49 protein-coding genes and 1 tRNA gene (1 of these 50 running past the window's edge) are annotated in these 57,671 nt (G+C 36.2%); 39 read left to right on the plus strand and 11 right to left on the minus strand.

Features of this window, described 5'->3' with window-relative positions:
• The 6 genes from H8S00_RS13245 to lepB all read left to right on the plus strand — a co-directional run.
• Positions 1 to 264 (plus strand): hypothetical protein (locus H8S00_RS13245; protein WP_366459977.1); only part of this gene is annotated, 264 nt, incomplete at its 5' end.
• A 143-nt stretch (positions 265 to 407) separates the two neighbouring features.
• Positions 408 to 551 (plus strand): hypothetical protein, encoded by a 144-nt coding sequence (locus H8S00_RS13250; RefSeq protein WP_186840720.1) that lies wholly within the window; start codon positions 408 to 410, stop codon positions 549 to 551.
• Positions 552 to 800: 249 nt separating this feature from the next.
• A complete protein-coding gene (locus H8S00_RS13255) occupies positions 801 to 3,236 on the plus strand; it encodes a family 43 glycosylhydrolase (RefSeq protein WP_118589566.1) in 2,436 nt (811 codons plus the stop codon).
• 27 nt (positions 3,237 to 3,263) lie between these two features.
• A complete protein-coding gene (locus H8S00_RS13260; protein WP_158576894.1) occupies positions 3,264 to 3,401 on the plus strand; it encodes a hypothetical protein in 138 nt (45 codons plus the stop codon).
• A gap of 195 nt (positions 3,402 to 3,596) precedes the next feature.
• Positions 3,597 to 4,217, plus strand: a complete 621-nt coding sequence (locus tag H8S00_RS13265; protein ID WP_118589565.1) for a flavodoxin family protein — start codon at positions 3,597 to 3,599, stop codon at positions 4,215 to 4,217.
• A gap of 126 nt (positions 4,218 to 4,343) precedes the next feature.
• Entirely contained in the window at positions 4,344 to 5,051 is a 708-nt protein-coding gene (lepB, locus tag H8S00_RS13270) for a signal peptidase I (protein ID WP_494545898.1), read from the plus strand.
• Between the two features lie 178 nt (positions 5,052 to 5,229).
• On the opposite strand, the gene H8S00_RS13275 is transcribed toward lepB, so the two are convergent.
• Positions 5,230 to 6,093: a GNAT family N-acetyltransferase gene (locus H8S00_RS13275; RefSeq protein WP_118589564.1), complete on the minus strand. Its 864-nt coding sequence runs from the start codon at positions 6,091 to 6,093 to the stop codon at positions 5,230 to 5,232.
• A gap of 199 nt (positions 6,094 to 6,292) precedes the next feature.
• On the opposite strand from H8S00_RS13275, the gene H8S00_RS13280 reads away from it, so the two are divergent.
• The 4 genes from H8S00_RS13280 to H8S00_RS13295 all read left to right on the plus strand — a co-directional run bounded on the left by H8S00_RS13280 (position 6,293) and on the right by H8S00_RS13295 (position 10,718).
• Positions 6,293 to 7,195 carry a deoxyribonuclease IV gene (locus H8S00_RS13280; RefSeq protein WP_021952947.1) on the plus strand — a complete coding sequence of 301 codons (903 nt, stop codon included), beginning with the start codon at positions 6,293 to 6,295 and terminating at the stop codon, positions 7,193 to 7,195.
• Positions 7,188 to 8,135 (plus strand): AEC family transporter, encoded by a 948-nt coding sequence (locus H8S00_RS13285; protein WP_021952946.1) that lies wholly within the window; start codon positions 7,188 to 7,190, stop codon positions 8,133 to 8,135. The genes H8S00_RS13280 and H8S00_RS13285 overlap by 8 nt, the downstream gene beginning before the upstream one ends.
• A gap of 38 nt (positions 8,136 to 8,173) precedes the next feature.
• On the plus strand, positions 8,174 to 9,955 hold the full coding sequence (pepF, locus tag H8S00_RS13290; RefSeq protein ID WP_118589562.1) for an oligoendopeptidase F: 1,782 nt from the start codon (positions 8,174 to 8,176) through the stop codon (positions 9,953 to 9,955).
• 112 nt (positions 9,956 to 10,067) lie between these two features.
• A complete protein-coding gene (locus H8S00_RS13295; protein WP_021952944.1) occupies positions 10,068 to 10,718 on the plus strand; it encodes an HAD family hydrolase in 651 nt (216 codons plus the stop codon).
• A gap of 62 nt (positions 10,719 to 10,780) precedes the next feature.
• Here the strand turns inward: H8S00_RS13295 and H8S00_RS13300 are convergent, their stop codons facing one another.
• The 6 genes from H8S00_RS13300 to H8S00_RS13325 form a co-directional block, all read right to left on the minus strand.
• A complete protein-coding gene (locus H8S00_RS13300; RefSeq protein ID WP_021952943.1) occupies positions 10,781 to 11,707 on the minus strand; it encodes a DMT family transporter in 927 nt (308 codons plus the stop codon).
• Between the two features lie 84 nt (positions 11,708 to 11,791).
• A complete protein-coding gene (locus H8S00_RS13305; RefSeq protein ID WP_118589560.1) occupies positions 11,792 to 12,379 on the minus strand; it encodes a YdcF family protein in 588 nt (195 codons plus the stop codon).
• 308 nt (positions 12,380 to 12,687) lie between these two features.
• Complete coding sequence (locus H8S00_RS13310; protein WP_021952941.1) at positions 12,688 to 13,662, minus strand: Gfo/Idh/MocA family protein; 975 nt, start codon at positions 13,660 to 13,662, stop codon at positions 12,688 to 12,690.
• Positions 13,663 to 13,711: 49 nt separating this feature from the next.
• The gene (locus H8S00_RS13315) at positions 13,712 to 14,233 is read right to left on the minus strand and encodes a MurR/RpiR family transcriptional regulator (RefSeq protein WP_118589559.1); all 522 of its coding nucleotides are present in this window, start codon (positions 14,231 to 14,233) and stop codon (positions 13,712 to 13,714) included.
• Positions 14,234 to 14,564: 331 nt separating this feature from the next.
• On the minus strand, positions 14,565 to 16,274 hold the full coding sequence (locus tag H8S00_RS13320) for a hypothetical protein (protein WP_186840721.1): 1,710 nt from the start codon (positions 16,272 to 16,274) through the stop codon (positions 14,565 to 14,567).
• A gap of 454 nt (positions 16,275 to 16,728) precedes the next feature.
• Positions 16,729 to 16,800 (minus strand) — tRNA-Gly (locus tag H8S00_RS13325).
• Between the two features lie 176 nt (positions 16,801 to 16,976).
• On the opposite strand from H8S00_RS13325, the gene H8S00_RS13330 reads away from it, so the two are divergent.
• From H8S00_RS13330 to H8S00_RS13410, 17 genes are all read left to right on the plus strand, one after another.
• A complete protein-coding gene (locus tag H8S00_RS13330) occupies positions 16,977 to 17,519 on the plus strand; it encodes a phosphatase PAP2 family protein (RefSeq protein ID WP_021952922.1) in 543 nt (180 codons plus the stop codon).
• 73 nt (positions 17,520 to 17,592) lie between these two features.
• Entirely contained in the window at positions 17,593 to 18,006 is a 414-nt protein-coding gene (locus H8S00_RS13335) for an RrF2 family transcriptional regulator (protein WP_021952921.1), read from the plus strand.
• Between the two features lie 145 nt (positions 18,007 to 18,151).
• A complete protein-coding gene (locus tag H8S00_RS14130; RefSeq protein WP_118589557.1) occupies positions 18,152 to 18,895 on the plus strand; it encodes a cell wall hydrolase in 744 nt (247 codons plus the stop codon).
• Between the two features lie 215 nt (positions 18,896 to 19,110).
• A complete protein-coding gene (gene nifS / locus H8S00_RS13345; RefSeq protein ID WP_118589556.1) occupies positions 19,111 to 20,298 on the plus strand; it encodes a cysteine desulfurase NifS in 1,188 nt (395 codons plus the stop codon).
• A 17-nt stretch (positions 20,299 to 20,315) separates the two neighbouring features.
• Complete coding sequence (gene nifU, locus H8S00_RS13350; protein ID WP_021952918.1) at positions 20,316 to 20,699, plus strand: Fe-S cluster assembly scaffold protein NifU; 384 nt, start codon at positions 20,316 to 20,318, stop codon at positions 20,697 to 20,699.
• A 55-nt stretch (positions 20,700 to 20,754) separates the two neighbouring features.
• Entirely contained in the window at positions 20,755 to 21,666 is a 912-nt protein-coding gene (nadA, locus tag H8S00_RS13355; protein ID WP_118589555.1) for a quinolinate synthase NadA, read from the plus strand.
• A 32-nt stretch (positions 21,667 to 21,698) separates the two neighbouring features.
• The gene (gene mnmA / locus H8S00_RS13360; protein WP_021952916.1) at positions 21,699 to 22,790 is read left to right on the plus strand and encodes a tRNA 2-thiouridine(34) synthase MnmA; all 1,092 of its coding nucleotides are present in this window, start codon (positions 21,699 to 21,701) and stop codon (positions 22,788 to 22,790) included.
• A 325-nt stretch (positions 22,791 to 23,115) separates the two neighbouring features.
• A complete protein-coding gene (cysK, locus tag H8S00_RS13365) occupies positions 23,116 to 24,048 on the plus strand; it encodes a cysteine synthase A (protein WP_118589554.1) in 933 nt (310 codons plus the stop codon).
• Positions 24,049 to 24,550: 502 nt separating this feature from the next.
• Positions 24,551 to 25,846: an O-acetylhomoserine aminocarboxypropyltransferase/cysteine synthase family protein gene (locus H8S00_RS13370; RefSeq protein WP_118589553.1), complete on the plus strand. Its 1,296-nt coding sequence runs from the start codon at positions 24,551 to 24,553 to the stop codon at positions 25,844 to 25,846.
• Between the two features lie 132 nt (positions 25,847 to 25,978).
• Complete coding sequence (locus tag H8S00_RS13375; protein ID WP_366459988.1) at positions 25,979 to 27,496, plus strand: phospholipase D family protein; 1,518 nt, start codon at positions 25,979 to 25,981, stop codon at positions 27,494 to 27,496.
• Between the two features lie 41 nt (positions 27,497 to 27,537).
• Positions 27,538 to 28,491, plus strand: coding sequence for an L-lactate dehydrogenase (locus H8S00_RS13380; protein WP_186840722.1), 954 nt, complete (start codon positions 27,538 to 27,540; stop codon positions 28,489 to 28,491).
• Between the two features lie 257 nt (positions 28,492 to 28,748).
• Entirely contained in the window at positions 28,749 to 29,831 is a 1,083-nt protein-coding gene (locus H8S00_RS13385; RefSeq protein ID WP_186840723.1) for an iron-containing alcohol dehydrogenase family protein, read from the plus strand.
• Positions 29,832 to 29,852: 21 nt separating this feature from the next.
• Positions 29,853 to 30,656 carry a Cof-type HAD-IIB family hydrolase gene (locus tag H8S00_RS13390; RefSeq protein ID WP_186840724.1) on the plus strand — a complete coding sequence of 268 codons (804 nt, stop codon included), beginning with the start codon at positions 29,853 to 29,855 and terminating at the stop codon, positions 30,654 to 30,656.
• A gap of 453 nt (positions 30,657 to 31,109) precedes the next feature.
• Complete coding sequence (locus H8S00_RS13395) at positions 31,110 to 32,108, plus strand: ABC transporter substrate-binding protein (protein WP_118589549.1); 999 nt, start codon at positions 31,110 to 31,112, stop codon at positions 32,106 to 32,108.
• 19 nt (positions 32,109 to 32,127) lie between these two features.
• Positions 32,128 to 33,063 (plus strand): ABC transporter permease, encoded by a 936-nt coding sequence (locus H8S00_RS13400; protein WP_186840725.1) that lies wholly within the window; start codon positions 32,128 to 32,130, stop codon positions 33,061 to 33,063.
• On the plus strand, positions 33,063 to 33,869 hold the full coding sequence (locus H8S00_RS13405; RefSeq protein WP_186840726.1) for an ABC transporter ATP-binding protein: 807 nt from the start codon (positions 33,063 to 33,065) through the stop codon (positions 33,867 to 33,869). The genes H8S00_RS13400 and H8S00_RS13405 overlap by 1 nt, the downstream gene beginning before the upstream one ends.
• A 20-nt stretch (positions 33,870 to 33,889) precedes the next feature.
• Positions 33,890 to 35,251, plus strand: a complete 1,362-nt coding sequence (locus H8S00_RS13410; RefSeq protein ID WP_186840727.1) for an anti sigma factor C-terminal domain-containing protein — start codon at positions 33,890 to 33,892, stop codon at positions 35,249 to 35,251.
• Between the two features lies 1 nt (position 35,252).
• On the opposite strand, the gene H8S00_RS13415 is transcribed toward H8S00_RS13410, so the two are convergent.
• Positions 35,253 to 35,741, minus strand: a complete 489-nt coding sequence (locus H8S00_RS13415; RefSeq protein WP_186840728.1) for an HD domain-containing protein — start codon at positions 35,739 to 35,741, stop codon at positions 35,253 to 35,255.
• A gap of 172 nt (positions 35,742 to 35,913) precedes the next feature.
• Here H8S00_RS13415 and pyk point away from each other — a divergent pair, with 172 nt between their 5' ends.
• The 3 genes from pyk to H8S00_RS13430 all read left to right on the plus strand — a co-directional run bounded on the left by pyk (position 35,914) and on the right by H8S00_RS13430 (position 40,423).
• The gene (pyk, locus tag H8S00_RS13420; protein ID WP_186840729.1) at positions 35,914 to 37,335 is read left to right on the plus strand and encodes a pyruvate kinase; all 1,422 of its coding nucleotides are present in this window, start codon (positions 35,914 to 35,916) and stop codon (positions 37,333 to 37,335) included.
• A gap of 313 nt (positions 37,336 to 37,648) precedes the next feature.
• Positions 37,649 to 39,118 (plus strand): magnesium transporter, encoded by a 1,470-nt coding sequence (gene mgtE / locus H8S00_RS13425; RefSeq protein WP_021951914.1) that lies wholly within the window; start codon positions 37,649 to 37,651, stop codon positions 39,116 to 39,118.
• A 21-nt stretch (positions 39,119 to 39,139) separates the two neighbouring features.
• Positions 39,140 to 40,423 carry a putative ABC transporter permease gene (locus H8S00_RS13430; protein ID WP_186840730.1) on the plus strand — a complete coding sequence of 428 codons (1,284 nt, stop codon included), beginning with the start codon at positions 39,140 to 39,142 and terminating at the stop codon, positions 40,421 to 40,423.
• A gap of 25 nt (positions 40,424 to 40,448) precedes the next feature.
• Here the strand turns inward: H8S00_RS13430 and H8S00_RS13435 are convergent, their stop codons facing one another.
• Positions 40,449 to 41,000 carry an ECF transporter S component gene (locus H8S00_RS13435; protein WP_021951916.1) on the minus strand — a complete coding sequence of 184 codons (552 nt, stop codon included), beginning with the start codon at positions 40,998 to 41,000 and terminating at the stop codon, positions 40,449 to 40,451.
• Positions 40,984 to 42,516: a 4Fe-4S dicluster domain-containing protein gene (locus H8S00_RS13440; protein WP_021951917.1), complete on the minus strand. Its 1,533-nt coding sequence runs from the start codon at positions 42,514 to 42,516 to the stop codon at positions 40,984 to 40,986. Before H8S00_RS13440 ends, H8S00_RS13435 begins: the two co-directional genes overlap by 17 nt.
• Before the next feature lie 290 nt (positions 42,517 to 42,806).
• Between H8S00_RS13440 and H8S00_RS13445 the strand changes: the two genes are divergently transcribed.
• From H8S00_RS13445 to H8S00_RS13470, 6 genes are all read left to right on the plus strand, one after another.
• A complete protein-coding gene (locus tag H8S00_RS13445; protein WP_118589637.1) occupies positions 42,807 to 44,180 on the plus strand; it encodes an MATE family efflux transporter in 1,374 nt (457 codons plus the stop codon).
• A gap of 160 nt (positions 44,181 to 44,340) precedes the next feature.
• Positions 44,341 to 46,530: an anaerobic ribonucleoside-triphosphate reductase gene (nrdD, locus tag H8S00_RS13450; protein WP_186840731.1), complete on the plus strand. Its 2,190-nt coding sequence runs from the start codon at positions 44,341 to 44,343 to the stop codon at positions 46,528 to 46,530.
• A gap of 123 nt (positions 46,531 to 46,653) precedes the next feature.
• Positions 46,654 to 47,334: a GTP pyrophosphokinase gene (locus H8S00_RS13455; protein WP_118589636.1), complete on the plus strand. Its 681-nt coding sequence runs from the start codon at positions 46,654 to 46,656 to the stop codon at positions 47,332 to 47,334.
• 98 nt (positions 47,335 to 47,432) lie between these two features.
• On the plus strand, positions 47,433 to 47,690 hold the full coding sequence (locus tag H8S00_RS13460; protein WP_366459997.1) for a cupin domain-containing protein: 258 nt from the start codon (positions 47,433 to 47,435) through the stop codon (positions 47,688 to 47,690).
• Positions 47,691 to 47,794: 104 nt separating this feature from the next.
• A complete protein-coding gene (locus H8S00_RS13465; RefSeq protein WP_186840732.1) occupies positions 47,795 to 50,722 on the plus strand; it encodes a glycosyl hydrolase family 28-related protein in 2,928 nt (975 codons plus the stop codon).
• 15 nt (positions 50,723 to 50,737) lie between these two features.
• Complete coding sequence (locus H8S00_RS13470) at positions 50,738 to 52,558, plus strand: pectate lyase-like domain-containing protein (protein WP_186840733.1); 1,821 nt, start codon at positions 50,738 to 50,740, stop codon at positions 52,556 to 52,558.
• Between the two features lie 12 nt (positions 52,559 to 52,570).
• Here the strand turns inward: H8S00_RS13470 and ymfI are convergent, their stop codons facing one another.
• Positions 52,571 to 53,293, minus strand: a complete 723-nt coding sequence (ymfI, locus tag H8S00_RS13475; RefSeq protein ID WP_021951768.1) for an elongation factor P 5-aminopentanone reductase — start codon at positions 53,291 to 53,293, stop codon at positions 52,571 to 52,573.
• 240 nt (positions 53,294 to 53,533) lie between these two features.
• Between ymfI and H8S00_RS13480 the strand changes: the two genes are divergently transcribed.
• The 3 genes from H8S00_RS13480 to secA form a co-directional block, all read left to right on the plus strand.
• The gene (locus H8S00_RS13480; RefSeq protein WP_186840734.1) at positions 53,534 to 54,865 is read left to right on the plus strand and encodes an NlpC/P60 family protein; all 1,332 of its coding nucleotides are present in this window, start codon (positions 53,534 to 53,536) and stop codon (positions 54,863 to 54,865) included.
• Between the two features lie 512 nt (positions 54,866 to 55,377).
• Complete coding sequence (gene hpf, locus H8S00_RS13485) at positions 55,378 to 55,917, plus strand: ribosome hibernation-promoting factor, HPF/YfiA family (protein ID WP_021951770.1); 540 nt, start codon at positions 55,378 to 55,380, stop codon at positions 55,915 to 55,917.
• Positions 55,918 to 56,201: 284 nt separating this feature from the next.
• Positions 56,202 to 57,671 carry the 5' portion of a preprotein translocase subunit SecA gene (gene secA, locus H8S00_RS13490; RefSeq protein ID WP_186840735.1) on the plus strand. It continues 1,104 nt past the right edge of the window, so 1,470 of the gene's 2,574 nt are visible here — the first part of the coding sequence; the start codon lies at positions 56,202 to 56,204; its stop codon lies off the right edge, out of view.

The following is a 57,671-nucleotide window of genomic DNA, read 5'->3' on the forward strand; positions in this document are numbered from 1 at the left end:
GTAATCAGGGAATGTGCAAACATTAACATAAAGGTTGAAGAGAAGGAGGAGAGACAGGATATGTGTAAGGCAATTGATGACATGATGAATGACGCAAGAATGAGTGGGGAAGCATTAGGAGAAGCGAGAGGAAGAGAAACTGAACGTAAGATAATGCAGGAGAAGCTGGATGAAAAGCAGAACCAAATAGAAAAAGAACGTAAAAGATATGAAAAAGAAATAGAGGAATTAAAGAGGCAGCTAGCCGAGAGGCAGACAGCCTAATAAGAAGCCGGATGGTCAAGGACTGTCCGGCTTTTAAGGTACAACGACCTAATAATAGGATGTATAAGAGTAGTAAGAAGGTGCGCCCTTAAAAATAAATAAAAATTTCTATATCCGGTAACACTAAAATAAAAAGGATAAAAATGAAAGTAGTATTAATTGTTATAGGAATAATTATAGTGGTGTTAATTAATTTTGTATTGTATTGCTGCTTAAGAGTAGCATCTAAAACAGATCAGCTATATGAAAAATTATCAATTTCTGAAAAAGAAGAACAGGAAAAATGAAATGAAGAAATAAATATAAAATAAAAAATATTTAGTCAAAATTCACTAAAAAGTAAAGATTAATAGAAAAAATCCGTCTATTTGTATAATTTTTTTATAGAAAAACTCATTGTATTAATATATAATTGGCTGGTAAGGTTGCGTTATATTAGAGAGAAAAAATCCTGCATATATGCAGGTGGGTGTTGTACACCATATAAAATAATTATATAGAGAGGAGGAGTTGGCAGGAACGCCAATGAGTAAAGGATGAAAAAAGGAAGGAAAGGGTTAGCGGCTTTATTGGTTATGGTAATGGTTATTACCATGATGGGGGGATTTAATGCCGCACAGAAAACCGAAGTAAACGCTGATGAAAAAACTTACTATGCAGGTAATCCAATTATTACCAATATGTTTACGGCAGATCCATCTGCCCATGTGTGGGAAAAGGATGGAAGAATTTACATTTATGCATCTCATGATATTTTCCCATCAAGAGGATGTGACTTAATGGACAAGTATCATGTATTTTCTTCAGATAACATGGTTACATGGAGAGATGAGGGAGAAATCCTTTCATCAGACGATGTATCATGGGGACGTGAAGAAGGTGGATTTATGTGGGCTCCGGATGCAGCTTATGAAAACGGAACATATTATTTTTATTTCCCGCATCCAACAGGTTCAGGGGATGCGTGGAATAACACATGGAGAATCGGTATTGCAAAGAGCAATAGCCCGGCAAGTGGATTTAAGTGTGCGGATGATGGTTATGTAAAGAAAAAAGATGGTTCACCTTATGTTACAGGTATTGATCCATGTATATTTAAAGATGATGATGGTTCATACTATCTCTACACAGGTGGTGGAGCATCATGTTATGTGGCAAAAATGCAGTCTGATATGCAGACATTAGCAGAGGAGCCGGTTAGAATTGACCAGACACTTACAGATTTCCATGAAGGTATGTGGGTATTTAAGAAAGATGGTCTTTACTATGCAATGTATGCAGACAATACAGCAGGTCAGAACCTTATGAGATATTCAACTGCTAATTCACCATACGGACCATGGAAAGAGGGTGGAATTGTTCTTGAAGGAACAGGTTGTGATACAACTCATGGCTCTATAACAGAATATAAGGGTCATTGGTATCTTTTCTATCACAATTGTGAAATTTCAGGAAATGGAACATTACGTTCAGTATGTATTGATGAGGTTAAGTTCAACAGTGACGGTTCTATTCAGACTGTAAAACAGACAAAAGAAGGTGTTGCTAACGTAGATTATGTTAATCCGGCAGATGTAGCGGGAAGCAACAGCAGTCCGGATCCTGCTAAATTTACAGAGAAGACAGATTATAGTATTGCAAATGCACAAATTGGTGGTGGAGCCACAAGAGGCGGGGATGCCATTGAAAACCTTCATTATGAAGGCTCATATGTTGAGTGGAATAATGTAAACGGAGGAAAAGGCGGTCAGGCTATGCTTACCGTATACTATGGAACACCGGATGGAGCTACTGCATTGGTAAAAAGTTCAGGTGACAAGGCAGGTGACGGCTATTTCCTGAAATTTAACAAGACTACCGGATGGGGTGATTATTCAGGCGTGGCTACATGTTTCATTGACTTAAATCCGGGAACTAATAATACAGTTAAGCTTATATGTGGCATGGGTGGTGTAAACATTACCGGAATGTCTATTTCATTACCTGACCAAAACGCACCACAGGAAACAACCCTGGCACCGACACAGAAGCCTACAGAGAAACCTACTGAAGCACCAACTCAGGCACCTGAGTATGGTAAGTGTGATTTGGTTGTTACTGATATTGATACAGAGAAGAATTACTATACAGGAGAAGAAGCAGTATTTACTGTTACGATTAAAAATCAGGGTACAGCAACCAGTGCATCAAATACAAAGCATGGTGTTGCACTTTCCGTAGATGGACAGGTCGTTAACTGGTGTGATACATTCTTCGGACCGTTGAAACCGGGAGAAGAGGTTACTGTTTCCATGAATGGAGGACCAAATACCAAGAAATCATGGACGGTTGTTTCAGGTACACATACAGTTTCTGCTCATGTAAATGATACAAGAGATGTTGATGAGTCAGACACAAGCAACAATATATTCTCAAAGACTATGACATTTACAGATAAACCGGCTAAGTCAGCGGATATCAGAGTAGATGGATATCAGATTAGTACAACTCTTGGTGGATTTAGAACAGTTTATTCAGTAAGTGATCCTAATGCAGAAGTTGAAAGCTTAGGTTTAGTATATGGACTTTCAAGTTATGTTTCAGAAAGTGATATGGTTGTAGGAAGCAGCAATAACAAGGTGTTTGATTATGCAGCAACTGAAAAGGGACGTATGGATATGTCTATTAACGGAGATGAAGACTATGAAAGTTATACTATGACATTACAGTTTGATAAGCAGCAGGTAGCTTTCTTAAGTGAAAAGATGTCAGTTCGTGCTTATGCAAAATTAAAAGATGGCTCAGTTATTTACAGCAAGACACAGAGCACATCAATTTATGATACAGCAGATTACTTGTATAAGAATTTAATGATGAACACTTTAAGTGCACACAATTACCTGTTCAATAACATTTTATCTGTTGTTACACCATCTTATAAGGAAATTGATTACAACTGGAACAGTGCCGTTGTTACTCCTAATGAGATTTAATTGAAATATTCGGGAGGATAGATATTGATGAAGAAGAAAATAATATCCTTTCTTATGGTAATGGTTATATGCCTTACAATGCCCGGATGCTTTGATATGGCACCGGGTGGAGGTAAGGTTAAGGCAGCAGATATTTATTATGCAAAATCGTTGCATAATAAATAATATTAATAAAAAGGGCATGTCACATATGTGGTATGTCCTTTTTTAGAATAAAAATAATAACATTAATAAGTGGGCAGTTCCTTTGTATATTTAAAAATATATGTTATAATGATTTAGTTGTATAAATACAATAAAATAATAAGGGAAAAGAACTCATATTTATGTCTATTCAAAATAACCGGAGGTTAGATTTAAATGAAAGTATTAATGTTTAATGGAAGTCCAAAAGCTAATGGATGTACATATACGGCACTTTGTGAGATGGCAAAGGTTTTACAGGAAGAAGGAATTGAAACAGAGATAATGCATGTAGGAGGCAAACCACTGGGAGGCTGTATGGGCTGTGGCGGATGTGGCACTACAGGAGAATGCGTGTATGGAGGAGTGGTAGTTGAGGCAGCTAAAAAGCTTGAACAGGCAGACGCAGTGGTATTTGGTAGTCCGGTACATTATGCCTCTATTAGTGGAAACATGATGGGATTTCTTCACAGATTATCATGGAGTGCGGGAAAGTATCTTAAATATAAACCTGCTGCAATGGTGGTAAGTGCAAGACGTGCCGGCACAACCAGTGCATTAGATGAAATTGCCAAAATACCTGAATTTTTCCATATGCCACTAATTAATGGAAATTACTGGCCTATGGTTCATGGCAGCACCCCGGAAGATGTTAAAAGGGATGAAGAGGGCCTTCAGATTGTAAGAAATATTGCAAGAAATATGGCATGGATTTTAAAATGCATTGAGGCAGGAAAGGAAAAGGGAATAGTACATCCGGAACCGGAGGCCCAAATTAGAACAAATTTCATAAAATAGTATTAATTTTAACAAAATAGAGAATTTGTTAATAGAATTGTAACAGAACATTTATTGCATATATATTCCATTGATTATATACTAAAAAAGTCAAAAAAATTGGAAGACGAAAGGAAATGTGACGGAATGGAAGATAACAGAAATTACCAATCAGAAGAGGTAGAAGATGAAAATCTGATGGACGACGTGATTGTTAACCCGGCAGATGATTCAGTTAAGGAGAACGGAAAGCCTCGAAAGAAACAGGAAAGTGAACCTATTAATGTAAAGAAGGAGATTTTCAGCTGGATTAGAATAATTGTTGTGGCAGTGGTTATTGCCTTTGTTATAAACAATTTTATTATTATGAATGCCAACGTTCCTACAGGTTCTATGATGAATACAATAATGAAAGGGGACCGCATGATTGGACTTAGAACATCATATTGGCTCTCAGATCCTAAGAGAGGAGACATTGTTATTTTTATCAATCCTGATTATGATGAAAACAGTCCTAAGGATGAGAAGTACTACGTAAAGAGAGTAATTGGACTTCCGGGAGAGAAAGTAACTATTAAGGATGCAAAAATTTATATCAACGATTCAGATAAACCATTAGATGAACCGTACCTTCCGGAAGAATGGGTATATGTAAATGGTTCAGATGAAGAGTTGACATATCAGGTTCCGGAGGGATGTTATTTCATGCTTGGTGATAACAGAAATAACTCCAGTGATGCAAGATTCTGGAACAATACGTACTTAAAGCGTGAGAATGTAATTGCAAAAGCAGTATTTAAGTATTGGCCTTGGGATCACAAGGGATTATTTGAAAAAGTAGACTATGCACAGTAATGTGTGGTAGTGTTGTGCTGAATAATGGTTGCCATAGATATGTGGTAGCACTGAATAAATGGCTGTCGCTAAGATGCGGCGGTCATTTGTTATATTAGAATATTTGGGGGCTGGTACCATTGAAAAATAGGAAAAACAAATATCAACTATTATCAACTATTAAAACATAGCCTAAAAACTACATTTCATATATTTCAGCGCTGTCAACTACCACAAACCCCAGTTTCTTATACAGTGAAATGGCAGGTTTGTTGTCACCACTTACATGAAGCAAAACATATGTGTGGTCTTTGGACAAATAAGAAATTACAGCATCAAGCATTTTAAAGCCGTACCCCATACCACGGTATTTATCAAAAACCAGAACATCATGAATACATACAGTCCTGTCATTAAACAATTCAATAAGGCAGCTGCCAACAGTTGCACCCTGTGAGACCATTTCAAATTTAACACTTTGAGTGGTACTTTCTAAATTCCCGTCAACTATCTTCACATATTTAGGAAGTGTTTTGTAACAGGCACTAGATAATGAAAACTTCATCATATATTCAGTGGCAGTTTTTTCAAAGCCTAAATGAGACAAAACAGCACAACCGGTAGAATTCTTGGAATTTAACATTGCTGAAATATAAAAGTCATTATAATCAGTTAAAAATGAGTCTAAAAGAGATGACATTAAATTTAGTTTTCTGTACTTCGGAAGAACATATCCACAAATATCAACAATTTCATTATTATAGAAGTCAGCACTTAAAAATCCTACTGTTTTTCCCTCATGTACGCCATAGTACAAAACAGGTAACGGATTAACCCGATTTGAATCATCATATGAAACAGGTGAAGAGCTACCCGGGGTTGAACCATTACATAAAACCGATTCGGAATCATCACATGAAACAGATAACGCCTCATTTTCTCCGAAAAACAGTTGGGGAATATATTGATTTTCGTTTTTGCAGATTTCATAAATATTGGTGCAAATTTCCCTTAAATCCTTTGAAATAGCATAACTTTTTTTCATGTCAAATATAAATGTCATAACAGAACCCCTTTCCCGAAAAAACGACGAATGTTAAATAAAAATATGTTTAAACGGTGTCACTTAAATTGGTTTGATTATACCAAATGCAATAGAAAAAATACAGTATATGTGGTATAGTGGGAAAGCAAAAGGTTAATATTATTAGATAAATACCATTGGATAAAAATTACAAAATAAAGGTTTTATGGAGAGTGTTATGTTGAAAATAGGTTCACATGTTAAGATGAGTGGCAAGGATATGCTTCTTGGCTCGGCGAAGGAGGCAAAATCCTATGGAGCAAATGTTTTTATGGCATATACCGGTGCACCTCAAAATACCAAAAGAAAAGATGTAAGTGAATTAAAGATAAAAGAAGCATGGGAATATATGCAAAAAAACGGCATTGAAGATATTATAATTCATGCACCATATATTATTAATTTAGGCAATACCATTAAGCCTGAAACCTATGAAATTGCAGAAAAGTTTTTGGCTACGGAATTAGACAGAACGGAAAAAATGGGAAGTAAGGTTATGGTTTTACATCCCGGCTCCCACGTTGGAGCAGGTGTTGACGCAGGAATTAAGCAGATAATAAATGGCATAAACAATGTACTTAGCAGAGACACAAAGGCATATATAGCATTAGAGACCATGGCAGGAAAAGGAAGCGAGATAGGCAGAAACTTTGAGGAAATTGCAAGAATTTATGATGGCGTAAAATATAACGATAAGCTCCGTGTCTGCTTTGACACATGCCATGTAAACGATAGTGGATATGATTTGGTAAATGATTTAAGTGGAACATTTGAGAAATTCGACAAAGTAATAGGAACTGACCAGATTGCGGTTTTTCATATTAATGACAGCAAAAATCCCTGTGGTGCAGCAAAAGACAGACACGAAAACATTGGCTTTGGAAACATAGGATTTGAAACTCTTAAGGAAATTGTCTATATGAAGGAATTTGAAAATATTCCAAAAATTCTAGAGACCCCATATATTAAGGATCCGGATAACGATAAAAAATCCTATGCACCCTACAAATTTGAGATAGAAATGTTAAAGCAGAGAGAATTAAATCCTAATTTGCAAAAAGAGGTTATTGAAAATGAATAGCTTGATTTATAGTTTAAATGCAACAGTTCCGGTTTTTCTGGTAATTGTTGTGGGATATTTACTTAAAAAAATAGGCTGGATAAATGAAGGATTTATAAAGGCATCAAATAAAATTAACTTTACAATTACCCTGCCGGCTTTACTTATACAGGACATGATGAACAATGATTTTCTGCAGAAATTTGACGGAATGTATGTTGTATATTGTGCAGTGGTAACGTCAATATGTTTCTTCGCCACATGGGTTGGAGCTAAATTGCTGGTAAAGGATAAAACAATTGTTGGTGAGTTTGTTCAGGCTTCATATCGAAGTAGTGCGGCAGTGTTAGGAGCCGCATTTGTGTTTAATATATATGGGGACACAGGAATGGTGCCTCTGATGATTTTAGGGGCGGTACCACTTTATAATGTTTATGCAGTTCTGGTTTTAACAGTGGAATGTCCGCAGAAAGGCGCAAGTCAGGATAAAACCTTACTAACCACCTTAAAGGGAATAGTAACAAATCCTATTATTTTAAGTATTTTTGCCGGGGTTATTTTATCTGCAACAAAGGTGCAGTTCCCTAAAATAATAGATAATACCATAGGAAATTTTGCAAGAATAGCCACTCCGTTGGCACTTTTGGCAATTGGTGGCAGTTTTGAATTTGGAAAGGCAATAAAAAAGGCAAAGCCTGTCATTGTTGCTACGTTTTTTAAACTTATAGGCTGGGCAATGGTATTTTTGCCAATAGCTGTGTGGTTAGGATACAGGGATGAGAAGCTGATGGCACTGGTTATTATGCTGACATCCCCTACTACTCCAAGTTGTTACATAATGGCAAAAAGCATGAAATCAGAAGGAACTCTTACAAGCAGTGTTGTAGTGTTGACAACCCTATGTTCTGCATTCACCCTGACCGCTATTATATTTGTATTAAAAAGCCTGGGATTATTGTAGGATAGGGCATTAAATAAAATAGACGAGGAGGAAACCAAATGAAGAGAAGTGAACAGAAAATTCAGGATACCTGGAAAATGGAGGATATGTTTATAAGTGATGAGGCATGGGAAAAGGACTTTGAAAAGGCAACAAAGATGATTCCTCATTATAGTGATTTTTCAGGTGAAGTTTCAAAGGATAAAGAAAAATTAATTGAATATTTTAATTTCAATGATGAGATAAATTTGTTAGTGGAAAGACTTTATGTATATTCAAACCAAAAGTACCATCAGGATATGGCAGAGGCAAAGTATCAGGCATATTCAGGAAAGGCACAGAAACTGACAGTAGACATAGGAAGCGCATCAGCTTTTTTTGAACCGGAAATTTTGGAAATGGAGGAAGATACATTACTTTCATGGATGCAGGATGACAGGCTGGCCGATTACCGGAGATATGTGGGAGAAATATTGAGAGGAAAAGCTCATACTCTTGATAAGAAGACAGAAGAAATTTTGGCAAAAAGCAGAAAAATGGCGGCAGCAGCTGACAACATTTATTCAATGTACAATGGTGCCGATATTGATTTCCCGGTGGTAAAGGGAAGTGACAATAAGGAAATCAAAATAACCCATGGCAATTATGTCCCAATTCTTGCGGGAGAGGACAGAGAACTTAGAAAAAATGCCTTTAAGGCTTTATATGATACCTATGGCAAAATGAAAAATACAATTGCGGCAACCTTTAATGCAAATGTTGAGCAGGCATGCTTTTATGCAGATGTGAGAAATTATCCCTCATCCCTTGCAATGCACCTTGATGGAAGTAATATCCCGGTGTCAGTTTATGATAATTTAATAGATGTTGTGCACGAAAACATGGGATTGATGCACAGATACGTTAAATTAAGAAAGAAGATTCTTGGAGTGGATGAACTACATATGTATGATGTTTACGCTCCAATTGCTAAGGCACCTAAGGATAAAATACCTTTTGAAAAAGCAAAGGAAATGGTTTTAGAAGCACTAAAACCTATGGGTGAGGATTATCTTTCCAAGTTAAAAGAAGGCTTTAACAACAGATGGATTGACGTTTACGAAAATGAAGGAAAAAGAAGCGGGGCATATTCCTGGGGAGCTTACGGAACCCATCCTTATGTGTTGCTTAACTATCAGGGAACTCTTGATGACGTGTTTACTCTAGCACACGAAATGGGGCATGCTCTTCATTCATATTATTCCGATACAACACAACCATATATTAATGCAGGATACCGTATTTTTGTGGCAGAGGTGGCATCTACATGTAATGAGTCACTTTTAATACATCATTTGCTGAAAAACACTGATGACAGGGATACGAAAGCTTATCTTATTAATCATTTTCTTGAGCAATTTAAGGGAACGCTGTATCGTCAGACAATGTTTGCTGAGTTTGAAAAAATAACTCATCATATGGTAGAGCAGGGAGAAACTTTAACAAGTGACCTTCTTTGTGAAACATATTTGAATTTAAATAAAGAATATTTTGGAGAAGAAATGGTATCGGACGATGAAATCGCTTTGGAATGGGCGAGAATACCACATTTCTATAATCCGTTTTATGTTTATCAATATGCAACGGGAATTTCAGCGGCAATAGCCCTTTCTAAGAAAATAATGAATGAAGGGGAAAGTGCTGTTAAGGATTATATGAAGTTTTTAACAGGAGGCGGTTCAAAGGATCCTATTGACCTTCTTAAAATGGCAGGAGTGAATATGGCTGAAAAAGAGCCGGTACAGCAGGCACTTAACCTGTTTGGTGATTTATTAGACCAAATGGAAGAAATAGTAAAATAAAATCTTTTTATTGGAAGCCTGCCGGAATTTAGTATATGATATTACACAGGTGCAATGTTAATGGCATTGTAATGAGGGACAATGCAGTTGATAAAAAAATATGGAGCATAAGATGAAATTTAATGAAAATTATAAGGGCTATATATTTGATTTAGATGGGACCATTCTTGATAGTTCATGGGTATGGGATATGGTTGACATAAAATTCCTGGGAGATAGAGGCTATGATGTCCCTGAGGATTATGTGGAATCAATTTCTCCGTTAGGGGCTTACAAGGCGGCAGTTTATACCATTGACCGGTTTAATCTTCATGGGGAAAAACCGGAAGAGCTGGTAAGGGAATGGTTTGACATGGCAAAGGAAGAATACGCAAAAAAAGTAGTATGTAAGCCTGGAGCAAAGGAATATATCACACACCTTTTTAAAGGGGGAAAGAAGCTGGCTGTTGCTACGTCTTCAGATCGGGAGTTATTTATGCCTACTTTGGAAAGAGAAGGAATACTTAACTGTTTTTCTGAAATTGTAACAGTGGATGAGGTAAAACGTGGCAAAGGTTTTCCTGACATATATGAGGAAGCCGCCAGACGTATTCACCATGAAAAGAAGGATTGCGTTGTATTTGAGGATATTCTCACAGGAGTTATGGGGGCAAAAGCAGGGGGATTTACGGTGGTTGCCGTTGAAGATGAAAAATCTGAATGTAATAAAATGAAGATAAGGGAAATTGCAGATTATTATATTGAAAAATATCCCTTTGTGTAAATATAAAGCCCCGTTGCAAATATCATAAATGACGTTGCAGCAGGGCTTTAGTTATTTAAAGATTAATTTTTATATTTTTTAAAATTGGGAGCAGGTAACTGGGCTAAAATTATGGCAACAAAAATCAATCCGCATCCGGCTAACTCACGGGAACCCATGGACTGACCTAAAATTATCCATCCTGCAATAACTGAAAATACTGATTCAAGACTCATTAAAAGGGAGGCTACAGTAGGGTTTAGACCCTTTTGTCCAATAATCTGTAGTGTATAAGCTACGCCGCAGGAGAAAATTCCGGCATACAAAATAGGAATCCATACATCAACTGTCATAAGAGGTGGAATCCATTGGAAAATGCCTGTTATTGAATGTTTCATATCGAAAATAAACATTGGCACTGCTGATGTGATTCCACATACGAAAAACTGGATGCAGGACATTTTAACACCATCTACTAAAAGTGAGAAATAATCAATAATTAAAATATGTAATGAAAAAATAAAAGCACAAAGTAGCAGTAGCAAATCTGCTAAATTAAAGCCAGAGGAACCTTTGGCACATAAAAGATATAAACCTGCTAATGAGAGACATACCCCAATCCAAATATTAATACCGCATTTTTTCTTTAGAAAAAGACCAAGTATAGGCACAATCAGAATGTAGCAGGCAGTAAGAAAACCGGCTTTACCGGCAGATGCACCAAGATATAACCCAAGTTGTTGCAGATTGCTTGCCAGAGACAATGCAAGTCCGCAGCAAATACCACCAATAATTAAAAGTTTTCTTTCGGTTTTATCGGACTTACCTTTTCCCTTATTTAAAAAGAAAATAACAGGAATAAGTACCAGTGAGCCAATAAACGAACGGATGCAGTTGAAGGTATACGGGCCACATGCATCCCCACCGGAACTTTGGGCTACAAAAGCAACACCCCATATAAAAGCTGTAAGAATTAAAAGTAGTGAATGTCTTAATTTTAAACTGTTCATAAATTTCTCCATATGTATATATTTGTACAAACAGTAGTATTTTACTTCATGGAGTGGGTTTTTGCAAATGGGAAAGAGCATCCTTTAATTTAATAATTTATACCACTTATAACCAATATAGAAAAAAGTCTCTCTTGCTACAAAGGGGATTTTTGATTTCAAGGTTTTATATGCACTGGTGTCGGTAGGAGACGAAAATGCATCTATGTCACAGTCTTTTGATAATAACATAGACCTTTTCATATGCAGTGGGTCACTTACAATTAATGCTGTTTTAAATTTATTATTATCCATTATTGTTTTGGAGTATTCTAAATTCTCCTGAGTAATTGTGGATTTATCTTCTTTAAATATATCTTCCAAGGGAATGTTATTTTCAGTCAAATATTCTGCTGCCACATCAGCATCACTTCTGGTATTACCCGCACCTATTCCACCGGTAACAATTAATTTCTTCACTTTTCCTTCATTGTAAAGTTTAATAGCGTGATTTAATCTTTGCTTGTACACCTCAGATACTTCTGTATCATTACAGGCCGCACCTAATACAATCGCCACATCACATTCTTTGTCTTCATAAACATTGCTGTAGGTGCAAATGGAGACTACATTACTTATTATATAAATTAATATAATTACCGGTATTATAAATAAAAATTTTCTTTTCTCCATATCTGTCGCCCTTTTATATTAAAAACACTAGCGTTATCATTCTTTGCTACTTAAATATATGTTTTTATAATAACAAATATTTTAGGGGATATCAAACGTTGTGTTTTGGTGTTGTGCCAATGAAAGTCGGTAAAGTTGAGTGGATATGTCGTAATAAATGTCGTAATAAATGTCGTAATAAATGAAAAAAAATGTATGAAAAACTATTAGTGGTGGAGATTATACAAATAAATATGACAGAACTGCGTTGACAATACACAATGCAGTTCTGCCAGTTAAGAATTTTTATATATTAAGGGAAATTTTAATTATTCTTCTTCAGGGTATTTTAATCCCCATTCCTTTCTGAAGGCTGTCATTAATTCCATAACATCTTTTGTATATTCAAGATGCATGCACGCTGTATCACCGTTTATTGCACGTTCCATATCAGCAAGCTCATAAGCAAGGGCGTCTGCATTTTCACCGGCTTTAATAACTTCTGTTTTACCTGTTTCTGCATCGGTAATTGTTGCCTCCCAGGCTCTTGGATATTCTAAAATTTCTATATATCCCTTTTCACAGGAAATCATGCCTCTCTTAGGTTGTTTAGAATGAAGTGAAAGCATAACTGATGCCATCTGACCTTCATTATTCATAAGTAATAATCCGGCCTGTTCATCCACGCCGGTTGGTGCCGTTTTTACCTGAGACAGAATCTTAGTTGGTTTAGAATCCATAAACCATCTGATAAATGAAAGAGCATAAACACCTATATCCAGCATAGCTCCACCGGCGAGATTTCTGTTAAAGAAACGATTGTTCATGTCGTATTCCTTAAAACTGCCAAAATTCATTGTGATAAGATTTATCTTGCCTAAAGTTCCGGAATCTATGATTCTTTTAAGCTCTTTATATATTGGCATATGGAATATTGTCATTGCCTCTCCAACAACAACATTCTTTTCATCAGCCAACGTCAAAGCTTCATTTAATTCATCGCTGTTTAATGTAATGGATTTTTCTACCAGAATATGCTTTCCGTGGTTAATAGCCTTTTTCATAAATTCTATATGTGTATTGTGAGGAGTTGTAATATAAACCACATCCACCTCAGGATCATCAAATACGTCATTCATGTTGTCATATACTTTGGCTATATTATATTTTTTCGCAAATTGAACTGCCTTTTCATGTGTTCTGTTAGCAACTGAATAGATGCTTTTTCCGTTCTTTTGTAAAGCCTCAGCCATCTGATTTGCAATAACTCCAGTTCCAAGTACTGCCCATTTAATTTCTCTCATAAATCCAACCTCCTGTAAAATGATTAAATATAATTTCGCATCAATACACTTATACGAAAGCAAGTTGTGTTTCCAAAACCGGTGTGGATATGGCAGGAATCCCAATTTGATTTAATTTATAGGCTCCGTCCATTGCAACGGGAATGGTATTTCCCACAGCTGCAAATAACACGCTTCTGGCATTATTGATTTTGTTTAATATTTCATCAAGATTATCCGTATCCATCATGGAAACTGTCTGGGTTAATTCCGCAACCTTATTGGCAAGAATACTTTTCAGAGACTGTTTTTTGTTGTCTATTGAAATATCATTACTGTATTCTTCATTATCCTCTCTATTTACCAGTTCCTTTGCAATGGATATTTTCAAATGATGAAATCCTTTTAACCCGATTTTTTTACAAAATCTTGATATGGAAGCTTCGCTAACCTGACATTTAACTGCCAGTTCTCCAACGGTCACATCCACTATATCTTTGGGGTTCCTGATAATATAATCGCCTATTTTCTTTTCTGTTTCAAAAAAACTATCATATAGCGTACATATTTGATTTAAAACTGACTTTTCCATTTATGATTCCTTTTCGTTATTTTCGTATTAATATGAGGATTGCAGGAGCATATGGCAAGTGGCAATCTGTATCTTGAGTGTTAAAAGAACTTTTGACATCAAAGCATTAGTATAATTATAGCATAAGTTTTAATAAAATAAATCTATGTTGAGAATATTGGGCATTTCATCATTTTTTTATTGTAGTTACTGTTAGCTAAATAGATAAGGCTTTAATGACTGCTTTATCGGTGTCTGACGCTTCATTAGTGTCAAATGTATTGCTTCCAAGCATTAAAAAAGAAGAGAAAACCGGATTTTGGCTTTCCCTTCTTTTTAACTGTTTATAATTTTATTTTTTTATCTTAACCTGCTTTGGCTTTGACCATTTGCCCTGATAAGTTTTCTTTCCTTTGACAACAATGGCTTTTGCTCTTGCATACAATTTTTTAGCCTTTTTAAACTTGCTATTTGATACACTATATGTCAATTTCTTAGTTGTTTTTGTCACTATTGTCTTTTTAAACTTCTTATCTTTTGCAATCTGTACTTTGTACTTGGTTGCGCCTTTAACTCTCTTCAATGTAAGACTTATTTTCTTAGCATTTTTCTTTTTAATTGCTTTTTTAACAACTGTCTTTCCAACCTTTACAGATGATGTTTTTGTAGTCTGACTTGGTTGTTTTTTAGTTGTTGTTTGTGCATTTGTATTTGACTCCTGTGGCTTTGTAGTTTCTACTGCTGGTGTTGTCTCTGTTTTCTCAGTTGTAGTTTCTATTTCAGGTGTTGTCTCAACTGATGGAGTTGTCTCAACTACTGGTGTTGTTTCATTTTCTGAAGTTGGTTTTGCAGTAGTTGTTGGTTCTGCAGTAGTTGTTGGATTTGTAGTTGGTTCCTCGTATTCTGAATATGCAGGATCTGCAAGTTCTGCAGGTGTTCTTCCTGAGAGTCCGGGGTCTGCCTTAATTGACACAGTTTTCTTTAATCCAAATGATTCTACATTGTTACTTGTATACTGTGATCTTACTTCTACTTCATATGTACCTGTCGCAAGTCTGTTTTCATAGTAACTTGCCACATCCCCATTGATTCCTACCTTAATACAAACACCATCTACAAAAAGATTCAATCTCTGACCTGTTAAATCTGCCACATTAGACCATGCAATAGTAAATCCATAGTCTATACCTTCTGTTAAAATTGAAAGTCCAAGTGGTAATGTTGGCTGATTTGGTTTGTCAAATGACTGTGCATTATCTATAAACTGACCTTTAACAGTAACCTTTGATGACCGACCAAATGATGTTGCCGCCAAAGCTGACTCTCTGCCTTCTGCATCCACTGCTGATAAATATGCCAGATATTCACCTGCCGATACACTTTCCAATATAACATTTGAATTGGTAATTCCGTCCACATATACACGTCTGTAAGGTGTACCTGTCTTTGCATCAAATAAATATAAATTGTAACCTACAACTGATGAATCTGCTGATGGAATACTTGCTTCTGATGATGGTGCCCATGCAACACCTAATTTATTGTCTGCCTGCGCCGGATTGTCAGCAGGAACTTCCGGATTTCCTGTAATATAACTTAATCCCGCCGGTGTTTTTGGACCTATGCAATTAACAGGATATGTGTAATTAAGAGTTGCTCCTGTTACTGTAAAGCTAACTTCTTCTGATAATGATCCCTCACCCATGCTGTTTACATTTGCAGCCCGCGCTGTATATGAACCTGCTGAAAGTCCACCTACTACACCGCCTTTTGTAGCATTGCCAATCTTTGTAACTAACTTTCCATCCTTGTAAATATAAATGACTGTTGCTGTAACAGTTGGATCATATCCATCTACATTTGCTGTGTCATCGGCTCCTGCCCATGCAAACATAATTGCATTTTCAATTGTATCCGGACCACTTTTGCTAACAGCAACAAGTCCTAATACTTTCTTAGGTAATGATGCTGCACTTATATTGTTTGTTGGATAGTATGTAATCGAAGATACTATCATTGCAATGGCACAAATAATCGCACCAAATTTCTTCAACCTTTTCATTTCATAAACCTCTCTTTCATTTGATTAAATATTTATTTAAATTGTACATTTGTAAAGAGTTATTTGTTAGTATTATATTTTTATATATGGGATTAATTTTTTAGGAAAGTGTTTTAATTTTAAGATTTTCCATATATATATGTGCAAACACAAAAAACTCCTAAGAAGCAACGACCGAGGCGGAAGCCGAGAAATCGAACTTTCGAGCCCGGGACTGGGCTCGCTTATGCAACACGAAATGCAACATAAATAAAACCAATACCACTAAATTCCTTAAAAAAAGGCAAAAAAAGCGCGAGACGGGTTGCGGGTGTCCTGTGGACACCTCTTTGCGAAGCAAAGAAGCAACGACCGAGGCGGAAGCCGAGAAATCGAACTTTCGAGCCCGGGACTGGGCTCGCTTATGCAATAAAAATGGGCACCTGTTAAGGTACCCATTTTATTGCATAAGAAAAGCGCGAGACGGGGATCGAACCCGCGACCCCCTCCTTGGCAAGGAGGTGCTCCACCACTGAGCCACTCGCGCATTGTTTCGTGCGTGTCACACGCAAGACATATAATACTATATGGCAATGGTTTTGTCAACAATAAAATTAAAAAAAGTTAAAGTTTTCGTAATAAAGATATGAAAATGTTTATTTGCAAAGACAATAGGTTTGTGATTAAATATATAATAAACATAAATATAAAAGCGAGGTTGTTATGTCATTGGATTGGAATGTTTTAAACTGGATACAGGAAAACTTGCAATGTGATTTTTTAGATGTATTTATGAGTAAATTCACATTGTTAGGAGAAATGGGAATAATTTGGATTGCCATAGCCATAGGACTGCTTATTAGCAAAAAACATAAAAAAGCAGGATTGCTGGTACTTATTGGATTATTGTTAGGAGTTATAATAGGAAATGGAATATTAAAAAATCTGGTTATGAGATCAAGACCGTGCTGGATAAATACAGATTTTAATCTACTTATTGCAAATCCAAAGGATTATTCATTTCCGTCGGGACATGCATTGTCCTCAACTATTGCAGCAACAGTTATTACATTATATAGGAAAAAATGGGGAATAATAGTTATTCCAATAACCGCTCTTATGGCTTTCTCAAGATTATACCTGTATGTACACTTCCCTACAGACATTTTAGGAGGAATTGTTATGGGAATTATCATTGGATATGTTACATATTTTTGTGGAAATAAAATTATTGACAGTGTAGGCAAAAAGAAGAATGCCTTATAGGTTAGGGAAAAACACCAATTGATTTTCTTTAATTCCTATTATATACTAGGAATTAAAGAAGGAGGCAGTTAAAATGATGATTTCAACAAAAGGGCGTTATGCTCTAAGGGTTATGATAGATTTGGCACAAAATTCCAAGGAAGGATTTGTTTCCCTAAAGGACGTGGCAAAGAGACAGCAGATATCCATGAAATACCTTGAGATGATTGTGTCTATACTTAATAGAGGAAAAATGGTCAAAAGCCAAAGAGGAAAGGCAGGAGGCTACAGATTAATTAAAGATCCTTCAGAATACAGTGTAGGTTCCATTATAAAACTGGCGGAGGGTACCTTAGCACCGGTTTCTTGTTTAGAAGAAGGGGGAAGCTGTGACAGAATGGAGAAGTGTGTAACATATCCATTGTGGAAACAGTTAGATGAGGTAATAGATGATTACCTTGAAAATGTCACTTTGAAGGACTTGATGGATGGAAATGTAAAAAAATAAAAACATAAAAATAAAATAATTTAAGGCTTAAGTATTCTTGTGTTAATTAAGTGTTACGTAATCCTTATTGACAAATTACAAAAATTACGGCATAATTAACAACTGTGAAAACATTGTAATAATTTCGTAACAAACGGAGGTTAGGGTGAAGAGTAAAATATACGGGTTGCTTTTAGCGTCCCTTATGATAGTTACTTTATGTCCTTTAAGTGTGTCGGCGAAAAGTGTTAATAATAAAGCAAAAACAGTTACGGTTTCTCAAACAAATGATGTGATTACAGTTTCAAAGAATGTTAAGGTAAACAGCACTTTTTCAAGCCCGAAGGCTTTAGGCATAAAGAAGGCAAAATTAAAGCGTTTATACAATATAGTTTCAGATAATACAAAGGTTGCCACAGTTACGGCAGCAGGAACGGTTAAAGGTATTAAGAAAGGTGCCACAACCATTACGTTAACATCAAAGGCAGATGGTTCTGTATATGCTAAGATTAATGTAAATGTTAAGAACCGTTACAATAAGCAGAAGTTAAGACTTATGTCAGCTATTATTTATGCAGAAGCCGGTTCAGAGTGTTATGCAGGAAAGAAAGCAGTTGGTATTGTTATTATGAACCGTGTGCGTTCTAAGGATTTTCCGGGAACGTTAAAGAAGGTTATTTATCAGCCGGGACAGTTCGGACCTGTAAGAAACGGTTCATTAAAGAAAGCTTTAAAGTTATACGATGAAGGCAGACTTAATAAGAAATGCATTAAAGCTGCGAAAGCTACTCTTAATGGAGACAGGGTAGTGACTTACAAAAATGTAAAGACAGACATGAGTAGTTATTTATTCTTTAGTGGGTATGTAAGTGGTATGAGATTACAGATTCAGGGACATCAGTTTAAATAGTTTTTCTATAGATTTCACTTTAAGGAGATGTACCGCATTGGTTAAGGAGATTAATTAATGCGATACATCTTTTTGATATTGCTAAGAATGTATTGAATTAACTGTCAAATTAGTGCAAATAATACCTTTATAACAATTATGAATAAAGGGCTTTACAAATAAAACTATATGAAGTATAATTCCTATGAAAAAGATAGGAATAAGGAGGAAACATTATGTATATATACGCTGACAATGCGGCAACAACAAAGACAAGTCAGGCAGCTATTGATGCCATGGTTGACATTATGAACAATGTGTATGGTAACCCATCAAGCCTTCATACTGTAGGACAGAAGGCTAAAGAGGCATTAGAAAAGGCAAGAGTTGAAGTGGCACAGTGCCTAGGAGCTGATTTTAAGGAAATATATTTTACATCAGGTGGAAGCGAAGCTGATAACCAGGCAATTATTTCAGCAGCAAAGTTTGGTGCAAGAAAGAATAAAAAGCATATTATTTCCACTAAGATTGAACATCACGCAGTGCTTCACACATTAAATAAATTAGAAAAAGAAGGCTTTGAGGTTACACTTTTAGATATAGATGAAAGTGGAATTGTAAAACCTGAGGATGTGGAGAAGGCAATAAGAGAAGATACAGCTCTTGTTACCATAATGTATGCCAATAATGAAATTGGAACTATCCAGCCTATAGCAGAAATCGGAAAAATCTGTAAGGAGAAAGGGGTAATTTTCCACACAGATGCTGTTCAGGCAGCAGGACATCTTCATATTGATGTAAATAAAGAAAATATTGATATGTTATCATTATCAGGTCATAAATTCCACGGACCGAAAGGTGTTGGAGTATTGTTTGCAAGAAAGAATATTCCTCTGGTAAATATAATAGAAGGTGGAGCTCAGGAAAGAGGAAGAAGAGCAGGAACTGAAAATCTTCCGGCTATTGTAGGTATGGCAAAAGCATTAATGGATGCAACAAAAGCCATTGATGAAACAGCAGAAATTGAAATTAAATTAAGAAATCACCTTATTGAAGGTTTGGAAAAAATCAGTCATTCTATTTTAAATGGTGACAGAGAAAAGAGACTTCCGGGAAATGTAAATTTCTGCTTTGAAGGAATTGAAGGAGAGTCATTATTGTTATTATTAGATGCTAAGGGAATTGCCGCATCTTCAGGTTCAGCGTGTACATCAGGTTCCCTTGACCCAAGCCATGTACTTTTAGCTATTGGAAGACCTCACGAGATAGCTCATGGTTCTTTGAGACTTACTATCTGCCGTGATAATACAATGGAAGAAATTGATTACATGATAAAAGAAATAGCTAACGTTGTTGAATATTTAAGAGGAATTTCACCGGTTTGGGATGAACTGGAAAAAGGTGAAATTAAGCACATTATTTAATTTTTGGAGGTGTCAATATGTTATATAGTGAAAAGGTTATGGATCATTTCATGAATCCTAGAAATGTTGGAAAAATAGAAGATGCTGATGGCGTAGGTGAAGTGGGAAACGCAAAATGTGGCGATATAATGAAAATATATATTAAGGTTAATGACGGAATCATTACAGATGTTAAGTTTAATACATTTGGATGTGGCTCAGCAATTGCCAGCAGTTCCATGGCAACAGAAATGATAAAGGGAAAACCTGTATCAGAGGCATTAGAGCTTACCAACAAAGCAGTTGCAGAAGCACTTGACGGATTGCCTGCTCATAAGTTACACTGTTCAGTGTTAGCAGAAGAAGCAATTAAGGCTGCTATTGAAGATTACGAGAAAAAGAAAGAAGCTAAAAGCGAATAAAGACAAATCTTTTGCCATGGATTTTTTCTTTTAGCTTACAGGAAAGAGTGAATTTATGATAAAAGATTTACAGGAAGAAATTTTAAAGTTAAAAAAGGAAAAGGATATTTGCATTTTAGCCCATTGTTATCAGAATCCTGAGATTTTAGAGGTGGCAGATTTTACCGGAGACAGCTTCGGGCTTTCAGTAGAGGCTGCAAAGACCAGTGCTAAGACAGTAATTATGTGCGGCGTCAGATTTATGGCTGAAACAGTGAAGATTCTTTCACCGGATAAAAAGGTAATACTGTCAAATGCAGACGCAGGCTGTCCCATGGCAGAAATGATGGACAAGGATTTAATTGAACAGGTTAAGAAATCCTATCCGGATTATACTGTGGTGGCATATATTAACACAACAAGTTCCCTTAAGACTATTTGTGATGTTTGCGTTACATCTTCATCAGCAGTGAATATTTGCAAAAAAATAGAAAATGATAAAATCTTATTTATACCTGACTGCAATTTAGGTGCGTGGGTAGCACAGCAGCTACCGGAGAAAACCTTTAAGCTGTTAAACGGAGGCTGCCCGACTCATGCAAGAATGGGTTCAGAGGATGTTAAACGTGCAAAGGAAAAATGGCCGGATGCTTTAGTATTAGTTCATCCTGAATGTAAGCCGGAAGTGGTAGAATTGTCAGATTACGCAGGTTCAACTACAGGAATTATGAGCTATGCCAAAAACAGCCAGGCAAAGGAATTTATTATTGGAACTGAAAACAGTATTGTAACCCATTTACAGATGGAATGTCCTGATAAGATTTTCCATCCGTTGTCAAAGGACTGCATTTGTCATAACATGAAGGCAACAACCCTTACAGACGTGCTTAACTGTTGCAAGGGAATTGGTGGCGAGGAAATTAATCTTGATGAAGATACAAGATTAAAGGCAAAGGCATGTATTGACAAAATGATAGAACTTGGTTAATTATCTTTTATTAGTGGATGGAGATGACGATAATGAAGAAGGCTTTAGTTGCAATGAGCGGCGGCGTAGACAGCAGTGTTGCTGCGGTTTTTATGAAGGAAAACGGATATGACACAATAGGTGTTACCATGAAGCTTTATGACAATGAAGATATTAATATGTCAAGAGAGAAAACCTGTTGTTCATTAAGTGATATTGAAGATGCAAGAAGTGTTGCATTTAACGTTGGAATACCATACTACGTTTTTAACTTTAAGGCAGAATTTAAAGAAATGGTTATTGACAAATTTGTCAATTGCTATAAATGTGGAATGACACCTAATCCATGTATTGACTGTAACAGGTATTTAAAATTTACAGAGTTGTACAGACGTGCAGAGGCATTAGGATGTGATGTTATAGTTACGGGACATTACGCCCGGGTTAAGTTTGATGAAAACACCGGAAAGTACCAGCTTCTTAAGGGAATTGATGATACAAAGGATCAAAGCTATGTATTGTACCATATGACTCAGGAACAGCTGGCACATACTATTTTTCCTCTTGGAGAGTATACAAAGGATGAAATAAGGGAGATTGCGGAAAAACATCATCTGGTAAATGCTGCAAAGCATGACAGCCAGGATATATGTTTTATTCCTGATGGAAATCATAAGAAGTTTATAGAGCAGTATTCCCATAAGAAAATAGGTCCCGGTAATTTTTTGGATGTTAACGGGAAAGTCATAGGAAAACACAACGGATATTACAGATATACAGTAGGTCAGAGAAAAGGCATTAATGTAAAACGGGAAGGAAAGCATTATGTTTTGGAAATCAGACCGGAAACGAATGAAGTTGTTGTTGGAAGAAACAAGGATTTATATACCAATGAACTTATAGCTACAGATTTTAACTGGATTTCCGGGGAAAGTCCTAAGGAGCCGGTAAAGGTAAGCGGAAGAACAAGATACCATCAGCCTCTTACAAAGGGTACGGCATCGGTACTTGAAAATGGAGATGTTAAGGTTGTATTTGATGAAGCAATCAGGGCTATAACCAAGGGACAGTCCGTTGTTTTGTACGATGGAGATGCAGTTCTTGGTGGTGGAACCATTATAAAAACAGATGTAAATGAAAATTAAAATAAAGCTTCTTTTTGCCGTAAAACAGGCGAAAGAAGCTTTATTTTTACACTAAAACATACTAAACATATATGAAATATAAATTTTTTAAAAAAATATAAAAATCCTATTGACAATGTAGGAATTAAATGATAATATCTTTATATCCTACAAAACAGATAGGGAATAAATGAAAAGGAGATTTGAATAATGAATAAGACAAAGACAGCTTATAATTACAACATGCGAAAGACATACTGTTGTTCCATGATGGTTAGTAAAGAAGAAGTGATTGGTAAAAATCGAATGTGTAAATAGTCTTATTAAATTATTGGAGGATATAAAAATGGCAAAAATAAATAAAAGTGCAGCAGAATTAGTTGGAAATACACCATTATTAGAGGTGACAAAATATCAGGAAAGTGTTGGAGCAACGGATGCTACTATTTTAGCAAAGCTTGAATATTTCAATCCGGCAGGAAGCGTTAAAGACAGAATTGCTCTTCAGATGATTTTAGATTTAGAGGAAAGTGGAGAGATTGAGCCGGGAGCAACACTTATTGAACCAACATCAGGAAATACAGGAATCGGAATTGCAGCTATAGCAGCAGCAAAGGGATATAAAGTAGTAATTACTATTCCGGAGACAATGAGTGTTGAGAGAAGAAACATTATCAAGGCCTATGGAGCAGAAATTGTACTTACAGATGGAACTAAGGGAATGAAGGGAGCCATTGCAAAGGCAGAAGAAATTCATGAAAACACACCGGGTTCAGTAATTGTAGGACAGTTTGTAAATCCGTCAAATCCAAAGGCACACAGACTTACAACAGGTCCTGAAATCTGGGAAGATACAGATGGGAAGGTTGATATTTTTGTAGCCGGTGTTGGTACAGGCGGAACAATTACAGGTGTTGGTGAATACTTAAAGTCAAAGAATCCTGACGTAAAGGTTGTAGCTGTTGAACCACAAACAAGCCCTGTATTATCAGAAGGAAAAGCAGGAGCTCACAAGATTCAGGGTATTGGCGCCGGATTTGTACCGGAAGTTTTAAATACAAAGATATATGATGAAGTATTTCCTGTATCAAACGAAGACGCATTTGCAGAAGGGAAGAACATTGCAAAAACAGAAGGCGTATTAGTAGGAATTTCATCAGGAGCAGCATTATACGCAGCAAAAGAATTAGCAAAGAGACCTGAAAACAAAGGAAAAGTAATCGTAGCATTATTACCTGACTCAGGAGACAGATACTACAGCACAGCACTCTTTGCGTAAGCAAAGACGTGCATCACCAAAAATCATTAAGCGTCAAAAGCTTGCTTTTGTAAGCAAAAATGATTTTTGGTTGATATAGGGCGCAGCCCGACAGTGAGATGAAGCAAAGCGAAATCGAACTGCACGTCTTTGAAAGACGAATAATCGAAAAAATAAAATCATTAAGCGTCAAAAGCTTGCTTTTGTAAGCGAAAATGATTTTTGGTTGATATAGGGCGTAGCCCGACAGTGAGATGTAGCGAAGCGAAATCGAACTGCACGTCTTTGAAAGACGAATAATCGAAAAAATAAAATCATTAAGCGTCAAAAGCTTGCTTTTGTAAGCGAAAATGATTTTTGGTTGATATAGGGCGTAGCCCGACAGTGAGATGTAGCGAAGCGAAATCGAACTGCACGTCTTTGAGAGACGTGTAGATAAATGCTAAGGTAGCGAAGCGAAATCGAACTGCACGTCTTTGAGAGACGTGTAGATAAGCTAAAAACAAATCGAAGGAGAATAAATATGAGCAACAGAAATTATAAATTTGAAACATTACAGTTACACGTAGGACAGGAACAGCCGGATCCGGCAACAGATGCAAGAGCAGTTCCAATTTACCAGACAACATCATATGTGTTTAGAAATTCAGAGCATGCAGCAGCAAGATTTGGATTAGCTGACGCAGGAAACATTTACGGAAGATTAACAAACTCAACTCAGGGTGTGTTTGAAGAAAGAATCGCAAAGCTTGAAGGTGGTGTTGCAGGTTTAGCCGTAGCATCAGGAGCAGCAGCAATTACATACACAATTCAGGCATTAGCAGGTGCCGGAGAACACATTGTTGCCCAGAAGACAATTTACGGTGGAACATCAAACCTTTTAGCTCACACATTACCAAACTATGGCATTACAGCTACATTTGTAGATGCCCATAACTTAGAAGAAGTTGAAGGCGCAATTCAGGATAATACAAAGGCAATTTACCTTGAAACATTAGGAAATCCTAACAGTGATATTCCTGACATTGATGCCATTGCAGAAATCGCACATAAGCACGGACTTCCTGTAGTAGTGGATAACACATTTGGTACACCATACCTTATCCGTCCAATTGAGCATGGTGCAGACATTGTTGTTCATTCAGCAACTAAGTTTATTGGTGGACATGGTACATCACTTGGTGGCGTAATCGTTGATGGCGGTACATTTGACTGGGCTGCAAGTGGCAGATATCCTGGAATTTCAGAGCCAAACCCAAGCTATCATGGAGTTAAGTTTACAGAGGCAGCAGGCCCTGCAGCATTTGCAACATATATCAGAGCAATTTTACTTAGAGATACAGGTGCAACAATTTCACCATTTAATGCTTTCTTATTACTTCAGGGAACAGAAACATTATCTCTTAGAATTGAGCGTCATAATGAAAATACAAAGAAGGTAGTTGAATATTTATCAAATCATCCGTTAGTTGAAAAGGTAAATCATCCATCATTACCTGATCATCCTGACCATGCACTTTACGAAAGATATTTCCCAAATGGCGGTGCAAGTATCTTTACATTTGACATCAAGGGCGGACAGGAAGAAGCTCATAAGTTTATTGATAACTTACAGCTGTTCTCATTACTTGCAAACGTTGCAGATGTTAAGTCATTAGTTATTCATCCTGCAACAACAACACATAGCCAGTGCACAGCTGAGGAGTTAGCAGAACAGAACATTAATCCAAATACCATCAGACTTTCAATTGGTACAGAAAACATTGATGATATTATTGAAGATTTAGATGAAGCATTTAAGGCTGTAGAAGGAAAATAATATAATTATCATAATAAAAAAACAACAGTGGCAAATGTCGCTGTTTTTTTTCTATGGAAAAATGTATTTTAATTATTCACTAAAGGCATTATAATGGTACAGATAACATTAAAAATAAAAAAGGTGATTTAAGTGGTTAAAGGGATTTTTATTGTACTTATTTTAATAATATTAAGTATCATTTATTCTGTTTTCAGGCAAAAAAGAAAGAAAAAGAAATTCAAGGTAAGAAGGGTTATAAGAACCTTTGCAGTGGTATTTCTTTTGTTTATTGTGTATTTGGTAATTGGTGGCATTGCTCCGTTCTTAATCCATAATAATATAACTAAAGATACTGAAAAAAAGGTGGAAAATACTAATTTTTACAGCGATAAGAAGGGCGTTGACAGGGCAGTAATTATTGAGGACAACGAAGAAGCCCTGAAAATGCGTTTGAAGCTTATTAAGGATGCAAAAAATAACATTGTTATGTCAACCTTTGATTTTAGAAGTGATGAGGCAGGAAAAGATATGCTGTCAGCTCTTCTTGATGCGGCAAACAGAGGAGTTAAGGTGGAAATTTTTGCTGACGGCTTTAATTCAGAACTTAGAATGGAGAGAAATAATTATTTCTATGCTTTAAGCTCTAACCCTAACATCAAAATCATTATTTACAACAAAATAAATCTTTTGACTCCATGGAAGGGATTGGGGAGAATGCACGATAAATACCTGATTTCTGACAATAAGGCGTATATGCTTGGAGGTCGGAACACATTTGGGTATTTTCTTGGAGACTATAAGGGACACAAAAATTACGACAGGGATGTTTTAGTATATAATACTGAATACAAGAAGGAAAAAAGTGACAGCTCCATATATCAGATAAAGAAATATTATAAGGATATTACTTCATTAAAATGCTGCAGTGTATTTCACAATAGCACTAAAATAGCAAAAAAGAAAAAGGTGAAGGAAGCAGGAGATTACTTAAAGGAGCGTTATACAACGCTCTCTGAAAAATATGATAAGTTTTTAAGCAGTGAGTATAATTATGAAAAAAATACTTATGAAACTAATAAAATAACCCTTATAAGTAATCCAACCACAATATATTCAAAGGAGCCGGTGGTATTTTACACTTTAATGAAATTAGCTGAAAATGCAAAATCTGAAGTTAAAATACATACTCCTTACATTATATGTGATGATTATATGTATGAAGGTTTGTCTAAAATAGGGGATAAAACCACAATAATGTTTAATTCTGCTGAAAATAACGGAAATCTTTTTGGTGCCATAGATTACATGAGCAACAAAGAAAAAATAATAGACACTAAAATGACCATAAAGGAATATGAGGGAGGAATTTCCTATCACGGAAAAAGCATGACAATAGATGATGATATGGCAATAGTAGGCTCATTTAACATGGATATGAGAAGTGCTTATATTGACACTGAATTAATGCTTGCCATTAACAGCAGGGAAGTTACAAAGCAGTTAAAAAATAATATGCTTTTATACGAAGAAAAGGCAGCTACAGTAAAAAATCTTAGTGAGTACAAGGATTTGCCTAAGGGAATGAAAATGAAGGAAATATCAGGGAAAAAAGAAAATCTGCATAAATATCTAGGCTGGATATTTAACGCATTAAGATTTCTTTTCTAGAAAAAATAGGTATAATGGGAAAATATAAAGGAGATGGTACTATGTTATACAACAGAAAAATAGTGATTATCGGTGCAGGTCACGTAGGAACCCACTGTGCAGCGGCACTGTCCTTTCAAAACATTTGTGATGAAATAGTTTTTATAGATAAGGATGAAGTCAAGGCTAAAAGTCAGGCAATGGATTTAGCAGACAGTGTATGCTTTTTGCCATCAGCTCCGATTATCAGAACGGGAGATTACAGGGACTGCGAAGATGCAGATATTATTGTTATCAGTGCAGGGGTGCCAAGGCTTCCGGGACAAACCAGGCTTGACACATTAGGGGCATCAATTGAATGTATAAAGGATGTTGTGGATAATTTAAATAAAACAGACATAAAGGGAATAATTATCACAATAACAAATCCTGCGGATATAATTGCCTACTATGTAAGAAAGCATACAGGACTTCCTAAAAACAGGGTGTTTGGCACGGGAACGTCACTAGATACTGCCAGAACAAGGCGGACAGTGGCAGATTTGTGCAAGGTGGACCCCCACAGTGTAATTGGATTTGCAATGGGAGAACATGGGGACTCCTCTATGGTACCTTTTTCACACCTTACAATTAATGGAGATGCTTATGACAAATTCGTTAAAGAACATGGTGACCGGTGCATAGATTTTAGTGAAGAGAAGGTTACTGAATGCACCCATATGAGAGGCATGGACATAATTAACGGAAAAGGTTCCACGGAATTTGGAATAGGAGCAGCCTTAGCAGATATGGCAAAGGCGGTGCTAACTAACGAACACAGAGTCCTTCCGGCATCAGTATTGTTAGAGGGAGAATATGGTCAAAATAATGTAAATGCCGGTGTTCCCTGTATTATAGGACGGAACGGAATTGAAGAAATAATTGAGTTAAAATTGACAGAAGAGGAAAATAAGCTGTTCGCTTCTTCATGTGATGTTATAAGAGAACATATAAAATTAGAGGAGAAAACCAAATGAACGAAGTTCATTTATAAGGATGTTTTCGACGAAATGCCGCTGACCGAAGGGAGGGGGCAATACACAATCAAGGAGAAAACCAAATGAACGAAGTTCATTTATAAGGATGTTTTCGACGAAATGCCGCTGACCGAAGGGAGGGGGCAATACACAATCAAGGAGAAAACCAAATGAACGAAGTTCATTTATAAGGATGTTTTCGACGAAATGCCGCTGACCGAAGGGAGGGGGCAATACATAATCAAGGAGAAAACCAAATGGAAAATTACAGCATACATCTTCCAAGTTATTCTATTGGAAAGGACGTTTATAAAGAAATACCTGAGATATGTGGTAAATATGGAAATAAAATAGTTGCAATAGGAGGACATAAAGCCTTAGCTGCCGCTAAAGACAAAATATTAGAAGCCATAAAAGATTCTTCCATGGAAATAATTGATTTTTTATGGTATGGAGGAGAGGCAACATACGAGAATGTAGAAAAGCTAATGGAAAATCCGGCAGTTATAAAGGCAGATATGATTTTTGCCATTGGAGGAGGAAAATCCACGGATACAGGAAAGTGCCTTGGAGTAAAAATTAACAAGCCGGTATTTTCTTTTCCAACTATTGCTTCTAACTGCTCTGCTTGCACCAGCGTATCCATAATGTATTATCCTGACGGACGTTTTAAGGAGCCTTTCTTTTATCCTGCACCGCCGGTACATGCATTTATTAACACGGAAATAACCGTTAATTCTCCGGAAAAATATTTATGGGCAGGTATGGGAGATACCTATGCCAAATATTTTGAGGCAGTTATGTCTTCAAAGGGAGAAGTACTTCCTCATTATTTTGCCATGGGGGTAAATAACAGCAAAATGTGTTACGAGCCTATTATGGAGTACGGAAAAGAGGCAATGGAATCAAACCGTAATAATCAGCTGTCAAAAGCCTACGAGCAGGTAGTTTTGGCTATAATTGTATCAACTGCATTGGCATCTATTTATCTTACTGCAGAGCATACGGTACATTACAATTCAGGATTGGCACATGCAATATTTTATTCCATGACATCATATCCTCATATTGAAAAAAAACATCTTCATGGGGAGGTGGTAAGTTACGGAGTGCTAAATCTTTTACTGGTAGACCAAAACACGGAAGATTTTGAAAGAGTATATAATTTCAATAAATCCGTTGGACTTCCTACATGTTTAGAGGACTTGGAATTTGAAAAAAGTCAGATAGATGATTTGGCAAAAGGAGCAGTTGTAATGAAGGACATTGAGCATAATCCATATGTTATTACTGGGGAAATGCTGTCAGAAGCCATGAGAAAGCTTGAATCATTAAAATAAAACTACACTAAAGAGGATTTTATGGATAAAAAGATAATTTTTTTAGATTTAGATGGAACATTAACTAACGATGAAAAGAAGGTTACGCCCCTTACCCAAAAGGCACTTTTAGAAATGCAAAAGGCAGGGCATATAGTTGTTTTGGCATCGGGAAGACCAACTCCCGGAATTTTACCTGTGGCAAAAGCTGTGGAACTGGAAAAATTCGGAGGCTATATTATGGCATTTAACGGTGGAAAAATTATAAATGCGAAAACCAACGAGGTTGTGTTTGAACAGGTGTTAGACAGAAAGTATATAAGTCCATTGTTAAAATATGCTAAAGAAAATGATATTGGGCTTATAACCTACGATGATAAACGGATTATTGTTGGAACAAGAATGGACAAATACATTGAAACGGAATCCTTTATAAATAAAATACCTGTTTATGAAACGGATATGGAGGAATATGTAACATATAATCCCAATAAGCTGTTAATGACTGCACCACCGGAAATTGCCACAAAACATGAACAGATCTTAGCCGGGAAGTACAAAAATCAATTAAGCATCAGCCGTTCGGCAGATTATTTTATTGAAATTATGCCTAAAGGAATTGATAAGGCGGCATCCATAGAGGTTCTTATAAATAAACTTAAAATAAGAAAGGAGAATACCATAGCCTGTGGTGACGGTTATAATGATATTTCCATGGTTGAATATGCCGGCATAGGTGTGGCAATGGAAAATGCCGTAGATGAAGTAAAACAGGTGGCAGATTATGTGACAGATTCAAATAATGAAGATGGAATTGCCAAAGTGGTAGAAAAGTTTGTATTTTAGGTTTATAAATTTAAGTTTATTATAAGACTATAAAATTTTATATTGACGAGAAATATTATGTGAGATATAATTGCCGCATAATTAAAGATGACCATTGAAACCGTTGATGCGGAGATAAAAGTAAATCGTGCACTTACAGAGAGCAGGGAGGCTGAGAACCTGCAGAACGCAGCTTACTAAATGGACCGCAGAGGGCATAGAACAAAGCATTTATGTTAGTATTTTGTGACGTGAAGGCATACGTTAGTTGCACAGGGTATGTTAGTACCCGTTGAGAGCGCATTTTTTATTGCGAATCAAGGTGGCACCGCGGAATATGATTTTATGAATATCCGTCCTTGATAGTAGAGTAATCCTACTGTCAGGGACTTTTTTATTGTATAAAATTCCTTAAGCTTATATGACATAGGTGGTTATCTGTTAATAAATATTTTTTTATAAGGAGATAAGAACATGAGAAAAGGAAGAGTATTAAGTATTTTATTAACAACCGCTATGGCAGCAACAATTTTTACAGGCTGCGGAAGCAATGACAAATCAGCTGATGCCTCACAAAAGGCAGACAAGAAAAAAATCGGTATCGTAACCATGGTGGAAAATGGTGCCTTTACTGATATGAAAGAGGGAATCATAGAAGAGTTAGCAAGCAAGGGATACACAAGTGATACAGCTACAATTGATTATCAGTGTGCATCAGGTGATGCTACAACCCTTTCAACTATTGCCAATAACATGACAGACGGAACATATGACATGGTATTTACCATTGCAACACCACCTACCCAGGCATTTGTTAATTTAGAATCAGACACACCGGTTTTCTTCTGTGCAGTTTCAGCACCGGTTGCAGCAGGAGTTTTATCAGATATGGATAGTCCTGATAAAAACGCCACAGGTACATCAAATGCCATTCCGGTATCAGACATTATTGATTTAGCACAAAATACAACACCGGCTAAAAAATACGGACTTATTTACAGTGGCAATGAAGACAATGCAACAAACACAATTAAGCAGGTTGAGGAATATTTAAAATCAAAGAACATTGAATATGTTGAAAAAACAGCACCTACATCAAGTGATATTGAAACAGCAGCCAATGCTCTTATAAATGAAGGTGTAGATGCCATTTTCGTACCAAATGATTCAATTATTCAGGACGGAGTTACAAAGTTAGCAGAAATTTGCAATGAAAAGAAAATCCCAACATATTGTTCATCAGCTACAACAGTTGCCTCAGGATGTTTTGCAACCCTTGCCATTGACGATAAGGGAATTGGCAAAAAAACAGTAGATATGGCAATGGATTACTTTGACGGAAAGAAAGTTAAAGATATTCCTTCACAGGTAGTTGGAATTGATTATTGCTCAGTAAACACCAATGCCATGAAAGCTCTTGGTATTACAAAAGACCAGATTAAAACAAAGTATGATATTAACGAAATTCAGTAATGGATGAGGAGATTTAGTAATGATAGAATTACAATATTATTTAACCAATCTGCCGGATTGCTTTATATATGGATTGCTGGCAATGGGTATATATATTTCACTTAGAATATTGGATATTCCGGATTTAACAACTGAAGGAAGTTTCGGCTTTGGAGCAGTTATATCGGTGCTGGTGTCTTTAAACGGACACCCGGCACTGGCACTTTTAGCAGGAATAGTTGCCGGTGCATTGGCAGGATTTATTACGGGGTGTTTACAGACAAAGCTTAGTGTTCATCCGGTATTAGCAGGAATAATAACCATGAGTGCATTATATTCCATTAATCTTGTATGCTATTCATTAACAGACAAGGGAGCCACAACTAACTTAAGTTACGGCAAAATAACAATATTTGATAAAATAAAGGAATTGCTTGGAATAACAGGTCAGTTTAACACAAGTATGTTAAAAGCTGTGGTAAGTTTTATTATTGTTGTGTTGGTTATAGCTGTAATTATCTGGTTCTTTAAAACCCATATGGGACTTTGCATAAGAGCCACAGGAGATAATCCTGATATGGTAAGAGCATCATCAATAAATGTTGACATAACCAAAATCATAGGTCTTATGATTGCCAATGCATTAATTGGTTTATCAGGAGCCATGGCATCACAAAGCGTTGGATATTCAGACATAAATACTTCTAACGGTACTCTTATTTATGGATTAGCAGCAGTAATTATTGGTGAGGCAATATTTGGAAAAAGAGGCGCTGCCATAGGAGTTATTTCAGCAGTTACAGGTTCTGTTATATACAAGCTTATAGTGGCATTTGTTATAAGACAGAATTTATTTGGTGATAAAAGCGCAAATCTTATGAAGCTTACATGTGCACTTATTGTTGCCATTACTCTTGCAATTCCTGCAATAAAGGAAAAAATTGCGGAAAAGAGAAGCAGAAAGGCGGAGATGTAATGTTAGAAGTAAAGAATATTTCAAAGGTTTTTGCCAAAGGAACAGTTAATGAACACGTTGCCATAAAAAATATGTCCCTTTCATTGGAGGATGGGGAATTTGTTACAGTTGTAGGCTCAAACGGAGCAGGAAAAAGTACACTTTTTAATGCAATTTGCGGTAGCTTCCTTGTGGATTCAGGACATATATTTTTGGATAATGAAGAAATTACATATAAAAGTGAGCATGCCAGGGCAAAAATGATAGGTCGTGTTTTTCAGGACCCCATGAGAGGAACGGCACCTAACATGACTATTGAAGAAAATCTCGCGTTAGCCTATACAAGATCGCAAAAACATTCATTACCTTTTTCAAGAGCATTAACAAAGAAAAAGGCTGAGTTTTTCAGGGAAAATCTGGCAAGATACAATATGGGCATAGAAGACAGAATGAAAACTAAAATCGGGCTTTTGTCAGGTGGTCAGAGACAGGTGGTTACTCTTTTAATGTGTACCCTTTCAATTCCAAAACTTTTGCTTTTAGATGAGCATACCGCAGCCCTTGACCCGGCAACGGCTAAAAGGGTAATGGAAATAACAAAGCAGATTGTGTCAGAAAATAATATTACCACTATGATGATTACCCATAATCTAAATCAGTCATTAAATACAGGCTCAAGAACCATAATGCTTGACTCAGGGGAAATTATACTTGATTTATCCGGCAAAGAGAGAGAAAATATGACCATAGATGATATGATAAAAATGTATTCTGCAAAGAAACAGAAAGAATTTGATAATGACAGAATATTGTTGTCTAGGGACTAAAGGATAAAAGAGAGGGACATATGGATTTTAAGGAGCTTTATGAAAAGTATAACTGGGGACAGGTAACAAAAGAAGAACAGGAATTTGTGGAAAGTGAGTTAAAAAGACGTAAAGAAGCAAAGGAAAACATCCATGAAGGCTATGAATCAGAGAATAAAAAGTCTATTGAAGATGATGTTGTTACAATAAATGACAGTCGGGAGGAGCCGGAAAGTAAGAAATCAAATAATGAGAATATAGATGAAACCACAGGGGAACATAAGAAAATTAATGTTCCCTTTGTGGTTTTGTCTTGTATAATGGCAGCTATGATTGTTACGACAATAGCAGTATATGTTATAAAAATTGACCCTATGGTTAAATATGTAAAAAAGGAAAAGGCTCAGGAAAACTATCCTTACAGCAAATGGAATATTGACAGCAAGACCCTGTATTCAGAAAAAACAGATGCCCAGTTAGGATATGAGACTCTTTTTCAGTTTCACAATAAAGGACAGTACATTCCTTATTTTGAAAATTTAGGAGAAATTGATAATAAAAAGGGCCAGTATTATTATCGTATAACGAAAAATATTCAGCCTTATGTGGGGATTACCTTAGAAAAAGCTCTTACAGTTGAAAAACCGGAATTTCGGAGTTATTTAGATGATGGAGAGATTATGTCCATAAACGAGGATGATGAAGATTACGGCAATCTTAAGGCAACCTTGAAGAAAATGAAAAAGAATAAGATTTATAATATTTTTATCTCTCTTAATAAGCTGATAGGGGATACGCAGCTTAAAAAACTTCTTGAAGAAAATTATTATCAGGATAATACATGTATAAAATGGGTGGGGGTTTATCCTTATGAAATTAATGACAAGTATCCACCAATAGGTATATATTTAGGAATTGATCAGTCAAGTATGGGAAGCATAAAGGAAATGACTTTGGGATATACAAATATGTATTCTGTTGACGGATTAACTCTTAAAGGTAACGGATATTTTTACAATGGAAAGAATTTCTTCATATATAGAAGTGCAAATGGCTATGTTTATGATGAAGGTCCTGAATTAGATGTGAAAACCGTAAAGGACAGCTTTTCCGAAAGGTTAGATTTTATGATAAAGCATCCTGAAGTGTTGAATTTTTTGGGACATCCGGAATATGAGGAATTTTATAAAAAAATTAAAAATATGGTGGATAAAGGTGAAACTAAATACTATGCATTAGCCCTTACAGGGGAAAAGGAGGATTTAGAAGATATGTGTAGTGGTTTAAGTGGATATGTAACAAGCATATCTGATGCAGATGAAGACGAAGATCTAATGTACAGCCTTATAAACAGCAACATAGACCCTACCAACAGCATATATAGCGGTACGGAATATGAGTAATTTACTCAAAACGGTAGCATGCACGCTTACATATTACCTCATAGGATGAACATATTTTGTCGGCAAGGCTTACAATGTAACTTTCCTTATATCTTGGAAGTTTAATATTAAGGGGAAACATGTGCTTTGCTATAATGTCCATTTCAATGTCAGTGAGTTCAAAATCCTTAGAGGCATTTTTCAGGGCTACAGCTGCGTGGTGGAAACCGTGCCATTTGTGTGCAGCATCCTTGTCATGCCAGTCATACAAAAAGTAATCATGTAAAAGAGAACCTCTTAAAAGACTGTTATAATCACAGCGGATATGGAATTTTCTTGCAATGCAGTAACTTATGTAAGAAACTGCAATACAGTGCTCTAGGGTGCTGGTGTTGCCATGTTGTATATATTTATCCATTCGTTTTACTTTTTCATTTTTTATTATGGGAGTGATTTTCAAGGTGAAATCCTCCCTTAAATTATCTGTACTAATAATATTTGAATTTTGCATTATACTAGTAACATCCTTTCAAAACATCTAAATGTTATTATACCCCTAAAAGTGTTAAATGTATATTAAAAATCTTTAACAAAAATTAACTTGTATATAATTTCATATATTGTTATTATAAGTGTGGTTTGATAGAAATATGGTAGTAGGTAAGTAAAAGGAGAAAATTAGAATGAGAAAGACAAAGATAGTATGTACTCTTGGTCCGTCAACAGACGTTGATGGTGTACTTGAAAAGTTAATTAATGTAGGAATGAATGTGGCAAGATGTAACTTTTCCCATGGTTCTCACGAAGAACATAAGAAAAGAATGGATAAGGTAAAGGAAATCAGAAAGAAATGTGACAAGCCTGTTGCCATTTTGTTAGATACAAAGGGACCGGAAATAAGAACAGGAATATTTGAAAATGATTCCATTTTTGTTCATACAGGTCAGAAATTTACCCTTGTGGGAGACAGACAGGTTAAGGGAGATGAAAACCATGTCAATATTACATTTCCTGATTTATATAAAGACGTAAATATAGGCTCAATTATTCTTATTGATGATGGTCTTGTAAAGTTAGAGGTTAAGGAAATTAGTGGAACGGATATTGTCTGTGAAGTAAAAAATGATGGTAAAATTTCTAACAGAAAAGGGGTTAATGTTCCTGATATTCATATTAACATGGAGTATATGAGTAAACAGGATAAAAGTGACATTATATTTGGAATACAGCAGGATGTTGATTATATTGCCGCATCCTTTGTAAGAACAGCTGAAGATGTAAAAGCCGTAAGAAAAATTCTTGATGAAAACGGTGGGGAAAACATCAACATTATAGCAAAAATAGAAAATAGTGAAGGTATTTTAAATGTAGACTCCATTATAGATGAGGCAGATGCCATTATGGTAGCCAGAGGAGACATGGGAGTTGAACTTCCGGAGGAAGAAGTTCCTATTATTCAGAAAATGATTATTAAAAAGGTATATGAGGCAGGAAAACAGGTTATTACTGCAACTCAGATGCTGGATTCCATGATGAATAATCCTCGTCCTACAAGAGCAGAAACCACAGATGTGGCAAATGCAATTTACGATGGAACCAGTGCCATTATGCTTTCAGGAGAGACAGCAGCAGGGAAATATCCGGTGGAAGCCGTTGAAACCATGGCGAAAATCGCTGAACGTACTGAAATGGACATAAATTACAAACAGCGTTTCTTTGATATGAAAAGAAGTGAAGGAAGTGATATTACCCAGGCAGTATGTCATGCTACATGTACTACAGCTTATGACCTTGGGGCAAAGTCAATTCTTACGGTAACTAAATCAGGAAGGTCTGCAAGAATGTTATCAAGATTCAGACCGGACTGTATGATTACCGCGGGAAGCACAAGTGAAAAAGTATGCCGCCAGCTTAATATGTCCTGGGGAGTTACACCAGTGCTTATTAAGGAAAAAGGTGATGTGCTGGAACTGTTTGACTATGCTGTGGAAGTGGCAAAGGAAAAGCATTTAGTGGAAAAGGATGACATTGTGGTTATTACATCAGGAGTGCCTCTTGGAAAGTCAGGAACTACTAATATGATAAAGGTTCACACTGTGGAATAATTTTATATTTCAGTTGAATTTGTCTAAAAAAAATGATAAAGTAAATATATAAATTAATAAGAACTTATGGTTATTTTAGCCATAAGTTTTTATTTCGATTTTTTATAATAAAATGGAAGGAGAACCAGATGGATAGTTGTGACAGTTGTGGGCGAAGTTTGCATAATGAATATACTATAGACGAAACTGATGCACATCATCCGTTTCGTTCTTAAAGTGCATAAATTCATATACAAGCTTCTTACATATACAGTCCGCTATATTTTTATGTAGCGGATTCTTTACTTTCTGTTTATGTGAAAGGAGGTATATGATGGAAGAAAATAAAGAATTTGAAGAAAAAAAGCCACAGGATACAGAAGAGTCAGGCACAGAGAATAATATAGAAACACAGGAATATGAAATCCCTGAAAAAGCCGATTATGAAGCTGAAATTATAGATATAATACGAGGCAATGAACCGGCTTATGTTAAGAAAGAGAAGTTAAACGATTATCATGAAAATGATATAGCATCGGTTTTAGAAGACTTAGATGTAAATGAGCGTAGAAGATTATATGCCCTTTTAGGTCTTGACAGGGTATCTGAAATTTTTGCTTATTTAGATGATCCGGAAGAGTTCATTGAAGAATTAGATAATGAAACAGCGGCAGATATTCTTGAGGCCATGGAGCCGGATGATGCCGTTGATATCTTAGATGAATTAGAGGAAGAAAAAAGTGAGGAGCTTCTCCAGTTAATGGATAAAGAGGCACAAAAGGATATTGATCTTATTCAGTCCTATGACGAAGATGAAATCGGTAGTAAGATGACTACCAATTATGTTAGCTTATCCTTAGACCTTACCATAAAGCAGGCAATGAAACGTTTAGTAGAACAGGCTGCTGACAATGACAACATTTCTACGTTATATGTTAAAAAAGAAGATGGAACCTTTTATGGAGCCATTGATTTAAAAGACTTAATTGTTGCAAGGGAATATGTAGAACTAGAATCATTAGTTATCACTTCATATCCTTTTGTGTATGACCATGAAACAGTAGATGACTGTATTGAAGAATTAAAGGATTACTCAGAGGATTCCATTCCGGTATTGGATAAAGACAATCACATTTTAGGTGTTATTACTTCTCAGGATTTGGTAGAAGTGGTAGATGAAGAAATGGGTGAGGACTATGCTAAGTTAGCAGGTCTTGCTGCAGAGGAGGAATTAGAAGAACCATTATCCCAGAGTCTTAAAAAAAGAGTTCCATGGCTTATCATATTGCTTATGCTTGGCATGATTGTATCTACAGTTATAAGTATGTTTGAAAAGGTTATAGTGGGACTTCCGATTATTGTTACATTCCAGTCAGTTATTCTTGGTATGTCCGGTAATGTTGGAACCCAGTCCCTTGCGGTGACTATCAGGGTTTTAATGGACGAAGAACTGGAATTTAAGCAGATGCTGGGATTTGTATTTAAGGAAATGCGTGTAGGTTTCTTTAACGGACTTATAGTAGGTTCTATTTCCTTTATATTTACAGGGGTATTTATATGGCTTGTCAGAGGACAGCAGTTTATGGATGCCTTTGCTATTTCAGGATGTATCGGCGTTGCACTGGCACTGGCTATGTTAATATCAAGCTTTGTAGGAGCTATTATTCCCATTATTCTTGACAAAATCGGATTTGACCCGGCAGTTGCATCAGGTCCTCTTATTTCTACCGTAAACGATTTAGTTGCTGCGGTAACATATTACGGACTTGCATGGGTTTTCCTTATTAACATATTACATTTATAATAAAAAACAAAGGAAGTACTAATGAATATACTGATATACTTATTTATAGTTTACTCATTTTTAGGATGGGTATTTGAGACAACAATTGCTGCAATAAAAAGAAAAAGGTTTGTTAACAGAGGAATCATTAACGGACCCTTCTGTGTGATTTACGGTATTTCAGCTGTTGCCATTACAGTTATTCTTAGGGACTTAAACGGATTCTGGCTGCTATTTGGAAGTATGATAGTAGCCACTCTTATTGAGTGGACCGGCGGACATATTATTGAAAAGATGTACCATGAACGCTGGTGGGACTATTCTAATTTCAAATTTAACTTTGACGGCTATATCTGCCTTGGTGCTTCGGTTATCTGGGCGATAATGGGCTTTGTTGTAAAAACATGGGTCAACGATCTCTTTATTAATATTTATAAAATTATCCCGGTATATATAATGGAAATCATAGTGTGGATTCTTTTGGCGGTTATATTTATTGACGGCCTTGCCACTATGCTTATTTTATCAGGACACCATAAAAGCGAAAAATATTGCAAAAAGGCAGAAGATATATTAGATACTGTAACTAAAAACTTAAGTGACAGAATTTATGGTGTTATTGACAGCCGATTAGGAAAGGCATATACAAGAAGCAAGCCGGAGACCGGGGAACAAAAGGATAAAACAAAGTTTGCCACAGGATGTAGTTTCTATAAGGTGGTTATGTTGTTTTTCATAGGGGCGTTCCTTGGAGACATTGTGGAGACGGTTTTCTGTCGTATAGTTATGGGAAGCTGGATGAGCAGAAGCAGTGTTATTTACGGACAATTTAGTATTGTGTGGGGGTTAGGAGTAGCTGCCATAACGGTGCTGTTATATAAGTACAAAGATAAAAATATCTTGTTTTTATTTTTTACGGGAACTATATTAGGGGGAGCATATGAGTACATATGCAGCGTTTTTACGGAAATAGCCTTTGGCACTGTTTTCTGGGATTACAGCGATATGCCATTTAACCTTGGAGGACGAATTAATTTATTGTACTGTTCTTTTTGGGGAATAGCGGCTATAGTTTGGTTTAAGGTTGCATATCCGCTACTGTCTGCCCTTATTGAAAAAATCCCAAAGAAACCGGGAATAATAGCTACATGGATGTTACTGGCATTTATGTTAGTGAATGTTTCCATATCAAGTATTGCCCTTGCAAGATATCAGGAAAGAAGCAAGGGAAAGAATGCAAATAATAACATAGAAAAATGGATAGACACAAAATACGATGACAATTTAATGAACCGGGTATACCCGAAAGCATTAATTGTAGACTGATTTTATATCTATCCATAAACAATTTTTATTTTGAACGTTTTACACCTAATCGCACAATAGGCCAGATAACACAGGCTAATGCAGTTCCAAACAATGCCGCAATTAACTGGGTTGTGGAATATGTAACTGTTGCAGCCTTGTAGGCTACGTGACTTAATCCCTTTCCAAAGGATGGAAGAACCCATCTGATAATAAGAAGTGTCATTACACCCCATTTGGCAACAGAGCCTGCTATAAGGCTTATTGGCAAAAGATTAAGTTCCAGCTTTTTGCACCTGACAAACCAGGCAAAAAGCACAAGAACCATGTTTCCTATCATAATACACGGAAGAATCATAGGTACAGCGGCAATAACAGGTGACCCGGTTATAATAAAAGATGTAATAGGGGCAACAGCTGAAACTATAATACCGCTAACAATTCCGCAATATAATGTATCAATAATAAGTATCAGGTTAATTAATCCACCAATAACATAAACTGAGTATGCAAAGGTTGGAACTTTAAAAAACTGTACTGCTATGCAAAGTGCAATCATTACTGCTGTAACGGTAATGGTTCTAGTCCTCATTTTCATACAATTCCTCCTTTGTTATTAAATGAAGATATTTTAAGTATTCTGACTGAGACGGTTTTGTTAATTCAGATTTTGATTTGTCCTGTTCAAGAGCAATGCCTGCTTTTCTGACATCAGCCAAAACTCCTGCACCACCAAGACATCCGCCGGGACATGCCATTCCCTCTAACAGATATCCGTCATATTTTCCGGCTTTGGCTAACATAAGCATTTTTTTGCATTCCGCTAATCCCTCCGCCTTAACTGTTTTTACCTCACGGTCAGGGTCAATACTGTTTAAAACATTTACAACGGCATTGGCAACACCACCACTGGCAGCGAATCCCTTACCATAGGAGCTGGAAGTTTGTCTGAATTCTTCTAGTTCAAGATTATTAAAATCAATTCCCTTAGCATCAAAAATCCCCATCATTTCCTCAAAGGTTAAAACAAAGTCAATATCGCTTCGTACTGAGCGACGGCTTGCTTCAAGCTTTTTCGCAGCACATGGACCAATGAATACTACCTTACAGTCAGGATGGCGTTTCTTAATCATACGTCCTGTTAAAACCATAGGAGTAAGGGTCATGGAAATATGGTTAGCATATTCAGGTAAAGTCTTTTTAGCCATAACAGACCATGCAGGACAACATGAAGTACCAAGCCATGACAAATGTTCAGGAACCTCTTTTATGAAATCAGCTGCTTCCTGAATAGCACAAAGGTCGGCACCGATTGCTACCTCTTCCATTTCTTCAAAACCTACAGCTTTAAGGGCAGCCCTTACCATGGCAGGAGTAACCTCGTCACCGAATTGCTTTACAAAGGAAGGGGCAATGGCTGCATATATAGGAGTATCACTTTTCAGTGCCAGCACTGTCTGGAAAATCTGGCTTTTATCCACAATAGCACTAAAAGGACAACTTACAAGACACATACCACAGGACACACACTGGTCATAATCGATGTCAGCTCTGCCGTATTCATCAGATTTAATGGCATTCATGCCACAGGCAGCTGCACAGGGACGTTCCTGTTTAATAATTGCATTGTAAGGGCATGCATTTAAACACTTGCCACATTTTATACATTTATCCTGGTCAATAACGGAATGACCATTTTCCATATGGATAGCTTTCTTTGGACAAACCTCAACGCATGGATGCTCAATACATCCCTGACATCCGTTGGTTACGAAAATCTTTTTTTCAGGGCATGCATGACATGCAAATTTTATAATGTTAATAAGAGGAGGGTCATAATACTTTTCATCAATGGCACTGGCATCTATTCCATCTGAAAGTGGTGCATGCTCAGACACTTTTCTAATAGGAAGTCCAATGGTAGCACGAAGACGTTCTCCTACAATGGCACGTTCAATAAAAATGTTATTGTAATATTTTCCAATTTCACCGGGAATGATTTTGTAAGGCAGTTCTTCAATTCGTGTGAAATCTCCGCCTTCAAAAGCCATTCTTGCAACTTCCGTAAATACCTTATGACGTATCTCCGTCTTGTTTGAATAAATTCCTCTCATGTATTTCTCCATTTCATATAATTCAAATAAAAAACAGTCATAAAAACTATTATTAATTATAACATAGCATACAAAATAAGCACAAGTAAAATATAGTTAATTTTTTAACAATATAAAACCTAAATCGGAAGGTGCCGGTGCAAATTATGAAACATTAGGGTATTTTTTTAGAAAAATATTTAATTTCGAATTTGTGGTTGAAATTTTCCTTTATAGAGTTGTATTATATGTTGTGGCGATAATGAGAATAGAAGAAAATGAAATTATAAAGGAAAAAAGAAATGACAAATATGAATGAGAAAATTGAAAATCCCTTAGGAACGGAACCAGTGGGGAAGCTGCTTAGAAAATTTGCAGTTCCAAGTATTATATCAATGCTTGTAATGTCTTTGTACAATATAGTAGATCAGATCTTTATAGGACAGTGTGTAGGAGAGTTAGGAAATGCTGCCACTAATGTTGCCTTTCCCTTTACCACCTTATGTATTGCTACGGCACTGGCTTTTGGAATAGGTGGAGCTTCAGGATTTAATTTAAACTTAGGTGCAGGAGAAAAGGAAAAAGCACCATATTTTATAGGCGTAAGTGCTTCAATGATGTTTATTATCGGTGTTGTTCTGTCTGTTGTGGGACTTACGGCATTAAAACCCCTACTTTTATTCTTTGGTTCAACAGATACGGTATTACCGTATGCCATGGAATATACAAAATATCTGGCATTGGGATTTCCTTTTGCCATTATTTCATCTGGTGGTTCACATTTAGTAAGAGCAGACGGAAGTCCGAAGTTTTCCATGGCCTGTAACCTTGTAGGCGCCATTGTAAATGTAATTTTAGATTACCTTTTTGTCATGGTATTTAACTGGAAAATGGCAGGAGCAGCAATAGCTACTGTAATAGGACAAATTTTAGCTTCAATTATGGTTATATGGTACTTGATTCATTTTAAAACCATTAAGCTTCACGGAAAGCATTTTGTACCACAACTTAAGATAGTAGGAAGAACTGTACATCTTGGAATGGCACAGTGCTTAAATCAGCTGGCAATTATGTTTGTTCAGGTTGTAATGAATAAATCACTGACATATTACGGTGCCCTTAGCCCTTATGGTGCGGACATTCCCCTTGCCTGTACGGGAATTGTAATGAAGGTTAATCAGGTGTATTTCTCCATATGTATAGGTGTGGCACAGGGAATACAGCCTATTGCCAGTTTTAACAGGGGAGCAGGTAAAAATGACAGAGTTAAAAAGACCTATAAGCTTGCCGTTTCCTGCAATACAATTATTTCAACTATTGCATTTATAATATTCCAACTGTTCCCAAGACAGATAATAAGCATATTCGGTTCAGGAAGCCCTGAATATTTTAGGTTTTCCATTAACTTTTTCAGAATATTTTTATTTATGACTTTCTTAGACGGAATACAGCCAATAACATCAACATTTTGTACTGTTATAGGGGAACCAAACAAGGGAACATTTTTGTCTCTTACAAGACAGGTTATATGCTTTATACCACTTATGATTGTGTTACCATATATTTTCCACAACTTTGGCTATTTAGGTATAGATGGTATGATGTATGTTGCACCGATATCCGACTTTTTAGCAGCAGTACTGTCGTTAATTGTAATTAAAAAGGTGTTTAAAAAGTTAGTTTAGAACATTTTGTATGAGGGAAAACTATAATTGGAGATTTTGTAAAAAAAAGAAGAAATATTTCAGAAATGTTGCAATTGCCACTGTACAAAATGGAATATGTTGTGCTATAATGCTTTAAGCATATACAAGATATAGTATTCGAGCTTGAGAGGGAGAAAAGATGGAAGTTTTATTGAGAAAGGTAATTAAACGAAACGGTCAGGAAGTTTCGTTCGACGTTAACAAGATTCTTAATGCTATAAGGAAGGCAAATAACGAGATTGCCCCTATACATAAGTTAAACGAGTATCAGATTGCGGCAGTGGGAAATCTTGTTGTTGACCAGATTGAAAAATCAAACCATGCAGTAGCAGTTGAAGATATTCAGGACATGGTAGAGAGAGGCATCATGGAGATGCGTGGATATGAGGTAGCCCAGAAGTACGTAAGATACAGATATACACGTGAATTAGCCAGAAAAGCCAACACAACAGATGATGGAATTTTGTCTCTTATTGATCAGATTAATGAAGAAGTTAAACAGGAAAATTCCAACAAGAATCCTACAATTAACTCCACCCAGAGAGATTATATGGCAGGTGAAGTCAGCAAGGATTTAACTAAACGTATTTTATTGCCGGAGGATATTGTTCAGGCTCATGAGCAGGGAATTATACATTTCCATGATTCCGACTATTTTGCACAGAAGGAGCACAACTGTGACTTAATTAATTTAGAGGATATGCTTCAAAATGGAACATGCATATCCGAAACTAAAATAGATACACCTCACAGCTTTTATACAGCCTGCAATGTTACTACACAGATTGTGGCACAGGTTGCCAGCAATCAGTACGGCGGTCAGTCATTTTCATTAGGACATTTGGCACCTTTTGTTCAGGTGAGCAGAGAAAAAATTACCAAAGAAGTTTTAGCTGAAAGAGATGAACTCAACTTGAATTACAGTGATGAGCAGGTAAAACAAATTGCCGAGAGAAGATTAAAGGATGAGATAAACCGTGGTATCCAGACTATTCAGTATCAGCTGATTACTCTTATGACATGTAATGGGCAGGCACCTTTTGTAACAATGTTTATGTATCTTGATGAGGTACCGGAAGGTCAGACCAGGGATGATTTGGCTACCCTTATAGAAGAGGTTTTAAAACAGCGTATTCAAGGTGTTAAAAATGAAAAAGGTGTTTGGATTACACCGGCATTTCCTAAAATTATATATGTTTTAGATGAAGATAATGTTACACCGGATTCAAAATACTGGGCACTTACGGAGCTTGCAGCAAAATGTACTGCCAAGAGAATGGTTCCTGATTATATTTCAGCTAAGGTTATGAAAGAAATGAAGCAGGGATGCGTTTATCCATGTATGGGCTGCAGAAGCTTCCTTACAGTTGAGGACAGCCAGAGAAACGCAGACGGAACCCACAAATTCTATGGACGTTTCAATCAGGGTGTTGTAACCATTAACTTAGTTGATGTGGCTTGCTCATCTAACGGTGATATGGAACTGTTCTGGAAAATTTTGGAAGAAAGACTGGAGTTATGCCACAGGGCACTTAGATGCAGACATGAGAGACTTCTTGGAACACCTTCAGATGTGGCACCTATTTTATGGCAAAACGGTGCTTTGGCACGTCTTAAAAAGGGTGAAACTATTGATAAATTATTATTTAACGGATATTCAACCATTTCATTGGGCTATGCAGGTCTTTATGAAATGTGTGTAAGAATGACAGGTAAATCTCACACTACTCCTGAAGGAAAAGAGTTTGCCATTAAGGTTATGCAGAAGTTAAATGATAAATGTGCTGAGTGGAAGGCAGCTGAAAACATCAGCTATTCCGTATATGGAACACCTATGGAATCTACTACCTATAAGTTTGCTAAGTGTCTCCAGAAGAGATTTGGCATTATAAAGGGTGTTACAGATAAAAATTACATTACCAACAGTTATCATGTTCATGTGACAGAAGAAATAGATGCTTTCAGTAAGCTTAAGTTTGAATCAGAATTTCAGAAACTTTCACCGGGTGGTGCCATAAGCTACGTAGAAGTTCCTAATCTTCAGGACAATATCGAAGCAGTAATTGAAGTAATGAAATTTATTTATGACAACATTATGTATGCTGAATTAAATACTAAATCTGATTATTGTGAGTGCTGCGGATACAATGGAGAAATTCAGATTGTATCAGACGAAGAGTCAGGAAAGTTAATTTGGGAATGCCCAAGCTGTGGAAACAGAAATCAGGATAAAATGAGTGTTGCCAGAAGAACATGCGGATACATTGGAACCCAGTTCTGGAATCAGGGAAGAACTCAGGAAATAAAGGATAGGGTACTTCATTTGTAAAAAATAATAGTTATAAAAATAAAGGAGATTGCTGTCGGACAGATGGCAATTTCTTTTTTTTATTTAGTGTGGTATAATAATCACAGTTATGTGCGCGGAATTAAGAGGGAGAGGTATAAAACGATGATAAAAGATCAAATAAGAAATATTATTATTAATGAAGTGGTAAAAAGTCCCGTGGTGGAGAAAATTAAAGAGGGACAGTTATCCTATATGAAATTAATGTCGTATTATAAATGTGCCATTATGGAAATAGAAACAAAGTTCAGGGTTTTAGATGAACAGTTTTCTTTAAGATACGACGATAATCCTATAGAAACCATAAAATCAAGGCTGAAATCCCCTGAAAGCATAATGAAAAAGGTTCAGAAAAAAGGTCTTAAAATGACTACCGATGATATTGAAAAAAATATTACGGATATTGCAGGAATCAGGGTTATCTGTTCCTTTAAGGAGGATATTTATAAACTGGCAAAATGCCTTCTTCAGCAGGATGATATAACATTAATTGAAAAGAAGGATTACATAAAAAATCCTAAGGAAAGCGGTTACAGAAGTCTGCATTTAATTGTGGAAGTACCTATTTTTCTGGAAGATGAAAAAAGAGCAATGAAAGTTGAAGTGCAGTTTAGAACCATAGCCATGGATTTTTGGGCAAGTCTTGAACATAAAATGAGATATAAAAAGGATGTAGATGAGGATTTGTTGACAGTATTATCTGAGAAACTCACGGAATGTGCAGAATTAAGTGCCAGCTTAGACGATAAAATGGAAAGTATCAAGAATTTAACAAAAGCTAAATAAAATAAGAAAGCAGGTGTAAATATGTTGTTTAATTTTGATGACATGGAAGAAACAATTCTTCACAACTTTAATGGTGGAAAGAATGACACAAAGGCAAAATGTTTATTGATGAAAACGTAAAGATACTTTATGGGACATTGGAGCCGGGCTCATCTATTGGTCTTCACACCCATGAAAAAAACAGCGAGACAGTTTATTGCATATCAGGAGAGGCTACTATTATCATGGATGGAAAGACGGAAATATTAAAGCCGGGAATGTGTCATTATTGCCCTATGGGACATACTCATGGAATGGAAAATAAAGGCGATGAAGATTTAGTGATTTTTGCTGTTGTACCAAATCACGAAAAATAAATTTTGTATGTTTTTTATATGAATATTTGAAATAGTTTTAATTTGCATAATATTCACATATTTGATAAAATCGAAACATATCACATATGTAAAGAGGTATGTATATGAACGGCGAATCATTTTATAAAAAAATGCTGCATGACCACAACGCAGTTTATTTTACAAAGGAAAATTTTGACATCCGAAATGACGGAACCATGGATGTTAGCAGTCAGTTACAGGACGCAGTATACTCTGTTGTAAAAAGGCAGGGGTATGGCGTCCTTTTTGTGCCAGAGGGAAAATATCTTATAAGTAAAACAATTTATATACCAAAGGCTGTAAGAATTATAGGATATGGAGAAGAAAGACCGGAGTTTATATTAAAGGATAATGCAGAAGGCTTTAATGAACCGCATCCTGAGCAAAAAGGAGGATACAAGTATCTTTTCTGGTTTGTAAATATGATGGCAGAGGATGAAAGCAAAATAGCTGATGCCAATCCGGGAACCTTTTACAGTGCCATGTCTAATGTAAACATACATCTTGGAAAGGGAAATGGATATGCTATTGCCTTAAGGACTCATTACGCCCAGCACTGTTTTGTTAATCACATTGATATACATGTAGAATCAGGAATGGCAGGTATATATGATGTGGGAAATGAAATGGAGGATGTGTTTATTAGTGGTGGAAAGTACGGAATCATAACCACAAAATGCTCTCCGGGATGGCCTTTTGTAATGGTGGATACACGGTTTTATGGGCAAACATCTGCGGCAATAAAAACTCACGAGGCGGGATTTAATATTATAAGAACTCATAGTGTAAATACATCCAAGTTTATTGATGTTGATGAGGGCTATTTTGAAAAAATCATAATAGAGGATAGTATTTTTGAGGATATGAGTTGTATTATCAGTGCTGCCCAGGAGTTAAACTCTCTTACCCAGATAAATGTATATAACTGTCAGCTGAAGGCTGTGGAAAATATAATCAGATTTAAGGACACGGAAAAGAATATTGCCAATGAAGATTATCAATGCAGACTAAAAAAATATATTCACGGTGTGGTGGTATCCGATGTATTTCCCGACAAGCAGTTTCATGATGAGATATACAGATATGCAAGGGAGATTAATTACAATGACTTAAAAACTGATATTCCAAAGCTTCCGGATATGGACTTGTGGGTTAATGCAAAGGAAGTGGGACTTTCAGGGGACGGCATAACAGATGATACGGAAAGCCTGAAAAAAGCAATAGAAAAATATCAGGTTATTTATTTCCCTCAGGGAGAATACATTTTATCCGATACCATTAAATTAGCTGAAAATACTGTATTCATAGGTATGAATCCGGTATCTACACAGCTGATTTTAAGAGATAATACGGAAAAATTTACAGGCTTTGGTAAAATGAAGCCTTTAATAGAAAGCTCAAATAGGAAAAATATATTGTTTGGAATAGGTATAAATACCAGTGCAAGAAATCCAAGAGCCTGTGGTGTGAAATGGCAGGCAAAAGGTGATTCTTACATTAATGATGTGAAATTCTTCGGAGGTCACGGAAACCTTGTAAAGGGTACCGGAGAATTTGAAATGCCATATGATGAGGGAAGAGCAAGAGATGTGGATGTTAAAAGAGTGTGGGATTACCAGTATCCAAGCCTGTTTATATGTAATGGTGGAGGCGGTATTTTTAAGGATATATGGTCTGCAAGTCCATATGTTACGGCAGGACTTCACATTGAAAATACAGATACTCCATCTAGATTTTACTGCCTGTCCCTAGAGCATCATGGCAGATGTGAGCTTAGAATGATAAATGCCGGAAACATAAAAATATATGGATTCCAAAGCGAGGAGGAAAAGGCAGAAGGGGAGTTTGCCATTCCTATAGAATTACATAATTGTAACAACATAACCTTTGCAACAACATATTGCTTTAGAACAGTGTTTGTAAATAAGGCATTTCCTTATTGCGTAAAAACCTGGAACTGTAAAAACATAAAGTTTTTAAATGTTCATAATTATTCTCAAATGAAATATACAATTGACAATTTTCTGTTAGATGTAAATACGGGAATTGAACTTAGACCATGGCAGGCAGCAGTTGTTGAAGTTACGGGAAATGAACAAAAAGAGGTTATTACCAACAATGAAACTATAATTAAGGATGACAGAAACAGAAAGGAAAAGTACATATCTACCCGTTTGTTTGACGGGTTCAGATTCGCTGATGGAGGATGCTGTGACGGAAAGGGCAACTTCTATTTTGTAGACAGTTTAGATAAAAAAGTATATAGAATTGACGGAAAGACTCTTAAACTTTCCCTATTCTTTGAATCACCATATAAAATTAATTCCATTGGTTTTGACACAAGGGATAACATTATTGTGGTAGGCGAATATAGCATTCCTATGGAGGCAACCATTAATGGAAAAAAAATTGTAAATACACTGCCTAAGGATGCTGATGGAACTTCCTATGGCTTCTGGTATGACAGAAGGGCGCAGGTTGTGGCTTTCTCTGTTGATGCTAACCGGGAAATTGTTAAACTTCACAAAATTAACATAGGAGATATAGAACCGGAAAGGGTATTGTACCCGGGAAACCGTTGGAGAGACAGCACGGATTTCGCAGAAGCAGTTACCTATAATCCTAAAACAGCGTTTTTAGGTCTTGACGGTGCTACAATTGTTCCGTGTCATTATGATTTAATAAGGGCTAATAATTTGGCAAGGTCAAAGCCGGGCAGGAAGCTTTATTCCGTGGACGAGTTATACAAGAGAGTATGGCAGTGTGACATAACCAAGGAAGGACTTTTGGAAAATCCTGTTCCTATAATTGAGGAGGGGGATTTTAAGGTAAAGAAATTTGATGACAAAATTTATGTCGGTGATGACAACATAAAAATATATGATAAAGGAAAACACGTATATACAATAAGAATACAGGAGAGGCCGACGACTTTTGATTTTGGTGGAGAAAAAAGGAAAACACTTTTTGTAACCACAAGGCATTCGGTTTATATTGTGAGGGAAGTTTAAAATAAGGAGACAGAAATGAAAAAGTATCTGCTTACATTATTAGTTGCAGCTACAACCATTATTTTGGTGGGATGTACTACAAATAATCAAAAAGAGAAAAGTACTGAGAAACAGCTAAAGACAGGAATCCAAAATGTTATTGAATACAAAAGCAACGGCAAGGCGGTAAAGGATAAATCTGTGTTAGGTGATAATGTGCTTATATTTTCTCCAAAGGATGATGCATCGGATATTCAAAAGAAGCTAGACGAAATATACAATATTCAGGAAAGAAATCAATTTGGAGACGAAAGATATGCCATAGCTTTTATGCCGGGAGACTACGGCAAATCTCTCCAGGTAAATGTGGGATATTATACTCAGGTGTTAGGTTTGGGAGTATTACCTACAGATACTAACATAAACAAATTGTGGGTGGATGCTTCATGGATGAATCATAATGCTACCTGTAATTTTTGGCGGGGAGCAGAAAATTTCAGCATCAATGAATACTGTATGTGGGCTAACTCCCAGGCAGTGTCTCTTAGAAGAATTAATTCTGAAGATGGTATAGTTTTAAGCGACGGAGAAGGATGGTCCAGTGGCGGCTTCATGGCAGATTCTAAATTTAATGGCAACGTGTCTTCAGGCTCCCAGCAGCAATATTTATGTAGAAATGATGAATGGAATTACTGGGAAGGCGGTGTTTGGAACATGGTGTTTACAGGGGTTAGAACATCTATAATTCCTCAGGGACCATGGCCTTATGTTCCATACACAAGGGTGGAAAAAACGCCTGAAATTCAGGAAAAACCATATTTATGTTACGATGATGAAGAGGGCTTTGGGGTAATGGTACCTAAAATGCGAAAAGATTGTGACGGTATTTCGTGGAAAAATGGAGTGGAAGGTACATGCTATAGCCTTAATACTTTTTACATAGCTAGCCCTGATAAGGATAACGCAGATACTATTAATAAGGCATTAGCACAGGGTAAAAATATCTTATTTACACCTGGTGTGTATAAAATTGATAAAACCATAAATGTAACAAAAGAAAATACTATTATTTATGGAATGGGGCTTGCCACGTTAGAAGCAGTTGACGGAAATATATGTATGGAAACAAAGGATGTTTCAGGCATAAAAATTTGTGGACTTTTGTTTGATGCAGGAGAGAAAAAATCAGAAACTATGCTTAAGGTAGGAAGTGAAAAAAGTGATGTGTTTCATGAAGATGACCCTATATGCCTAAGTGACGTGTATTTCAGGGTAGGTGGCGGAAAATATGCAGGAAAAACAGACAACTGTATTACAATAAACAGCAATAACGTTTTAGGAGATAATCTTTGGGTTTGGCGTGCCGACCACAGTGATAATGTGGGATGGAATGTTAATACGGCACCTAATGGAATTATTATTAATGGTGATGATGTAACTATGTATGGACTGTTTGTAGAGCATTTTCAAAAGTATCAGACTATATGGAATGGAAATAATGGAAGACTTTATTTCTATCAAAGCGAAATGCCTTATGATGTACCAAAACAAAAGGCATACATGAGTCATAATGGAACGGTTAAAGGTTACGCATCCCTTAAAATAAGTGATGATGCAGAAAATTTTGAAGGATATGGTATTGGCATATATTGTTATAACAGGGATGCAGATATTGAAATATTATCAGGGGCTGAGGTTCCGGATAAGGAAGGCGTCAGCCTTCATAATGTAGTTACCGTAAAACTAACGGGAAAAGGTCAGATAACCCATGTTATTAATAATCAGGGGGATTCTGTAACAGAGGGAGGAAATACAGCTCATATTAAATCGTATGAAAATGGTGAAATAGAAAAATAAAAGGATGGATTGCTAAACAGTCCATCCTCCATCAAGAGTGATTATCTGTCCAGTCAGGTAATCACTTGTTTTTATTAGTGAAAATACGGCTTTTGCCACGTCATAAGGGGTTCCGATTCTTCCACAGGGAATTTCATCACATAGGGCATTTATATCTTCTTTAGTTAAGTGAGCGTTCATTTTAGTATCGATTATGCCACAGGAAATGGCATTAACCTGGATGTTTGAAGGAGCAAGCTCCTTAGCTAAAGCCTTAGTAAAGGAATTTATTGCACCTTTTGTGGCAGAGTAGGCTACTTCACAGGAGGCACCACAGTTACCCCACACAGAGGATATGTTTATAATTTTTCCGGCTCCTTTTTTTAGAAAAACAGGAATGATTTCCTTTGACATGCCAACTGCTGATGTTACGTTAGAGTTCCATAAATTATTCCAATCTTTTTCTGTTAAATCCTGAAGAAGTCCAATAACGGAAATCCCTGCATTGTTAATTAGAATATCAGGATAATGGCCGTCTAGTTCTAATTGTTTCATTAATTTATTTATATTATTAAAATCCGATAAATCACATTTATAATAGAAGAAACTCCCATTTGCTTCTTGGGCAATGAAAGATAGTGCATCTTCATTAGAGTAATAGGTTCCTATAACCTTAAATCCTTTATTAATGAGAAAACGTGTGATTTCAACACCGATTCCACCGGAAGCACCGGTTAGTAATACTGTTTTTTTCATATTGCAAACCTCTTTTTACAAATTAATGTTGATTTTAAGTATAACATATCTTATAATCTATAGGAAGAAAAATAATCTTAACAGACATATTAGAGAATGGTATATTTTTGTTATAAAATGTATGGCATAAAGAGCAATTTGTTGACAAGTTGTGAGACTAATGCTATAATTGTAACAAAAATGTAATATTTTAATATGTAAAATTTTAAATAAGGCAAGATATTGGAGGTCTGATTTTAAATGAGATATAATTATTCAAAAAGATTTGCCGGAAGTGTTTTAGCAGCTGTTATTGCTGTTACGCTAGTTCAGCCGATGTTTGGTGAGGAATTAAATATCGAAGAACCAAGCGCAGGAGCTGCACTTGCCATAGAAAACTATATTGCAAGTACAGGTAGTGAAAACGATTTGGCATCATTACTTCCGGAAAAGGATTCATCAGTAGAAACAAACAAAACTACTACGAAGACTACAAAGAAGAAAACATCAAGCGAAGAAGAATTATTTAGTGATATAGCAATCGCCAGAGTTAACGGTGGTGCAGAAGGTTACGTAAGAGTCAGAAGAATACCAAGCACAAAGGGAAAAATGGTTGGTAAGATTTACAACAACTGTGGTGCAAGAATTCTTGAAAAGACAAACAACGGATGGTACAAGATTGTATCCGGAAGTTGTACAGGCTATATAAAAGCAGAATATTTCGTAACAGGAAGTAAGGCACAGGATTACGCATTAGATGACGGATATGTATTTGCTAACATTAAGGATACAGGTATCCACGTAAGACAGTCCCCTACTACTAAGTCAGATGTAGTAACTAACGTTTACAATAAGGAAACATACGTTATAAAGAAGTTCAGCAATGATGGCAATTGGGTTAAAATCAAAATTAAAGCCGGAGTTAGTGGCTGGGTATCATCAGACTTTGTTAAGATAAGTATTGATATGGATACAGCCATTACCATCAAGGAAGAAAAGGAACAGATTAGAAAGCAGAAAGAAGAAGAGGCAAGAGAGCGTCAGGCACAGTTAGATGCTCAGAAGAAGGCTGAAAGCAATAATAATTTACAGTCAGACAACTCTTCTAACACAGCTGGCAACAATACATCAAATAATAACAGTAATAACAGTAACAAGAGTAATAATAGTAGCAATAACAATAGTACTCCTTCACAGAGTACAAGCACACAGCCTTCATATGGAGAGGCATCAGGAGGCGGAGCTTCAGCAGTAGTTGCATACGCTAAGCAGTTCCTTGGAAATCCATATGTATGGGGTGGTTCAAGTTTAACTAACGGAACAGACTGCTCGGGATTTACAATGTCAGTATATGCACACTTTGGTTATTCACTTAACCGTTCATCATATACTCAGGTATACAACGGAACAGCAGTTTCATTAGGAGCATTACAGCCGGGAGATTTATTATTCTATAAGTACGGCGGTTCAACTATTAGCCATGTGGCTATCTACATAGGTGGTGGACAGATTATCCATGCATCAACAGAAAGCACAGGTATTATAATTAGCGGAATGGGTTCACCTTGTGCAGCAAGGAGAATTATTAATTAATATTAAAAATAACCATGCAGACAGATTGTTGCCCGCATGGTTATTTTTTTGCCTGAAATTAATTTTGTGTTGTATTTCTAAATGATGTATGGCACCAAATCTCATGAAAAAACAAGGATAAATGATTGTGCAATGAAAATCTTTGAAAAGTCAAGAGGTTATGTGGAAAATGCACAAGTTTATTACATGTTAACAAAACGTTCGTTCTTTTATAATTCGACAAAGATTTACATAAAAAGACTACAAAAAAGGTTAATAATGTTAATAACTCGGTTGATAACCTATTTTGTCGATAAAAAGATGGCAAAAAATATGTTAATAACTAATGTTAATAACTTTTAGGTCAAAAAAGGTCGAAAGTACCAAAATGATGGTTTTATTGTGCAAAATATACAAAATGGTCTTTAGAAAAAAATACCGGGAAAAAATAGCAAAAAACAATAAAAATCCTTTTGAAATATCGGCATATTATGGTATAATTTAATTACTAGTTAATGAAAGGAAGTGGTACCATGAAAATTAATATTTTCGGAAAGAATATTGAGGTAACAGATGGCATCAAAAGTGCAGTCCAGGAGAAGCTCGGAAAGTTAGACAAGTACTTTGCAGAGGAGACTAGAGCAGATGTTACCCTTAGTGTTAATCGAAACGATCAGAAAGTGGAGGTAACAATTCCTGTAAAAGGAAACATTATCAGAGCGGAAGAAGTCAGCGAGGATATGTACGCATCTATAGATATGGTTGAAGAAACTATAGAGCGTCAGCTTGTAAAGTATAAAAATAAACTTGTTGATAAGAAAAAAGCATTTAGGGAGGATTTTTCAGCTGCTTATTTGGAAGCAGACTACGATGATGACGAAGAGGATGCTGTAAAGATTGTCAGAACAAAGAGCTTTGGAATTAAACCTATGGATCCGGAAGAAGCTTGCGTTCAGATGGAACTGTTAGGACATAATTTCTTTGTATTCCTTAATGCAGATACTGATGAAGTAAACGTTGTTTACAAGAGAAAAGGAAATACATACGGTCTTATTGAACCGATGTTTGACTAAGAAATGACTAAAAAAGCAGTGGCAGGTTTTGCCACTGCTTTTTTGTGCGAGATAAACGAAAACGTAATGACAAATTGCCACAATACCTTATTGATAGGGCATATTTGCCCATAAAATCTGCTGGAAAAATTATTGATTAAAACTGTCCGTGAGATGGAAATTTAACAGATATTTTACAATGTTTACAATAAAATAAAATATGACATATTGAATTAAACATATTAAAATGGTAATATATTCACTAGTGTGCCGAATATATCGGTAAAAAAGTAGAGGAGATTATCATGGGCGTACTTAGCAAAATAATAGGAACGTATAGCGAGCGTGAATTAAAAAGACATAAGCCAACATTAAATAAAATATTGGAATTGAGACCGGAGATGCAGAAGTTAAGCGATGAGGAAATGAGAGCAAAGACTTCTGAATTTAAGGAAAGACTTAGTGCAGGAGAAACTTTAGATGACATACTTCCGGAGGCATATGCATTAGTTCGTGAAGCAACTAAAAGAACTCTTGGAACAGAACATTATCCTTGCCAGATTTTAGGCGGTATTATTCTCCATGAAGGACGTATTGCTGAAATGAAGACAGGTGAAGGAAAAACACAGACCTGCTTACTTCCGGCATATCTTAATGCACTTACAGGAAAAGGCGTTCATATTGTTACAGTAAACGAATATCTGGCAACCCGAGATGCTGAATGGATGGGTCAGGTTCACAGATTTTTAGGACTTACGGTAGGTTGCGTATTAGCAGATATGGATCATGATGCTAAGAAGGCAGCATATGAGTGCGATATAACATATATTACTAACAATGAATTAGGCTTTGATTATCTTAGAGATAACATGGTTGTATATAAGGAACAGTTGGTACAGCGTGGTCTTTCATACTGTATTATCGATGAGGTTGACTCTGTTCTTATTGATGAGGCAAGAACACCTCTTATTATTTCAGGACAAAGTGGCAAATCAACTAAGTTATATGAAATGTGTGATATTCTTGCAAGACAGATGGAAAGAGGAACAGCTAATCCTGAACTTAGCAAGATGGATGCCATTATGGGAGTTGACATTGAAGAAGATGGTGATTTTCTCGTAAATGAGAAGGACAAGATAGTTACCCTTACTGCAGACGGTATTGCGAAGGTTGAAAAGTTCTTCCATATTGACAACTATGCAGATGCTGAAAACCTTGAACTTCAGCATAACGTAATACTTGCCCTTAGAGCTCATAATCTTATGCATAGAGATCAGGATTATGTAGTAAAGGATGACGAAGTTTTAATCGTTGATGAATTTACAGGACGTATTATGCCGGGTAGAAGATATTCCGACGGACTTCATCAGGCAATTGAAGCAAAGGAACATGTAAAGGTAAACAGAGAAAGCAAGACTCTTGCAACTATCACCTTCCAGAACTTCTTTAACAAGTATGAAAAGAAGGCAGGTATGACAGGTACTGCCCTTACTGAAGAAAAGGAATTTAGAGATATTTACAGCATGGACGTAGTTGAAATTCCAACTAACAGGCCGATTGCAAGAATTGACCATGAAGATGCTGTATTTAAAACAAAGCGTGGGAAATTACATGCAGTTATAAATGAAATAGAAGAATCATATAAGAAGGGACAGCCTGTTTTGGTTGGTACCATTAATATTGATTCATCAGAAGAAATCAGTTCATTACTTAAGAAAAGAGGAATACCTCATAAAGTATTGAATGCTAAATATCATGAGTTAGAGGCTGAAATT

It is taken from the genome of Eubacterium segne, assembly GCF_014287775.1.
GTDB lineage: Bacteria > Bacillota > Clostridia > Lachnospirales > Lachnospiraceae > Eubacterium_G > Eubacterium_G segne.

What these genes read in the sequence shown, in the direction of transcription:
- H8S00_RS13260 (WP_158576894.1), top strand. Translation starts at nt 3,264, where the DNA reads ATGAAGAAGAAAATAATATCCTTTCTTATGGTAATGGTTATATGCCTT.
- H8S00_RS13295 (WP_021952944.1), top strand. Translation starts at nt 10,068, where the DNA reads ATGAAATTTAATGAAAATTATAAGGGCTATATATTTGATTTAGATGGG.
- H8S00_RS13465 (WP_186840732.1), top strand. Translation starts at nt 47,795, where the DNA reads ATGAACGGCGAATCATTTTATAAAAAAATGCTGCATGACCACAACGCA.
- H8S00_RS13390 (WP_186840724.1), top strand. Translation starts at nt 29,853, where the DNA reads ATGGATAAAAAGATAATTTTTTTAGATTTAGATGGAACATTAACTAAC.
- pyk (WP_186840729.1), top strand. Translation starts at nt 35,914, where the DNA reads ATGAGAAAGACAAAGATAGTATGTACTCTTGGTCCGTCAACAGACGTT.
- nifS (WP_118589556.1), top strand. Translation starts at nt 19,111, where the DNA reads ATGTATATATACGCTGACAATGCGGCAACAACAAAGACAAGTCAGGCA.
- H8S00_RS13480 (WP_186840734.1), top strand. Translation starts at nt 53,534, where the DNA reads ATGAGATATAATTATTCAAAAAGATTTGCCGGAAGTGTTTTAGCAGCT.
- H8S00_RS13400 (WP_186840725.1), top strand. Translation starts at nt 32,128, where the DNA reads ATGATAGAATTACAATATTATTTAACCAATCTGCCGGATTGCTTTATA.
- H8S00_RS13265 (WP_118589565.1), top strand. Translation starts at nt 3,597, where the DNA reads ATGAAAGTATTAATGTTTAATGGAAGTCCAAAAGCTAATGGATGTACA.
- H8S00_RS13330 (WP_021952922.1), top strand. Translation starts at nt 16,977, where the DNA reads ATGTCATTGGATTGGAATGTTTTAAACTGGATACAGGAAAACTTGCAA.
- H8S00_RS13415 (WP_186840728.1), bottom strand. Translation starts at nt 35,741, where the DNA reads ATGCAAAATTCAAATATTATTAGTACAGATAATTTAAGGGAGGATTTC.
- nadA (WP_118589555.1), top strand. Translation starts at nt 20,755, where the DNA reads ATGATAAAAGATTTACAGGAAGAAATTTTAAAGTTAAAAAAGGAAAAG.
- H8S00_RS13315 (WP_118589559.1), bottom strand. Translation starts at nt 14,233, where the DNA reads ATGGAAAAGTCAGTTTTAAATCAAATATGTACGCTATATGATAGTTTT.
- H8S00_RS13380 (WP_186840722.1), top strand. Translation starts at nt 27,538, where the DNA reads ATGTTATACAACAGAAAAATAGTGATTATCGGTGCAGGTCACGTAGGA.
- H8S00_RS13335 (WP_021952921.1), top strand. Translation starts at nt 17,593, where the DNA reads ATGATGATTTCAACAAAAGGGCGTTATGCTCTAAGGGTTATGATAGAT.
- H8S00_RS13285 (WP_021952946.1), top strand. Translation starts at nt 7,188, where the DNA reads ATGAATAGCTTGATTTATAGTTTAAATGCAACAGTTCCGGTTTTTCTG.
- H8S00_RS13470 (WP_186840733.1), top strand. Translation starts at nt 50,738, where the DNA reads ATGAAAAAGTATCTGCTTACATTATTAGTTGCAGCTACAACCATTATT.
- H8S00_RS13370 (WP_118589553.1), top strand. Translation starts at nt 24,551, where the DNA reads ATGAGCAACAGAAATTATAAATTTGAAACATTACAGTTACACGTAGGA.
- H8S00_RS13395 (WP_118589549.1), top strand. Translation starts at nt 31,110, where the DNA reads ATGAGAAAAGGAAGAGTATTAAGTATTTTATTAACAACCGCTATGGCA.
- H8S00_RS13250 (WP_186840720.1), top strand. Translation starts at nt 408, where the DNA reads ATGAAAGTAGTATTAATTGTTATAGGAATAATTATAGTGGTGTTAATT.
- H8S00_RS13310 (WP_021952941.1), bottom strand. Translation starts at nt 13,662, where the DNA reads ATGAGAGAAATTAAATGGGCAGTACTTGGAACTGGAGTTATTGCAAAT.
- H8S00_RS13305 (WP_118589560.1), bottom strand. Translation starts at nt 12,379, where the DNA reads ATGGAGAAAAGAAAATTTTTATTTATAATACCGGTAATTATATTAATT.
- mnmA (WP_021952916.1), top strand. Translation starts at nt 21,699, where the DNA reads ATGAAGAAGGCTTTAGTTGCAATGAGCGGCGGCGTAGACAGCAGTGTT.
- H8S00_RS13460 (WP_366459997.1), top strand. Translation starts at nt 47,433, where the DNA reads ATGTTTATTGATGAAAACGTAAAGATACTTTATGGGACATTGGAGCCG.
- H8S00_RS13300 (WP_021952943.1), bottom strand. Translation starts at nt 11,707, where the DNA reads ATGAACAGTTTAAAATTAAGACATTCACTACTTTTAATTCTTACAGCT.
- ymfI (WP_021951768.1), bottom strand. Translation starts at nt 53,293, where the DNA reads ATGAAAAAAACAGTATTACTAACCGGTGCTTCCGGTGGAATCGGTGTT.
- nrdD (WP_186840731.1), top strand. Translation starts at nt 44,341, where the DNA reads ATGGAAGTTTTATTGAGAAAGGTAATTAAACGAAACGGTCAGGAAGTT.
- H8S00_RS13445 (WP_118589637.1), top strand. Translation starts at nt 42,807, where the DNA reads ATGAATGAGAAAATTGAAAATCCCTTAGGAACGGAACCAGTGGGGAAG.
- pepF (WP_118589562.1), top strand. Translation starts at nt 8,174, where the DNA reads ATGAAGAGAAGTGAACAGAAAATTCAGGATACCTGGAAAATGGAGGAT.
- H8S00_RS13410 (WP_186840727.1), top strand. Translation starts at nt 33,890, where the DNA reads ATGGATTTTAAGGAGCTTTATGAAAAGTATAACTGGGGACAGGTAACA.
- H8S00_RS13255 (WP_118589566.1), top strand. Translation starts at nt 801, where the DNA reads ATGAAAAAAGGAAGGAAAGGGTTAGCGGCTTTATTGGTTATGGTAATG.
- lepB (WP_494545898.1), top strand. Translation starts at nt 4,344, where the DNA reads ATGGAAGATAACAGAAATTACCAATCAGAAGAGGTAGAAGATGAAAAT.
- H8S00_RS13280 (WP_021952947.1), top strand. Translation starts at nt 6,293, where the DNA reads ATGTTGAAAATAGGTTCACATGTTAAGATGAGTGGCAAGGATATGCTT.
- hpf (WP_021951770.1), top strand. Translation starts at nt 55,378, where the DNA reads ATGAAAATTAATATTTTCGGAAAGAATATTGAGGTAACAGATGGCATC.
- H8S00_RS13275 (WP_118589564.1), bottom strand. Translation starts at nt 6,093, where the DNA reads ATGACATTTATATTTGACATGAAAAAAAGTTATGCTATTTCAAAGGAT.
- H8S00_RS13440 (WP_021951917.1), bottom strand. Translation starts at nt 42,516, where the DNA reads ATGAGAGGAATTTATTCAAACAAGACGGAGATACGTCATAAGGTATTT.
- H8S00_RS13435 (WP_021951916.1), bottom strand. Translation starts at nt 41,000, where the DNA reads ATGAAAATGAGGACTAGAACCATTACCGTTACAGCAGTAATGATTGCA.
- mgtE (WP_021951914.1), top strand. Translation starts at nt 37,649, where the DNA reads ATGGAAGAAAATAAAGAATTTGAAGAAAAAAAGCCACAGGATACAGAA.
- H8S00_RS13430 (WP_186840730.1), top strand. Translation starts at nt 39,140, where the DNA reads ATGAATATACTGATATACTTATTTATAGTTTACTCATTTTTAGGATGG.
- H8S00_RS13455 (WP_118589636.1), top strand. Translation starts at nt 46,654, where the DNA reads ATGATAAAAGATCAAATAAGAAATATTATTATTAATGAAGTGGTAAAA.
- H8S00_RS13385 (WP_186840723.1), top strand. Translation starts at nt 28,749, where the DNA reads ATGGAAAATTACAGCATACATCTTCCAAGTTATTCTATTGGAAAGGAC.
- cysK (WP_118589554.1), top strand. Translation starts at nt 23,116, where the DNA reads ATGGCAAAAATAAATAAAAGTGCAGCAGAATTAGTTGGAAATACACCA.
- nifU (WP_021952918.1), top strand. Translation starts at nt 20,316, where the DNA reads ATGTTATATAGTGAAAAGGTTATGGATCATTTCATGAATCCTAGAAAT.
- H8S00_RS13320 (WP_186840721.1), bottom strand. Translation starts at nt 16,274, where the DNA reads ATGAAAAGGTTGAAGAAATTTGGTGCGATTATTTGTGCCATTGCAATG.
- H8S00_RS13405 (WP_186840726.1), top strand. Translation starts at nt 33,063, where the DNA reads ATGTTAGAAGTAAAGAATATTTCAAAGGTTTTTGCCAAAGGAACAGTT.